This is a genomic window from Streptomyces sp. NPDC058773, from assembly GCF_042746015.1.
Taxonomy (GTDB): Bacteria; Actinomycetota; Actinomycetes; order Streptomycetales; family Streptomycetaceae; genus Streptomyces.
On the sequence record NZ_JBHYPE010000003.1, the window covers coordinates 1 to 56,707 of the forward strand.

The following is a 56,707-nucleotide window of genomic DNA, read 5'->3' on the forward strand; positions in this document are numbered from 1 at the left end:
GTGTGGGACTGCTTCGCTTTACGTCCCACACCCCTGCCCCTCCGGCCCGTCCCCTCCCGTGGGTGGGTGTTCTGAAGTTGATGGGGGCGGGCGTGGGAGGGCGTTGTGGACTTTGAGTTCGGGGATGAGGACGAGGCATTTCGGGCGGAGGCTCGGGAGTGGTTTTCGGGGCATCTCACCGGTGCTTACGCCGAGTTGGCGGGGCGGGGTGGTCCCGGGAGTGAGCACGAAGGGGCCGGGGTGCGACGGGCCTGGGAGCGGGAGTTGGGGGGTGGGGGGTGGATCGGGCTCGGGTGGGAGTGTGCGGAGGGGGCGTACGGGAACCGGGTGGGCAGTCTGACGCAGCAGGTCGTGTGGGCCGAGGAGTATGCGCGGGCGGGGGCGCCGGGGCGGGTGGGGCATATCGGGGAGAACCTGCTGGGGCCGACGTTGATTGCGGCGGGGGACGAGGAGCAGCGGCGGCGGTTTCTGCCGGCCATCGCGCGGGGGGAGGAGCTGTGGTGTCAGGGCTACAGCGAGCCGGACGCGGGGTCGGATCTGGCGGGGCTGCGTACGGTGGCGGTCCGGGACGGGGCGGGCCATCGGGTCACTGGGCAGAAGATCTGGACGTCGCTGGCCGGGGAGGCCGACTGGTGCTTCGTGCTGGCGCGGACGGATGCGCGGGAGCGGCGGCACCGGGGGCTCTCGTTCCTGTTGGTGCCGATGGATCAGCCGGGGCGGATCGAGGTGCGGCCGATCCGGCAGATGTCGGGGACGGCGGAGTTCAACGAGGTGTTCTTCGACGGGGCCCTCGCTCCGTATGTGGTCGGCGGTGAGGGCGCCGGCTGGCGGGTGGCGATGGGGCTGCTGGCGCGGGAGCGCGGGGTGTCCACGCTGGTGCAGCAGATCGGGTTCGCCGCCGAGCTGGCCGACGTGCTCGCCGCCGCGGTGCGCTGCGGTTCGTTGCGGGACCCGGTGCTGCGTGAGCAACTCGTACGGCAGTGGGCCGAGTTGAAGGTCATGCGGTGGAACGCGCTGCGCACCCTGGGCGCCGCCGGGGACGCGGGGGCGCCGAGTGTGGCGAAGCTGCTGTGGGGCGGCTGGCATCAGCGGCTCGGGGAGCTGGCGATGCGGGTACGGGGCGCCACGGCGGCGCTCGGGCCCGTCGACTGGAGCGAGCGGGCGCCGTACGAACTGGACGCGCTGCAGCGGCTGTTCCTGTTCACCCGGGCCGACACCCTCTACGGCGGCTCGGACGAGATCCAGCGCAACATCATCGCCGAGCGTGTGCTCGGCCTGCCCAGACTGGAGCGGTGATGAGAGGCGTCATTTACGACGGCGAGCAGCCCCGGGTCGTGGACGATCTGGCGGTGCGGGACCCGGGGCCGGGTGAGGTGCTGGTCGGCATCCGGGCCGCGGGGCTGTGTCACAGCGATCTGTCGGTGATCGACGGGACCATTCCGTTCCCGGTGCCGGTGGTGCTGGGACACGAGGGCGCCGGGGTGGTCGAGGCCGTGGGCGCGGGCGTCGGGCATGTGGCGCCCGGCGATCATGTGGCGCTGTCGACGCTGGCCAACTGCGGGGCGTGCGCGGAGTGCGACCGGGGGCGGCCGACGATGTGCCGGAAGGCGATCGGGATGCCCCAGAAGCCGTTCCGGCGGGGCGAGCGCGAGCTGTTCAGCTTCGCGTCGAACTCGGCGTTCGCGGAGCGTACGGTCGTCAAGGCGGTGCAGGCCGTGAAGATCGCCGAGGACATTCCGCTGAACTCGGCCGCGCTGATCGGGTGCGGGGTGCTGACCGGCGTCGGCGCGGTGCTCAACCGGGCGAAGGTGGACCGCGGGGACTCGGTGGTGGTGATCGGCGCCGGCGGGATCGGCCTCAATGTGCTCCAGGGGGCGCGGATCGCCGGGGCGTCGGTGATCGTCGCGGTGGATGCCAACCCGGCGAAGGAGGCGGTGGCGCGGCAGTTCGGGGCGACGCACTTCATCGACGCGTCTGCGGTGGGCGACAGCGTCAAGGCGGTGAAGCAGATCCTGCCGACCGGCGCCGACCACGCCTTCGAGTGCGTGGGCAGCACCCGGCTGATCCGGCAGGCCGTCGATCTGCTGGACCGCCACGGCCAGGCGGTGCTGCTCGGGGTGCCGCCGGCCACCGCGGAGGCGTCGTTCCTGGTGTCGTCGATGTACCTGGACAAGTCGATCCTGGGCTGCCGTTACGGGTCGGCGCGGCCCCAGCGGGACATCGCGCTCTACGCCCGGCTGTACCGCGAAGGGCGGCTGCTGCTGGACGAGTTGGTGACCCGGACGTATCCGGTCGAGGACTTCGCGGTGGCGGCGGACGATGCGCACCACGGGCGGGTGGCCCGGGGTGTGCTGACCTTCGGGTAGCGCCCGGCGCTGGCCCGATCCTGAGGAACCCTGGCCCTCCGGCCACTCGTTCCGGGTGGGGGAGGCGGACGAAGCTGCTCCCGTGACCCGGACTCCCGAACTCCCCCTGCGCACGGCCGCTCCCGCCGCTGCTCTCCCGCCCCCTCGGCGGCGCCCGCACCGCGCCTGGTCCGTCGCCGCCGTCACCTTCCTCACCCTCATCGGCGCGGCCGGCTTCGCCTCCCTGCCCGGCCTGCTCATCGACCCGCTGCACACCGAGTTCCACTGGTCGCGCGGCACCGTCGGCCTCGCGGTGTCGGTGAACCTCGCGCTCTACGGGCTGACGGCGCCGTTCGCCGCCGCGCTGATGGACCGGTTCGGCATCCGGCGGGTGGTGGCGCTCGCCCTGACGGTGATCGCGGCCGGTGCCGGGCTGACCGTCGTCATGACGGAGAGCTGGCAACTCGTCCTGTACTGGGGCGTGCTGGTCGGGCTGGGCAGCGGCTCGATGGCGCTGGCCTTCGCGGCGACGGTCACCGGCCGCTGGTTCACCGCGCGGCGCGGGCTGGTCACCGGCCTCCTCACCGCGGCCGGCGCCTCCGGGCAGCTGGTGTTCCTCCCGGCCCTCTCCTGGATCGTCGAGCGGCACGGCTGGCGGCCCGCCGCGGTGACCGTCGCCCTCGCCGCGCTCGCCGTCGTCCCGCTGGTGTGGCTGCTGCTGCGCGACCACCCGGCGGATGTGGGCGTCGCGCCGTACGGGGCGACGGAGTTCGTCCCCAAGCCGCCGCCGCAGCGGGGCGCGGCCCGGCGTGCCGTACGGGCACTGGTCTCGGCGGCCGGGACCGGTCCGTTCTGGCTGCTGGCGGGTACTTTCGCGATCTGCGGTGCCACGACGAACGGCCTGGTCAAGACGCACTTCGTGCCCGCGGCGCACGATCACGGCATGCCGATGACGGCGGCCGCCTCGCTGCTCGCGGTGATCGGCGTCTTCGATATCGCCGGAACCATCGCGTCCGGCTGGTTCACCGACCGCTTCGACACCCGCCGGCTGCTCGCCGCCTACTACGGACTGCGCGGTCTGTCGCTGATGTTCCTGCCGATGCTGCTGTCCGCCACCGTCCGCCCGCCGATGGTCTTCTTCGTCGTCTTCTACGGTCTCGACTGGGTGGCCACCGTCCCGCCGACCCTCGCCCTGTGCCGTGAGCACTACGGGGACGACGCCGCGATCGTCTTCGGCTGGGTGCTGGCCGCCCACCAGGCGGGCGCCGCGCTGATCGCCTTTCTGGGCGGCCTGGCGCGCGATGCGTCCGGTACGTACAACCCGGTCTGGTACGCGTCGGGTGCGCTGTGCGCCGTCGCGGCCCTGATGGCCCTGGTGATCCGGCAGCGGCGGGAGGCGCCCGGGAAGGGGCGGGTGGCGGTCACCGGGTAGGGCGGCCCTGTGGCGGGCTGCGGATGGCGGGTGCATCATCCCGGTGGGAGGGGTGATGGAGATGGGGGCAAAGGGGACAGCGGGTAACACGGGGGACGGGCGGCCCCATGGTGGCGCGGCGGACGGCGTGCCCAAGTCGGGCGCGGCGGGCGGGAGTTATGGCCGCGACGGGGTTCAGGTCCTCTACGGGGTGACCGGCCGCGGCGGTGGCCATCGCCCCCTCGGCCCCGTGTGGAGCGGACGGACGCTGCTGGTCTCGATGGCGGCGCTGCTGGGCGAGGCGGCGCTCGCGGTGGTGGGGTTCGTCCTGTACGCCGCCACCCAGGAGGGCCCGGCCGGCAATACCTTCCTGTCGGCCTTCGCCCTGCCGGTCGCGCTGGTCGTCGGCACGCTGCCCGGGTTGGTGCTGACCGTCACCCTGGTGCTGCCCACCCTGTCGCTGGCGCGGTGGGCGGCCCGCCGGGGCGGGGTGCGGGGGCGGCCGAAGTGGTGGTGGACGGCGGCCGCGGCCCCGTTCACGGCGGCCGTGGCGGCCGTGGCGTACGGGGTGTTCTTCGCGCTCCTCACCGACTCGGCGGGGCCGCCCCGGGCCTCCCTCGTGTGCTGGCCGGTGCTCGCGGTGGCGGCCGTCCCCGCCGCGCTGCTGGCCGCCGTCGCCGCCCGGGGCACCGGGGCCCGGCGCACCGTCCGGCTGACCCTCACCGTCGCGGGCGGCGGCTTCCTGGCGGCCCTCGCCCTCGGGGCCCTGGGCGCCGGCCTCTTCGCCACCGGCCTGGTGGCGGAGTACGAACCCCCCGAACCGGCCCGCGCCGCGCTCGTCGGCTCCTGGGGGGACGGCAGTGGCGGCACGCTGGAGCTGTCCGCCAACGGGGCGGCGACGGCCCGCGGCAGGGCCACTTCGGCGGACGACTGCGCCGCCACCGGCAGCTGGGAGCTGCACCGCGCCCACGGGGGCGGGCAACTACAGGTGGAGGCGGGCGGCTGCGAGTGGTACGTCGGCGGCACGGAGGAGGAGCTCACCCTCTACTCCTTCGTGGGCGACCCGGACAAGTGGGACCGGCATGTGCTGACCCGGCAGGGGGGCTGACGGACGGCCGATGCCCGACGCGGCCCGTTCGCCGGGGTGCCCCGGGTGCCCGCCCCCGCCGCGGCCGTACGCCGTCCCTCACGGCCCGAAGCGCCCGAAGGCCCCCCGGTGGAAGAGCAGCGGACCGTGCTCCGCGGCGGCCGGGTCGGTGCCGAGTGCCTCGACGCGGCCGACCACGATGAGGTGGTCGCCACCGGTGTGGACGGCCTGGATCGTGCAGTCGATCCAGGCGGGCACGTCCGCCAGCCGCGGGGCTCCGGTCACCGGCGCGGGCTCGTGGCGCACACCCGCGAACTTGTCGCCGCCACTGACCGCGAACCCGCGGCAGAGCGCGCCCTGTCCGGCGCCGAGGACATTGACGCAGAACACCCCGGCGCGGGCGATCCGCGGCCAGGTCGTCGACGTGCGCGCCACCATGAACGTCACCAGCGGCGGGTCGAGGGAGAGCGCGGCGAAGGACTGGCAGGCGAAACCGGCCGGGCCCGGCTCCCCTGGGGCCGTGATGACGGTGACGCCGCTGGCGAAGTGCCCCAGGACGGCGCGGAATTCCGCCGGGTCCAGAGGAGCGCGCTCGTCCTCGCGTACGGCGCGCAGCGCGGGGCGGGGCGGCGCGGCGGGGGACGGCCCGCCCGCTGTGGTGGGCGCACCGACGGCGCGCAGGTACCGCACGACGGTGGCTGCCATTCCCGCATGTCCCATCATGGATTCATTGAAACTGATGGTGCGTCAGATGTGAAGGTGTGCGGAGCCGGCGCCACCCGCAGGTGTGGTTTCCCGGCGGTTCCGGGATGATCTGCGGCGGATTCGGGGGAGATCGGTGAGTGGATTCCTGATTGCGTGTCGTCCTCGCGGGTAGCGTCCTTTGCGGCCGCGTCCGTAGCCGAGCACGGGGGAGAGTTCCGGTACATGGCCGATGCGACACCGTCGTCAGCTTCGTCTGCCGCGTCACCCACCTTCGACGAGGTCTTCTGCGGGCTGCTGCCCCGGCTGTACCGGAGGGCGGTGATGCTGGCCGGATCGAGACAGTCCGCGGAGGACGTGGTGCACGAGGCCTATCTCAAACTCGCGGCCCGCCCCCAGCGCTTCCTGGCCCATCCGGAGCCGTACGCCTATGCCTTCACCACCGTGCTCAACGTCGCCCGTGACGCCTACCGCAAGGACCGGCGCCAGGTGCTGGTCGACGGGATGGACGGGGTCGAGGAGGCCGGGGCGGGCGGCGGCGCCGGGGCGGGGGCCGGCGGGGCGTCCGGCTGGGACGGCGGGGTGGAGCGGCGGCAGGCCGAGATCGAAGCGGTGCGCCTGCTGGGAAAGCTGTCGCACCGGCAGGCCGGCATCGTCATCCTCGTCGACCTCGACGGCTACACCATCGATCAGGCCGCCAAGATCATGAAGGTGCATCGTGGCACCGCCGCCCGCCATCGCGCCCGTGCGCTGGACAGGCTGCGCGCCTTCCTCGTTGAATCGGAGCACGGGCAGGCCGGGAGGTGAACGGCACGGTGGGCGTGGGGCCACGCTATGACGGCGGTGCGGGTGCAGCGGGCGGTGACGGCCGGGGATTCGGCGGTGGCCGGGGCGACGGCTCCGGGGACGACGCCGAGGCGCTGCTGCGCGCCCGGCTGCGGCTCGCGGACGAGCAGATCGAGACGCCGCCCGGCCTGTGGGACCGCATCAGGCAGCCGGATGCCGAACAGCCGCCCGCGGTGGTGCCGTTGCCCCGGAGGCGGCCGCGCACGGTCGTGCTCGTGGTGGCGGCCGCGGTGGCCGCGGTGGCACTGGGGGTGTGGTGGCTGGTGCGTCCGGGACCCGTGTCCCTGCGGCCGGCCGGGCCGGCCCCGGAGGTGAAGATCACCGTCTACAACAGCGAACGGGCCTGCCGTACGGGCCGCTCCCTGGAGTGCGCGCTGCGACTGGCCAACGACCCGCGCGCCGAGTACGCCGCGCGCGGCAACTCCGCCGGCCGGGTCTGGCACGGCGATGTGCTCGACGCGCGCTGCGTGGTGACGGACGGCCGGATGGTCCGCGACGAAGCGGGCGTCACCTCCACCCGCTGGTACCTGGTCACCAGCGGGCAGGGGGTACGGGGCTGGCTGCCGGGGGTGCGGACGCGGAACACCCATGAGGTGCCGGAGTGTTCGGCGGGGTGAAGCGGGGCCACGGCGGGCCAGGGAGCCTGCCCGTGGGAGGCGCCCTCGGACAGGGAGCCTCCGTGGGTCACCGCCCCCGGAACACCGGGTGGCGGCGCGCCACGAAGGAGTCGACCCCCTCCTGGGCGTCCGCCGTCGTCATATTGATCTCCTGGGCGGCGGCCTCGGCGGCGAGGGCGGTGCCCCGGTCGGCGTCGAGCGAGGCGTTGACCAGCTGCTTGGTCAGGGCCAGCGCGCGGGTCGGGCCGGCCGCCAGCCGCTCGGCCCACTCCCGGGCCGTCTTCGCCAGCTCACCGTCCGGCACGACCCGGTTGACCAGACCCAGCCGCTCCGCTTCGGCGGCCGGTACGGCGTCACCGAAGAACAGCAGCTCCTTGGCGCGCTGCGGGCCGATGAGCCGCGGCAGGAGATAGGCGCCGCCGCCGTCCGGGACCAGCCCGCGGCGGACGAACACCTCGATGAAGCGGGCCGATTCGGCGGCCAGCACCAGATCGCAGGCGAGCGCCAGATGGGCGCCGAGCCCGGCCGCGGTGCCGTTGACGGCGGCGATCACCGGCTTCTCGCAGTCCAGCACCGCCGTGATGAGCCGCTGGGCGCCGTGCCGGATCAGCCGGGCGACGTCACCGGCGGCCCGCTCACCGGCCGCCGGCGCTCCGCGCAGATCGGCGCCGGCACAGAAGCCCCTGCCGGTCGCGGTGAGCACGACGGCCCGGACATCCGGGTCCGCGGAGGCGTCGGCGAGCCGGGCGATGAGGCGTTCGCGCTGGTCAGGGGTGATGGCGTTCATCGCGTCCGGCCGGTTGAGGGTGAGCCGGCAGACGCCGTTGTCAGTGGTGTGCTGTACCAAGGAATCGACGGGGTCCGCGTCGGCGGCGGCGCCGGTCGGACCGGTGCGGCCGGTGCGGTCGGCGGGATCGCCGGACGCGCCGGATGCGGCGGGGGGAACGGAACCGGGGGACGGTGTGGGTGTCATGGGGGAGTGGCTCCAGAGGGTGCGGCGCGGGTGGTGGGTGCGCTGGGGGTGGCCCGGGCGGCCTGCGGTGCGGCCGCCGGCGGGGCGACTACCGGCGGTGCGGTGGCCGGTGGCCCGGTCACGGGCGTGGGTGTCGGTGTGGGCCTCCGCATGGGCGTGGGTACGGGCGCGGCCACGGTCAATGGCAGACCGCGAGCGCGTCGAGGGCCACGGCGCCCTGGCCGCGCGGGAGCACCACCAGCGGGTTGATGTCCAGCTCGGCCAGTTCGTCCCCGAGTTCCAGCGCCATCCGCTGCACTCTCAGCACGACCTCGACCAGCGCGTCGAGGTCCGCGGGCGGCGCTCCGCGGACGCCGTCCAGCAGGGCCCGGCCGCGGAGTTCGCCGAGCATCGCCCGCGCCTGGTCCTCACCGAACGGCGGTACGCCCACCACGACGTCCCGCAGCACCTCCACGAGCACCCCGCCGAGGCCGACGGTCACCGTCGGCCCGAAGAGGCTGTCCCGGTTGACGCCGACGACCATCTCGACGCCCCGCTCGATCATCTGGCAGACCAGCACCCCGTCCAGCGGGACGTCCTCGTAGCGGGCGATGTCGGTGAGTTCCCGATAGGCGTCCCTGACCTGGCTGGCCGAGGTCAGCTGGACCTTGACCAGGCCGAGTTCGGTCTTGTGCGCCAGCTGCGGCCCGGAGGCCTTCATGACCACGGGATAGCCGACCAGGCTCGCGGCCCGTACGGCCGCCGCCGCGCTGGTCACCAGCTGCTCGCGCGGGACCCGGATGCCGTAGGCGCGCAGCAGCTGCTTCGCCGCGTGCTCGCTGAGCTGCTGGCCCGGACGCATCAGGGCCTGTGCCTTGCGCGCCGATGGAGACAGGACGCGCGGGGCCTCGTCGAAGGGGGAGCGGTAGCCGTCGACGAAGCGGTGGTGGTCGAGGTAGGCACGGACGGCGGTGATGCAGTTGGCGAAGGTGCGGAAGGTCGCCACCCGCGAGGAGCCGAGGAGGGTGTGGCGATAGGCGTCCTCCGTACCGACCGGCGAGCCCCACACCACACACACCAGCTTGTCCGTCTGCTCCGCCGCGTCCACCAGGTCCTGCGCGAGCTTGTCACTCATCGGCGGGAAGGGGCCGGTGACCGGGCAGATCAGGATGCCGATGGCGGGGTCGGCCAGGATCGCGTCGAGGATCTTGCGGCCGCGCCAGTCGCCGACCGGGTGCCCGCCGTTGTCGACCGGATTGGCGACGTGGAGGTACTCCGGTATCCACTGGTGCAGTTCGGCCTGCTTGGCGGCGCCGAGCGTGGGCAGTCGCAGGCCGGCCGCGGTCGCCAGGTCGGAGAAGTGGGCGCCGGTGCCACCGGAGATCGAATAGACGGCGACGCCGTCTGCGGTGGGCTTCCTGGCGCGGGCCAGCAGCGCCGCGGTGTCCTGCAGCTCGTCGAGCCCGTCCACCCGGATCACGCCGAACTGCCGCATCGCGGCGTCCACGACCTCGTCCGCCCCGGTGAGCTTGCCGGTGTGCGAGGCGGCCGTCCGGGCGCCGGTCTCGGTGCGGCCGACCTTGACGGCGACGACGGGCACCTTGTTGCGGGCGGCGCGGTCGGCGGCCAGCAGAAAGCTGCGGCCGTCCTTGAGGCCTTCCACATACGCGGCGATGGCGCCGACCTCGGGCCGGGTGGCGAAGTAGGAGAGAAAGTCGGCGGTTTCCAGATCGGCCTCGTTGCCGGTCGGGGCCCAGTGCGACAGGCGGATGCCCAGTTCCTGGAGGCTGAAGACGGGACGGCCCTGGTGGCCTGACTGCGTGATCAGGGCGATGGCCGGTCCGTCCAGGTCCGTACGGAACTTCTCGAAGGCGTTGAGGTTGGTGTTCGGGCCGAGCAGCCGCAGACCGGAGCGGGCGACGGCCTCGGCCAGCTGCTCCTGGGCCGCCGCGCCGCGCTCGCCGGTCTCGGCGAACCCGGAGGCGAAGGCCACCGCGAACTTCACCTTGGCCTCGGCGAGTTGCCCGATGACCGGCAGCGGATCGGCGACCAGGAGGACCGCGAGATCGACGGTCTCCGGCAGTTCGGCGATACCGGCGTGGCAGGGCCGCCCGAAGACCTCGGTGCGTCCCGGGTTGACGGGGTGGAGCCGGGCGCCGACCCGGTCCGCCCAGGCGATCAGCTGACGGGTGATACCGGTGTTGGGGCGCCCCTCGCTGTCCGAGGCCCCGATCACCGCCACGGACTCGGGCCGGAAAAAGCGGTCCAGGTCCGGCACCGGGGCGTGCAGTGGACGGCCGCTGACGTCCCGGTCGACGGGGCGGGAGCGCCGGCCCCCGCCGTCGGGGTGCGGTTCGCTCATACCGTGGACGGTGTGTGGTGGTTGCTCCCCACAGGCCACGACGCGGGCCGGCCGGGAGTGAGTGGTGAGGGTGCCGTGAGTCGATCCAAGCATCGCAGACGCCCGCTCCTGTGTGACGGCTCCATAACTGACGCATAGTCAGATTACTTGAATTGACACCGTGTCAGGAATGGGCCTGCAAGGGAAAGGTTGCGGGAGGGGGTTCGCCGAGGGGGTGTGCACGGATCGCCTCGGGCCTCTTGCGTGCCCGTCCCGTGTCGGCTGAACTGACGTACTGTCAGGATCTCTGCCGGTCGGCTCAGGCGCGATGAGCCGACGGGCAGGGGCGTTCGGCGAGGCTGGGGGTGTTCCGGTGACGGCTGGGGCTACGGGTGCGGGTGCGGGTGCGGGCACAGGCGCGGGCGCGGGCGCGGGTGCGGTGACGGGCGGGGGTGCGGGCAGGGCCGAGGGGACGGGCGCGAAGGCGGCTGCCGCGCGGTTCGATCTGCCGGAGGTGGACGCCTTCACGCGGCCGTACTGGGATGCGGCCGCCGAGGGGCGGCTGTTGCTGCGCCGCTGCCGGGCCGAGGGCTGCGGTGCGGCCCACCACTATCCGCGCGAGTTCTGCCCGCGCTGCTGGAGCGAGGACGTCGACTGGGAACCGGCCACCGGCCGCGCCACCCTCTACACCTGGTCCGTGGTGCACCGTAACGACCTGCCGCCGTTCGGTGACCGGGTCCCGTACATCGCGGCCGTGGTCGATCTCGCCGAAGGCCCCCGGATGATGACCGAGATCACCGACTGCCCGGAGCGCGAGCTGCGGATCGGCATGCCGCTCATGGTGCACTTCCGGGGAGCGGGAGCGGGAGCGGGAGCGGGCCGGGTCGTCGTCGGCGGCGGCGCCGGTGAGGGCGACGGCCCGGACGCGGGCGGCGCGTTCGCCGTCCCCGTCTTCCGGCCGGTGTGAGCCCGCGCCCCGGGGGCCGGCGATTTCCGGTGGCGGGCCGGACGGGCCCGAGGCATGCTGTGGCCGTGCTGATTCGTGAGGCGACCGCGGCCGACTGGCCCGCCATCTGGCCCTTCTTCCACACCATCGTGGCGGCCGGGGAGACCTATACCTATCCGCGGGACATGGACGAGGCGGCGGGCCGCGAGACCTGGCTTCTGGCGCCGCCCGGCCGCACGGTCGTCGCGGTCGACGACGACGGCACGGTCCTCGGTACGGCCAAGATGAACCCCAACCACATGGGCGGGGCTTCGCACATCGCCAGTGCCAGCTTCATGACCGACCCGCAGTACGGCGGACGCGGCATCGGCCGCGCCCTGGGCGAACACGTACTGGCCTGGGCCCGCGCCGAGGGCTATCGCGCGATGCAGTTCAACGCCGTGGTGGAGACCAACACCGGCGCCGTGGCGCTCTGGAAGTCCCTGGGCTTCCAGATCATGACGACCCTGCCCGAGGGCTTCCTGCACCCCACCAAGGGCTATGTGGGGCTGCACATCATGTATCAGCAGCTGTGAGGGCGCACGAGGCCTCCCGGTCCGCTCGGCTGATGACACCGCACCTCACGGCCAGAGGAGTTCCCGCTCCCAACGCCCGTCCGCATAGCGGTAGTTGAGCCGTACGTGCCGTCGCTGCGCATCGCCCTGGAAGAACTCGACCTCCTCGGCGCGCAGCACGTACAGCGTCCAGCTCGGTACCGGCGCCTCGGGCTCGCGCCGGGCGTGCTCCCAGGCCGCCTCCGAGGCGCGCGCCAGTTCGTCCACCGAGCCGAGGACCTCGCTCTGCCGGCCGACCAGCGCGGCGGCCAGCGCGCCCGTGGAACGGCGGTGCAGATCGGCCGCGCTCTCCTCGGGGTCCGCCACCGTCACCGGCCCGCTGACCCGCACCTGGCGGCCGACCGCCGGCCAGTAGAAGCCGAGCGCCGCCCGCGGCCGTACGGCCAGTTCGCGGCCCTTGCGGCTGCCGCGGTGCGAGGCGAAGTGCCAGCCGCGCTCATCGGCGTCGTGCAGCATCAGGGTCCGTACGGAGGGGTCACCGGCCGCGTCCGCCGTGGCGAGCGTCATGGTGTGCGGCTCGGGGACGCCCGCCTCGGCGGCCTCCCGCAGCCACTGCCGGAACAGCGGGAGCGGTGTGGCCGGCGCCGTCGCCGGATCGAACGACGGCAGCGCGACGTCCCAGACCCGCAGCCCGCGCAGCAGCTCGCGGAACGCCTGGGCCTCCGCGTCGTCGGAGGGGTGCGCCGCGGTGCCGGTGGAGGCGGCGTCCGGTGAGTCCTGGTGCCCGGGGTGATCGGTCATGTCAGGCAGCGTACGTGGGGCGCCCGGGCGCCGGGTCCTGACCAGGGGCGGGAGTGTGACCGGAGGCCGAAGGCCGGCCGGCCGCCCGAGCGCCGGCCGCCGCCGTCGCCGGATGATCCCTGAGGGTGATCGCGTTGGCGCCCCGCTGCACGTCCTCGGCGATCTTCTTCGCCACCAGGTTCTTCCACGGCATGTGCGGCAGCATGCGCATCATCAGATGCCGGAACCGGATCTGCCGCCGGGTGTCCGCCGTCATCTCCTGGGCGAACTTCTCCGCCAGCGCGTGATTGACCGCGACATAGCCGCGCATCTCCCGCTCGTAGCGGTCGAACGCCTCCTCCGGCCCGCGGCCCGACGCCAGCTCCCCGGCCAGCACATACGCGCCGACCAGCGCCATCCCCGTGCCCTGCCCGGACGCCGGGGAGGCGCAGTGCGCGGCGTCGCCGAGCAGCCCCACCCGGCCGCGGGACCAGCGGTCCATCTCGACCAACTGCATTCCGTCGAAGTAGAAGTCGTCCGCCGCGCCGGCCGCTTCGAGCAGCCGCGGGACCCTCGACCAGCCTCCGGACGGTGCGACGCCGACGCCCCGGAACGCGCCCTTGAGCAGCGCCAGTTGGGCGTCCCGGTCCCGGTGGTCGTAGGCCGTCCGCGGTGAGCGGAAGCAGAGCAGGCCCTTGGCGGCCGGGTCCCCGGCGGAGCTGTAGACACAGATCAGCCTGCCGGGGACGGCGTGGTACAACTCCTCGCGGTCCAGGCCGAGTTCGTTCGGCAGGGAGAATGCGCAGAGGTACGCCCCGAGGTGCCGTACGAACCGTTCTTCCGGGCCGAAGGCCAGCCGCCGGACGTTCGAGTGCAGCCCGTCCGCGCCGACGACGAGATCGAAGCGGCGGGGCGCACCGTGCTCGAAGGTGACCTCGACGCCGCCGGAGCCCGCCGGGCCACAGCCCTCCTCGCCGGGGGCGCCCGGCCGTTCGGTGAGGGACGTGATCGAGTCGCCGAAGACGTACTCGACGTCCGCGCGGGTGCGTTCGTGGAGGAGGCGCGCCAGTTCGCCGCGCATGATCTCGTCGTCCCGGCCGACCCGGGCGCCGAAGATATCGGCGGGGAGGGTGGCGATCCGCTTGCCGTCGTCGTTCACGTAGGCGCCGGTCCGCATGTCCGTACTGGCGCGCTGGATGTCGGCCAGGATTCCCATCCGCTCGGCGACCTCGACCGCCGCACCCCGGATGTCGACCTTGTAGCCGCCGGTCCGCAGCGCGGGGGCGCGTTCGACGACGGTCACCGCGAAGCCGTAGCGGTGCAGCCAGTAGGCGAGCGCCGGACCGGCGATGCTCGCGCCGGAGATCAGCACGGTCCGGGGCCTGGTGCGGAAGGACGACAGATCGGTGCCGGGCATGGCGGGTTCCCTTCGGGGTCGTGACGCGCGCTCCTGCAAGCACTGCGCCACACCGTCCGTGGCGCTCGGCCGTGGTGCGCTCGCCGGCCGATGACCCTGACTATACGAGTGTCTTAAACGCTTGTCTATGACGCTTGTATAGCTGCCCGGAAGCGGCCGATCCGGCTCTCTAGGACTAAAGCTGTCCTACTCCTTCACTAGCCTCGTTCCTGTCGAAGTCACCACGAAGGAGCAGACATTGAGCGAGATCAGCAGCAATCAGCCGCTCGGTACGCCGACGTGGATCGATCTCGGGGTCCCCGACCTCGACCGGGCGAAGGCGTTCTATGGCGCGCTGTTCGGCTGGGAGTACGAGGAGCGTTCGGCGGAAACCGGCCCCGTCACCCTGTGTCTGCTGCGCGGGCGGCGGGTGGCGGCGCTGCGGCCCGTCTCTGCCGCGGATGTCGAGGGCGAGTCCTGGTGGCAGCCGTATCTCGCCACGGACGACTGCGACGCCGCGGCCAAGCGGATCGTGGAGTGCGGCGGGGCGGTGGTGGTGCCGCCCTCGGAGCGGGCGGGTCTGGCCCGTACGGCCGTCGTGGCCGACCCCGTCGGTGCCCGCTTCGGCCTCTGGCAGGGGCGTACGCTGCCGGGCTGTGAACTGGTCAACGAGCCCGGCGCGCTGGTCCGCAACGACCTCGCGTCCCCGGAACCCGGGCCCGCCCGCCGCTTCTACGCCACCGTCTTCGGCTTCACGCTCGACGGCAACGACGACCTCCCGGACTTCGACTTCACCTTCCTGCGCCGGCCCGACGGCCATGAGGTCGGCGGCGTCTTCGGCGATCCCGCGGCGCGGGCCTCGCGCTGGCAGACGGTGTTCGAGGTGGCGGACACCGACGAGCTGGCGGCCCGCGCCGTAGTCGCCGGCGGAACGGCAGCCACCCCCGAGGACGCCCCGTACGGCCGCATGGCCGCACTCACCGACCCCTTCGGGACGTCGTTCAGCGTCATCACCCGGCCGCCCGCCGACTGATCACGACCGGTCCGCCTCCTGATCACCCCCTGAGCGCCCCGATCACCCCCGCCCCAACACCACCGTCCCCGAGGAGCAGAACCAGCCGCCCGTGCCGGAGGCGACCGCGAGGTGGGGCAGCCGGCCGTCGGGTTTGTGGACCTGGCGGTCCGGGCCGGCCTCGCCGCGGAGCTGGCGTGCCGCCTCGACCAGCAGGAACAGCCCTCGCATCCCCGGGTGGCAGGCGGCCAGCCCGCCGCCGTCGGTATTGACCGGCAGTTCGCCGTCCCGCAGCAGCCGTCCCTTGCCGACGAATGCGCCGCCCTCACCCTTGGCACAGAAGCCCAGGTCCTCCAGCGTCACCAAGGTCATATAGGTGAAGGCGTCGTAGATCTCGGCGAGGTCGACATCGGCGGGGCGGACTCCGGCACGCCCGAAGGCCAGCCGGCCGGAGACCTCGGCGGGGGAGACGGTGAAGTCGTCCCACTCGGACATGGTCGTGTGGGACACCGCGGTGCCCGAACCGAGCACCCATACCGGGGGTTTGGCCAGGTCCTGGACGTAGTCCTCGGCGACGAGCAGGACCGCGCAGCCGCCGTCGGAGCGGATGCAGCAGTGCAGTTTGGTGAACGGGTCGGCGATCACCGGCCCGTCCAGGACGTCGTCGACGGTGATCGGATCGCGGTACATGGCGTCGGGGTTGGCCGCCGCGTTGGCGCGTGCCTGGACCGCCACCTGGGCCAACTGCTCCAGGGTGGTGCCGTATTGGTGCATATGGCGGCGGGCGGCCATGGCGTATTTGGCGATCAGAGTGTGCCCGTAGGGGGCCTCGAACTGGAGCGGGCCGCGGGCGCCGAAGGACAGGTTCGAGGTGCGGCGCCCGGCCTTGATGTCGGCGCGGGCGGTGGAGCCGTAGACGAGGAGCACGGCGTTGGCGTGGCCCGCGGCGATCGCGTCGGCGGCGTGTGCGGCGAGCACCTCCCAGGTGGCGCCGCCGACCGAGGTCGAGTCGACCCAGGTGGGGCGCAACCCCAGGTACTCGGCGACCTCGACGGGCGCGAGGGTGCCCAGCCCGGCCGAGGCGAAGCCGTCGATCACCGCACGGTCCAGCCCGCTGTCGGCGAGCGCCCGGCGGGCGGCCTGGGCGTGCAGGGCGTACGGGGTGGCCCGGTCCACGCGTCCGCAGTCGGACAGGGCGACTCCGGCGACGGCGACCTTGCGATTCCCGTAAGTGGTCCCTGAGGTCATGAATCTGACGGTACATCAGATACGAGGGGGCGGGCAGGGTGCGGGAGGCGGCTCCGGAGGGCGGGCCCTGCCGGCATTGTCGGGGGCGTGTCGGCGGGGAGCGCCGCGCCCCTGTGGCCGGAACGCACCCCCGTCGCCGTGGCACACCACCCCGAGGGGCAACTTAAAGCGATTATCCGAGAATCGGAGCTTTCCCGTGGCCTTCAAATGACTCCCGGGGGACGGTATTCTCACATCGCTTTGTGCATTTCACCGGCCGGTTCCAGGCCGGCTGACTGCTCGCTGTTTGCCCATGCGGCGGAGCAGACATTTCCGTGTGCGGGACGAAAGTGTTCCCGCCTGCCGCAGGGAGTGTCATGTTCGCCTTTACTCCGCCTATTCCGATGTCCGCGCCGGCGCGAAGTCCCGGATTGCGTGCCGCATTTGTGGCGGGCGCGGTCATTCCGGTGGGTGTGCTGCCCCAGGGAATTACCCTTTCAGCTGACGGGGCCCGTGCCTATGTCGCCAACCGGGGCTCGGACACGATCAGCGTGATCGACACCGCCACCGGTACCGTGACGGACACCGTCCCCACGGGAGCCGGTCCCGGCATCGTGGCGCTCACGCCGGACGGGACCCGCGGCTATGTGGTTCTCGCCGACGCCGGAACCGTCAGCGTGCTCGACACCGTCACGAACACCTTCCTCACGGACATCCCGGTGGGGTCCGGACCGGCGGCGGCAGCGGTCACGCCGGACGGCAGCCGCGTCTATGTGAGCCAGCAGGCCGGCGACACCGTGAGCGTGATCGATACGGCCACCAACACGGTCAGCGACGTCATCACCGTGGGGACGGCGGCGACCGGCGTGGTGATCACCCCTGACGGGGCGAGCGTCTATGTGGCATGTTTCGGCTCGGGGTCGGTGAGCGTGATCGACACCGCCACGAACACCGTCTCGGCCACCATTCCCGCCGGTCCGGTCCCCATCCTGCTGGCGGTCAACCCCGACGGGTCCCGCGTCTACGTCACGAACGTCGGCAACTCCACGGTCGGCGTGATCGATACGGCCCTGGGCGCCGTCATCGACACCATCGGGGTCAGCGCCCAGCCGCGCTTCCTGGCAGTGACACCGGACAACGCCCATGTGCTGGTGGCGAATTCCCTCCCGGACACGGTGAGCGTGCTCGACACCGCCACCCAGACCGCCGTCGAGAACATCGGGGTGGGCGCCGGCCCGACCGGCCTCGCCGTCCACCCCGACGGGACGCACGCCTACGTGGTCAACTCCGAGGCCGGCACCGTCAGCGTGATCGCGACGACCGTGCTGCCCGACCAGGGGTCCACGGCGGGCGGCGCCACCGTGACCGTGACCGGCCACCACCTGGCCAACGCCACCGCCGTGCGCTTCGGTACCGGGCAGGCCGCCATCACCGCCAATACGGACACCTCGCTGACCGTCACCGAACCCGCCGGATCGGGCGCCGTCCCCGTGACGGTCACCACCGGGGGCGGCACCGGCATCCTCGGCACCTTCTACTACACGCCGTTGCCCGCCCTCACCGGCATCAGCCCCGATACGGGGCCGGTCGCGGGCAGCGATGACGAGATCACCCTGACCGGCCGCAACCTCGCCGGGGCGATCGATGTGTACTTCGGCACCAGCCGCGCCGTGATCCAGAGCGCCTCCGACACCGAGCTCACCGTCCGGGCCACCACGGCCCCGGGGCCCGGCGGCGTGCCGGTCACCGTGCGCACCGCCGGCGGGAGCGTCCAGGGGCTGAGCTACACCTACGTCAGTTCCTCCACCGTCACTGACATCAGCCCCAATTCGGGGCCGACTTCGGGCGGCACCGTCGTCACGATCACCGGCACCGGTCTGTCCCACACCGAGCAGGTCACCTTCAACGGCACCCCGGCGCCCTTCGAGATCGTCTCCGACACCACCCTGAGCGCCACTTCCCCGCCCAGCGGCGCCGCCGGCACCGTCACCGTCACGGTCACCGGCCCCGTCGACAGCCCCTCCGGCTCGTTCACCTACGTCAGCGGTCCCGGCATCTGAGCCGCCGGACGGGCCGCACGGCCCGGCCGGGCGGCCCCCTACGGGCCGCGCGGCACGGCACACCAAGTTTCCGGCCGACCGGAACCCCGGCCGACGGCCGGGCGGGAGTCGCGGGGCCCTGCCGTCCACGCGACAGCGGACCGGGATTCAGAGCACCTCACGGCACAGCGTCAGAGCAATTCCCTTCCAGTCCCAGAGGAGAAAACTGTGCGTCCCTTCAAGCAGATCCTGCTGAGCACGGCCACCGGAATCTCGGCCCTTCTTTTCTGCGCCCCCGCGGCCTCCGCGGCCGGCGGCGCAGGCGCCGATTCCTTTCCCCCGTACGAGGAAACCTTCCAGCTGGTCGCCAAGCAGACACAGGGCACGTTCGTCGATGTGGACGGATCGGGCGGGCCCAGTCAGGGCGATGAATTCGTCATCAGCGGGGACCTGTTGCGCGCCGGTGTCACCATCGGCACCTACAGCGAGATCTGCACGCTGACCCGGACCGCCCCGAACGATGAGTTCGACCTCCAGTGCTCTCCCGTTCTCGCGCTCCCCCTGGGGCAGATCACCGTGCAGGGCCGGTTCACCGTCACCGCCGCCGGACCCGGCGACATCAACCTCGCGATCACCGGCGGCACCGGGCGCTACCGCACGGCCCACGGCTCCGTCCACGCCGTCAACGTCAGTGACACGGAGACCAACCTCACCGTCCACCTCATCCGCTGACCACCGGCGGGTGCGCGGGAGCCGGGTCGCGGCGACACGACCCGGCTCCTCGCCATGCCCCGGGCGGCCGGAACTCTCTCCCGGCCGCCCGACGACTTGCCGACCCGGCCTAGGAAAGTGCATCCCCCGTCCCTACTATGACGGCCCGTCAGATCGGAAGCGGGGGCCCGTCGGACGGACGGGCGTTGTCGCACGGCCGGGAGGAGCCCGCCGATGGATGCCGCGTTCACCGAGGAGCAGCACGAAATCCGCCGTACGCTGCGCGAACTGCTGCTTAAACGCTGCGGTCCGGACGAGGTCAAGGCGGCGGTACGCACCCCGCCGGGGTACGACACCCAGCTGTGGCAGCAGCTCGCCGGCCGGCTCGGTCTGCCCGGTCTGGCGCTGCCCACGGCATACGGCGGGGTCGGCTGCGGCCCCACCGAACTCGCCCTGGCCGCCGAGGAAACCGGCCGCGCGGTCCTGCCCTCACCGCTGGTCGCGACCGCCGCGCTGGCCGCCCCGCTCATCCTCGCGCTGGGCAGCGAGCGCCAGCGCACCGCGCTGCTCCCCGCCCTCGCCGCCGGGGAGCTGACCGCGACCCTCGCCGTCCCGGGCGGCCGGCTCGCCACCGCACTGGCGCTGACCGGGCCGAACGACGACGGTGGCTGGGCGGGCGGCGGCCGGGCCGGCGGCATCCAGGCGAGGAGGGCGCCGCAGGAGTCCGGGGCGGCCGCTCCGGAGGACGGCGGCTGGCGGCTGTACGGGGAGGCCGGGCAGGTGCTCAACGGGCACACCGCGGACGTACTGGTGGTGGCCGCGCACACCGGCGGGTTCGCGCGCAGCCGCACCCTGCTGTTCCTCGTACGGGCCGGGGCGGACGGGGCTGCCGCGCGGTCCGGCGCGGCGTCCGGGGCGCCCGGTCTGCGGCGGACCCGGCAGACCGCGCTGGACGAGACCCGGCCGCAGGCGCGGATCGAACTGCGCGAGGTGCCCGCCGAATTGCTGGGGGAGGGGGACGGCGACGCGGCGGCGGTGACCGGGGCGCTCGCCGCGACGGGGGCGACGGCGGCCGCGGTGCTGGCCGCCGAGGCGGTCGGCGCGGCCGATACGGCGCTGGCCCGCACCGTCGCCCATGTACAGCAGCGCGAGCAGTTCGGCCGGCCGATCGGCTCCTTCCAGGCGGTCCAGCACCGGCTCGCCGATCTGTATGTGCGGCTCCAGGCGGCCCGCTCGGCGGCGTACTACGCGGCCTGGTCGGCGGGCGGCGGACCGCAGGCCCCCGGGTACGGTGCCGGTCCGCACGAGCCCGGGGTGGCGGCGCTGGCCCTCGCCCAGGCGCTGGAGACCCTGCGGGCGGTGGCCGCCGAGGCGGTGCAGCTGCACGGCGGGATCGGCTTCACCTGGGAGCACGAGGCGCATCTGTACTTCAAGCGCGCGGCCTGCGACGAGCTGCTGGTGGGGCCCGTGCACCGGCTGCGGGCGCGGGCCGCCGAGGAGGCGGGGCTGTTCCCGGACGGGGCGGCGGAGCCGGGCGGAGGCGGGGTACCGGCCGGGGTGCCGGTACCGGGCCGGGTGCCGGCAGTGGTGGAGGGCTGATGCGCCCGGGTGAGCGGCTGCTCATGAAGGTCTCCGCGACCCGTGGGTTCGCCCGGACCGCGCCGTACGTCATCCCCGCGCTGGACCGTGCGGTGCACCGGCTGACCCGGGGAAAGGTGCTGCTCAGCGCCCGGATGCTGCCCGGGGTGGTGCTGACCGCGACCGGTGCCAGGAGCGGGCTGCCGCGGCGTACTCCGCTGGCGTGCATACCGGAGGAGGGCGGCAGCTGGCTGCTGGTCGGCAGCAATTTCGGGCGGCCGGGACATCCGGCCTGGACCGGGAACCTGCTCAGGAATCCGGAGGCCGAGGTGAGTTGGCGGGGCCGGGACATACCGGTGCGGGCCCGGCTGCTGTCCGGCGAGGAGCGGGCGCGGGCCTGGCGGGCGGCGCTGGCGATGTGGCCGCCGTACGCCGCGTATCAGGCGCGGGTGACGCGGGAGATCCGGCTGTTCCGGCTGGAGCGGCGCTGAGCGACTGCCGCATACGGGCTCTTGAAGCCGCCCGGCCGGGGCGCCGCATACGCGCAGCGGGCGCCGTTCCGGACCCCGGAGGGTCGCGCGGCGCCCGCTGCGTGTGGTGTACAGCTATGGCAGGACGGATACAGGACCGATGGCGAACCGTCCCGGCGGCGCCGGGACTTCGAGGCGCGGCGGTTTCTCCGGCCGCTTCCCCGACTGCTGTCGCGGATGTTTTGCTATTTGGTCGGCTTCTTGCCGGTGACACCGAGGTGCACCAGCAGCGCCAGATTGGGCTTGAGCTCGGCCTGTTTGACGCCCCAGCTCTGGAAGCCCTTCTGGTGCGCGGCGACCGCGGCCAGCATCGCGACCATCGAGCCGGCGATGGCGGCCGGGCTCACGTCCTTGTCGACCTTGTTCTTGCTCTGCAGGTCCTTGATGGAGTCCGTAAGGGAGTTGGTGACGGCATTGAGGATCTTCATGCGGATCTTGTAGAAACGCTTGTCACCTTCTGCGGCGCCCAGATCGACGACGCGGAGAATCGCGTCGTGCTTGCGCCAGAAGGAGAGAAAGCCTTCCACCAGATCCTCCGCCGCCTGCCAGGCGGATTTGCCCACCCAAGAGCGTCCGGCGACAAGATCGGTCAGAGTGGCGCCTTCTTTGGCCATCTCCTCGGCGATTTCGAGGACGGCGCCCTCGACGTCCGGGAAGTACTGATAGAACGTTGCGGGTGAAGTCCCCGCTTTTCGGGCTACATCGATGACCTTGACGTCCCGATAGGGGGACGAACTGAGCATTTCACTGAGGCAGTCGAGAAGCTTTTGCCGCGTCGCCTGTCCGCGGCGGCCGGCAACTCTGCCGTCGACGGTTCGAACTTGTCCTGTCATGCCGTCAGCTTACCGAGGGGTGATCGGAGCGCGATTTGGCTGCCTGCAAATGGGGATGGGGGAGTTAGGGGTGTGTGCCCCCGGGGAGTGCCCCGGCGGCGGGCCCGCCCGCGCTCGCGGTTCGTATGGCACCGCTTGGTCCGAACCGGTGAACGGTGTTATCAACAGCCTGTGGACAACCTCGGTGGATAAGTGGTCACCCTCCGTGCAACAAGTGCACGACGACGGCCGTCAGTTGAACACCCTCCCCGTCCTGCCGCCGGTTCCGCCGCCCGCCGCGGGCCTTCTGGGAATCGAATTCACGTTTGAATCTCCGCCGGGCGAAGCGCGTGAACCGGTACTAGCGTGGACATATGGCCACCGTGGTGGCCGTGGTTTTCAGCTGCCCGTGCGTCATTCAAGGCGCCACGCCAGGCGTGCCGCCGCCGAAATGACCTTCGAACGCGCAGAATTGGGGTGTGGGGGCGAAGCGACGGCGGGGAGGGCGGGACCGGTGGGGGCTGGGTGCAGGTGGTCGGTGGTGCGGCACGGTTTCGGCCACCGCGGCCATTGGGTGTTCGTAAGGGTCAACCGTTTCCCTCATGTTCGCGTCAAACGGAATGGTGAACGTCCACTTGGTGACCGGTGCCCCGCGCAGGGGACTCGCAACCGATCGGTAACCAAGTGGGCAATCGCCCGTCGCCGGACGTATCGGAGCACGTCAGGCGGGGTTGGGTGACGTCGGGTAACGGGCCCGGCGCGGGCTACGGGGGGTATGCCGTGACACGGCGGACAGGCCCCGGGTTCGCAACCGTCGGCTCGGCCAGGAAGAATCAGCACGCGTACGGCCGTATCGACACTCCTCGCCGCAGGCGGGGAGACGCTGCACGGGGCAGTGGCTCTCGACGGCGCGTGGCTGATGAGAGTCCTTTTACGCCCCACGGGGAGGTGGCAGGTAAGTGGTGGAGCAGCTGAAGCAGCTGACGCAGCACGATCCCCGGCGGATCGGGCCGTTCGAGGTGCTCGGCCGTCTCGGGGCCGGCGGTATGGGGCTGGTCTATCTCGCGCGTTCGGCGTCCGGCCGGCGCGTGGCGATCAAGACGGTGCGTACCGAGCTCGCCGAGGACCAGCTGTTCCGGGTCCGCTTCACCCGCGAGGTCGAGGCGGCCCGCGCGGTCAGCGGTTTCTACACGGCCGCGGTGGTGGACGCCGACCCGCGCGCGGCGGTGCCCTGGCTCGCGACGGCCTATGTTCCCGCGCCCTCCCTTGAGGAAATAGTCAATGAGTGCGGGCCGCTCCCGGCCCAGGCGGTGCGCTGGCTGGCGGCCGGGATCGCCGAGGCGCTGCAGTCCATCCACGGCGCGGGCCTGGTGCACCGCGACCTGAAGCCGTCGAACGTCCTGGTCGTCGAGGACGGCCCCCGGGTGATCGACTTCGGTATCGCCTCCGGGGTGTCCAACACCCGCCTCACGATGACCAATGTGGCCGTCGGCACGCCCGCCTACATGTCGCCCGAGCAGGCCCGTGACTCGCGCAGTGTCACGGGCGCGAGCGATGTCTTCTCCCTCGGGTCGACGCTGGTGTTCGCCGCCACCGGGCATGCGCCCTTCCACGGCGCCAACCCCGTCGAGACCGTCTTCATGCTGCTGCGCGAGGGCCCCGACCTGACGGGACTGCCGGACGAACTCCGTCCGCTCATGGAGTCCTGTATGCAGATGGAGGCCGGCCAGCGGCCGTCCCCCGCCGATCTGCAGTCCCAGCTCGCGCCGCATCTCTTCGGCTCCGGCAGCGACGACAGCGGCACCGCCTCGGCCTGGCTGCCGTCCGGCGCGGTGGGCCTCATCGAGAACCGCCGCGGCGGCCGCACCACCGTGCCCGGCAATGGCCGTCCGGCCGGTGCCGCCCGGGGCAACGGCCGCCCGGCACCCGCCGCGCCGCCGTCCCCGCCCGTGTCGCCCCCGATGCCCGCCGCGCAGCCGGCCCCGGCGCCGCCGCGGCCGGAGAACGCCCCCGTCGCCGCGGAGTCCGGCTGGCCCGGCCAGATCGGCGCGGGCCCCGGAGCGCACCGCGGCAGCGATCCGCGCGGCGCCCACCCGGGCCCGATGCCGCAGGCCGCGGTGCTCGGCCCGGAGGCCTCGACGGCCCGGGTGACCCCGGTGTCCGCCCCGCCGCCCGCTTCCGCGCCGTCCCCCGCCGCCGCGGTGTCCGCCGCGCCGCCCGTTCCGTCGGCCGCCCCCGGGGACGGCGCCGCCGGTCCTGTGCAACTCGGCGGCTCGCCCGCCCCGATAGGGCCGGGGCCGCGCGCCGAGGCCCCGGCGCCGCGAGCGCAGGCCGGTGCCGCGACGAACTGGGTACGGCCGCCCGGCGCCGGACCGACGACTGGAGTGCCCCACCAGGGCCCGGCCAACGGCGCGGAGGCCCCGGCCCGCCACGAGGCCGGGCCGCCCCCGCCGCCCGAGGCACCGCCTGCCGAGGCGGGCCGCTGGCGCCCCTGGCGGTTCCGGATGTCGAACGATGTGTGGGGCACCCCCGCCGTCGCCGACGACCTGCTCTACGTCACCTCCTTCGAGGTGCATGCGCTCGATGTGGCCAGCGGACGCCGCAAGTTCAAGACCCGTGACGTCGCCTGGGCGATGGCCGTTTCGGAGGGCCGGATCCATGCCTCGGACGGCCCGAGCCTGTACGCGCTGGACGCCGGCGACGGTACCGAGCGCTGGCGGCTGAACACCGAGGGCTGGGTCTATGCCCTCAAGGTCGACCGCGGGACCGTCGTCACCAGCACCCGAGGGGGCGGCGTCCAGGCATGGGAGGCCGCCACCGGTGAACTGCTGTGGGAGACCGGCGGCGTCCAGACCGACTTCGAGAACGCCGAGACCGGGCCCGTGGTGCACGAGGGCACGGTCTTCGTCTGGGCGGACGCCCGGCTCAAGGCGCTGGAAGCCCGGACCGGCGCCGAGCGCTGGTCGTACCCGGTGGGCGACGCCGCGTCCTGCGGCGGGGTGCCGGTGCGGATGCTGCCGGCGTCGGACGGGGTGGTCTACGTCGTCGCCGGCACCCGCGTGCTGGCGATCGACATCGCGCGCGGCGACGTGCGCTGGCACTTCGAGGCGCCCGCGGTGTTCCTGAGCCCGCCCGCCTTCGCCCCCGGCCCGGCCGTCACCGGCGGCGGGGTCTATCTGGCGGACTACCTCGGCACGGTCTACGCGCTGGACCCGGCGGACGGCCGCGACCGCTGGCGGATCGCCACCGAGGCACGGCAGTCCACCGAACCGGTGCTGGTCGCGCACGGCGCGGTCCATCTGGGCAGCGGCAAGGCGCTCTACACCCTCGACGCGGTCACCGGCACCCCGCGCTGGCGGTTCCAGGCCGGCGCGGAGGTCATCGGCGCCCCGGTCGTCGCGGAGGGCCGGGTGCACTTCGGCTCCGCCGACCACTGCCTCTACACGCTCGACGCGATGGGCGGCCAGCTGCGCTGGAAGCTGGAGACCGGCGGCGAGATCACCGGCTCACCGGTGGCGGTCGGCGGTGTGGTGTACGCCTGCAGCAAGGACCGTTGTGTGTACGCGCTGGACGCGGCCAAGGGGACGGGGCTGGCGCGGCGGTCGTGACGGGGGCGTGAGGCGGGGCCCCGTATCTGCGCGGGCCTCTACTCCCGTTCCTCCGGGGGATGTTCGGGCTGTTCGCGCCGGTCGGGCCGTTCCGGAGGCGGGGCGTACGGCTGTCTCCGCTGGTCCCTGCCCCACTCCACCGGAGGTGTGGGCGGCTGCTTATGGGACGGCAGGGTCGGTGGCGGCGGGGGAGCCGGCCGTTGTTGCTGCGGCTGTTGAGGCGGGGGCGGCGGTGGCGGGGGCTGTTGCTGTGGGGTCCGGCCCGGTGGCCGTTGTTGCGCCTGAGTCCACTGCTGTTGCTGATGCTGTGGGGGCGGTGGTGGGGGCGGGGTGACCGGCAGCGGGGTGGTCGGGGTGTCCTCCTGGTGCCCGTAGGGGGCGCCTCCGGGACCGGCCGGGGGCACGGCGGGGTTGGGGCCCGTCGAGTACGGCTCCGGATTCCACTCCTCGGCTCCCGGGCGGCCCGCGTCCCACGGTTCGGGTGTCCCCGGCGGGTACGGCGTGTACGGGTCGTAGGGCGTGCGCTCGTCGTAGCGCTCGTCGTACCCATGGTGTCCGTAGCGGCCGTCGTCGTACTGCCGGTCGTCGTAGTCGGGGCCGTAGGAGCGGCGGGGGCGGCCCCGCATGATCAGGGCGCCGAGCAGCAGCAGCGCGCCGCCGCCCAGGGCGTTGGCGACGCCGATCCCGAGACCGCGGGCGCCGGCGGTCAGCTCGCTCGCGGCCTGTCCCTGGCGGACCATCCACAGAATCGTGAACCCCAGTACCACCAGGCCCGCGACGGCGACCAGCCCCCGGGAGCGCATGGCGACCCCGATCAGGGTCAGCAGGGCGGCGAACGCCATGGGGAGGAGCACGGAGCCGAAGAGCGCGGCGCTGCTGCGCGTGAGCCCGTTGAAGAGGTCCTCGATGCGCACGTCACTCCCGTGACGGCCGTCGTACCAGGGACGGAAGGGGCTCCAGACGGCGGCCGTCGCTCCGACGAGGGCGACCAGTGACCCGAGAACGTTGCGCACCACGGGCGTCGCCTCGCTTCGGATCGTCCGGTCATCCTCCGGGACCGACGCTACGCCTGCGCCTGTGTGCACGCGAGAGAAGTACGCCCGCCCGCGTTGCCGGGGCCCGTAAGGGGTGTCACCGGCGCTTGCTAGGGTGCCGTGCACGCGTCAATTGAAGAGTGACGGCTCAGCGTTTTCCACGGGGGAGTGGACGGAATGAAGCAGCGCATGCCCAGCGGCACGGGCCTCCGTAGGGGTGCCCGTACGGGTCTCCGGGCGGCGGTCGCCGCCGGTCTGGCACTGGCGACGGTGGCGACGGTCAGCAGCTGTGCCTTGCCCCGGCCCCGGGTGAAGGTCCCGACCTCCTTCCCGAGCCCCACGTTCACCAGCGGCTATGACGCGACCCCGTCGTACGAGCCCACCTACTCGCCCTCGCCGACCGAGGAGACCTACGACCCGGACGGGCGGTCCGACGCCCACGGCAGCAACTGCGACTTCTCGGATTCGCTGCGCCAGTTCACCTACACGGTGTCCATCACCAATCCGTCCATGAACGACTCCTTCTCCTACGACATGGCCGTCAACTGGATGAAGGCCAAGCCGGCCGACGGCAAGGCGTACGGGCTGCACGAGCGCTCGATCACCGTCGGCCCCGGCGACACCGAGACGTACACCGCCAAGTACACCGTCAACCAGTCGTCCATCGGGCAGTTCTGGTTCACCTGCGAGATCACCAGGGCGCAGAAGACCCGTATGTAGGGGCGGGAGTCATCTGACCAGGGGGTGGCCGTCCTGGCCGGCACCCCGCCCGCCGTCCCGCTTCCGGGCGGCGAACAGTGCCGCCTGGCGGTCCGGGGACAGGCTGCCCAGCGCGATGAGCTGGGGGGCGTGCGCCAGGGCCTGCGCTCTGGTCGCCTCGTGGGCCGTCCACAGGGCGCGGACGGTGCCCTGGACCGCCTCGGTCGGCTGGGCGGCGAGCACGGCCGCGCGCCGCAGCGCCACCTCGGCCGCGGCGCCGGGCGCGGTCAGCTCGGAGACCAGGCCGATCCGGTAAGCGCGGGAGGCGCCCAGCCGTTCCGCCGTCCCCATCAGGGCCAGCCGGGCGGCCTCCCCGTAAGGCATCCGCTGCGCCATGTGGACGGACTCGTAGGCGCTCACCATCCCGTAGGTGGTGTGCGGGTCGAAGAAGGTGGCGTTCTCGGAGGCGACGAGGAACTCGGCCTCGCCCAGGAGGTAGAACGCGCCCCCGCAGGCCATGCCCTCGACGGCGGCGATCACCGGCTTCCACAGGTCGTTGGCCTTCGGGCCGATGTGGAGCAGCGGATCGTCGAGGGAGTACGGGGAGGACGGCTGGGGGACCTCGGCGGAGCGGTCGATGCCGGTGCAGAAGGCCCGGCCGCCGGCGCCGGTGAGCACCACGGCCCGTACGGTGTCGTCGAAGCGGAACGCCTGCCAGGTGGCGGCGAGTTCGGCGGCGGTGGCGAGGTCCACGGCGTTGTGCCGCTCGGGCCGGTCCAGGGTGACCAGCGCGACCCCGTCCTTGATTTCCGTGCGCACCGTCATGGCCGCTCCAGGAGCCAGCGGGGTACGGTCACGCCTCCCGGCATGGTGTGGAAGACGGCCTTCACGGGGGCGCCGATGCGCAGCCGGGCCGGGTCGACGGAGTTCAGGGGCGCGTCGGGGGCGGTGACGAGGTTGCCGACGAGGCGGATGTGCGGGGCCTCGGCCAGCTCCACGACGATCGCGTTGTAGCCGGGCTGTTCGGCGTACGCGGGCAGCAGCGGCGGGTGCGGCAGGACGTAGGACCAGATACGGCCGCGGCCGCTCATCCGCTGCCAGTGGGTGTCGAAGGACCGGCAGTGCGGGCAGCAGGGCCGGGGCGGGAAGCGCAGTGCGTCGCAGCCGGCGCAGGCCTGGACGCGCAGTTCGCCGCGGGCGGCGTACTCCCAGAAGGGCGCCCCGTCGTCGTCCGGGACGGGAAGCAGCAGGCCGGCGCCGTCGTCGGGCCGGTTGTCAGTGGCGGGTGTCACGATCGGTGTCATGGCCTCACGAACGGATTCACGGACGGACTCACGCACCGGCTCCCGCGCGGACTCCCGAGTGCTCATGGCGTATCAACTCCTCAGCAGCAGGGCCGAGGTGGGGACTCCCTCGCCCGCGGTGACCAGGCAGGTGGTGGCGTCGGGGACCTGCGCGGTGCTGGTGCCGCGCAGCTGCTTGACGCCTTCGTTGATCAGGTTGAAACCGTGCACATACGCCTCGGACAGACCGCCGCCGCCTGTGTTGAGCGGCAGCCGGCCGCCGGTCTCCAGCGCGCCGCCCTCGGTGAAGGCCGCGCCCTCACCGCGTCCGCAGAAGCCGTAGCCCTCCAGCGAGAGAGGGATCAGGGGGGTGAAGGCGTCATAGATCTGTGCCACGTCGACGTCCTGCGGGCCGAGGTCGGCGCCCTTCCAGAGGTGCCGGGCGGCCGCCCAGGCGGGGCCGGTGAGCGGGTCGTCGTTCCAGTAGTTGACCATGCCGTGGTGCTGGGCGGGCAGGCCCTGGGCGGCGGAGTGGACGTAGACGGGCCGCTGCCGGCAGTCGCGGGCGCGCTCCGCGGAGACCACGACGCAGGCGAGCGCGCCGTCGGTCTCCAGGCAGTTGTCGAAGAGGCAGAGCGGCTCGCTGATCCAGCGGGCGGTCATGTACATCTCGCGGGTCAGCGGGCGGTCGTACATGATCGCGGCCGGGTTCTGGTTGGCCCGGTTGCGGCAGGCGAGCGCGACGTTGAAGAGGTGGTCGCGGGTGGCGCCGTATTCGTGCATGTAGCGGCGGGCCAGCATGCCGATCTCGTCGGCGGGGCGCAGCAGTCCGAAGGGGCGGGTCCACTGTCCCGGGGTGGGCAGCTGGACCCGGGTGTTCTTCCAGGGGCGCGGTCCCGAGCCGCGTTTGCGGGACCGCCAGGCGACGCCGACGCTCGCCTGGCCGGTGGCGATGGCGGCGGCCAGATGGGCCACCGTCGCGCAGGAACCCCCGCCGCCGAAGCCGACCTTGGAGAAGTGGGTGAGGTCCCCGGCGCCGATGGCCTTGGCGATCTCGACCTCGTCGGTCTCCTCCATGGTGTAGGAGGCGAAGGCGTCCACCTCCGAAGGGGAGATTCCGGCGTCGTCCAGTGCCGCGACGATCGCCCGGCAGGCCAAGGTCTTCTCGGATTCGGGGAGTTGCCGGGCGAACGGGGTCTGCCCGATGCCGGCTATCGCCGTAGCGTCCTTGAGGGTCGCCCCCATGGCCACCTCCGTGGTCGGTCGCCAGTACTGACAGCGGAGGAGGCTACCGCTAATCTGACGGCCAGTCAGCTAGTGGCGTACAGCTCTTCGGCGGGAGGCAGTGCGATGCACGACGAGGTGGATGCGCGGGCGGACCTGGAGTACGGCGTCATCCCCCGTCTGGTGCGCGCGGCCGCCCGGCGGTACGGCCCCCGGGAGGCCGTGGTCGAGGGCCGCACCCGGGTCTCGTACGCCGAGCTGGGCGAGCGGGTGGAGCGGGCGGCGGCGGCCTGTATCGCCTCCGGGGTCGCCCCCGGCGACCGGGTGGCCGTATGGGCGCCCAACACCCTCGACTGGATCGTCTCCGCCCTCGGTGCCGTCACCGCGGGCGCCGTCCTCGTCCCCGTCAACACCCGCTTCAAGGGCACCGAGGCCGCCTACGTCCTGCGCCGCACCCGCGCCAAGCTGCTCTTCATCACCGGCACCTTCCTCGGTACGTCCTACATCGCCGCGCTCCGCCGCGCCGCCCGGGAAGGCACCGGCAGCGGCCCGCTGCCCGGACTGCCGCGGCTGGAGAAGGTCGTGGTGCTCGCCGACGACGCCCCCGCCGACTTCGTCACCTGGCGGGATTTCCTCGCCGGCGGCGCCGCGGTGTCCGCGGAGGCCGTCCATGGCCGGACCGGCGCACTGCGCTCCGACGCCCCCTCGGACATCGTCTTCACCTCCGGCACCACCGGCCATCCCAAGGGCGCCGTGATCACCCATGCGCAGACCCTGCGCGCCTATGACGTCTGGAGCGAACTGGCCGGCCTCCAGGAGGGCGACCGCTACCTGATCGTCAACCCGTTCTTCCACACCTTCGGCTACAAGGCCGGGATCATCGCCTGTCTGCTGCGCGGCGCGACGATGATCCCGCAGCCGGTCTTCAGCGTGGAGACCGCGCTCGCCAAGATCGCCGCCGAGCGGATCTCCGTGCTGCCCGGCCCGCCCACCCTCCACCAGCAGCTCCTCGACCACCCCGCCCGGCATCAGCACGACCTCTCCGCGCTGCGCCTGGTGGTCACCGGCGCCGCCGTGGTCCCCCTGGAGCTGGTCGAGCGGCTGCGCGGGGAGCTGAAGATCTCCACCGTGCTGACCGCGTACGGCCTTTCGGAGAGCTCGGGCGTCGTGACGATGTGCCGCCGCGGCGATCCGCCCGCGGTGATCGCCGCGACCTCGGGCCGGGCGCTGCCCGGTACCGAGGTCCGGGTGGTCGACGCCGCGGACCGCCCGGCGGCCCCCGGCGAGCCCGGCGAGGTGCTGGTCCGCGGGTACCACGTGATGTCCGGCTACTTCGAGGACCCGGCCGGCACGGCCCGGGTGCTCACCCCCGACGGCTGGCTGCGCACCGGCGACGTGGGCGTGCTCGACGCGGAGGGAAACCTCCGGATCACCGACCGCATCAAGGACATGTTCATCGTCGGCGGGTTCAACGCTTATCCCGCCGAGATAGAGCAACTCCTCGGCCGCCACCCGGACATCGCCGATGTCGCCGTCATCGGCATACCCGACCCCCGTCTCGGCGAGGTGGGCAAGGCCTTCGCGGTCCGCCGCGCCGGCTCGCTGCTCACCGCCGACGACCTGATCGCCTGGTCCCGCCGCGAGATGGCCAACTACAAGGTGCCACGCGAGGTCGCCTTCGTCGCCGAACTCCCGCGCAACGCCAGCGGCAAGATCCTCAAGACCCGGCTGCGGAACGGGGCGCCGGGGGCTGCTCCGGCGTGAGCGGGTGGTGCACCCTACGACGCAGGCGGAGCGCTCCATGACACCGGCGGTGCGACCTACGACGCCGGCGGTGCCCAGTCCGGCCGCCGGCCGCCGAGTGCCACCACCTGGTCCAGGAGCGGTGCGTCCGCCGTCACCTCCACCGGCCGGCCGAAGGGCCCCTGCTCCGGGCTCTCGGCCAGCGGCGTGAGCAGCGCGTACGAGACCCCGAGGGCGGCCGGGTCGGGCGCGTACTCCTGCCCCGTGGCCCGCGCCAGGTCCCAGCCGTGCAGCACCAGCTCGTTCAGCGCGAACCGCCCTGCGATAGCCGCGGGCAGGGTCACGCCGCCCGCCTGGGTCTCGCCCTCCCAGGCCTCCGGGACGTGCCAGGCCTCCGCCATCCCCCGCAGATTCCGGTCCAGCTCGGCCCGCCAGCCGGACGCCACATCCGGCACCGTCGTCCCGGGGGCGGTGCTGGTCATCGGCCCGAGGTTCTTGCGCGCCGCCTCCTGGAAGGCCGCGGACAGGCCGACGAGGTGGCCCAGCAGATGGCGCACCGCGTAGTCCTCGCACGGGGTGGGGTCATCGAGCTGCTCATCGGCGGTCCGGGCCGCGAGCTGCGACACCAGCCGGGCCTGCGCCGCGAAGTCGATCGTCTCGGTCATCGTCCGGGTCCTTCCGTCCTGCCGGTGCGGTCTGCCGGGCCGCCACCGGGTGCGGTCCGCCCATGCGGTCCCGCTCCCAGTGAAGACTCCACCGCCCCCCGGAACTCATCGCCACACCGCGGCACGGCCCCGTCCGGCACCCGTCCGGCAGTCTTCCGCCGGATCTCCGGGGGTGCACGGGGTCCGAAACGGTCCGGACGAGCCGCGCCAATCCGCTCAGAGCTCCCTACGTTCTTCCACGGGACTGGGCGAGCCGTTCGTATGGTTGGCCCACCCAGGGGGCCCGGGTGTGGCTTTCAGAACTCTGCCGACCGTGGCTGCTGACGATTGGCCGCCCGACTCGCCCCGGACTGGCGGGTCATAGCGCCCGACCAGCGCGGCCACGGCGACTCCGACCGGGCGGCCGACTACAGCCGGGAGGGCTACCTCGCGGACCTGGAAGCCCTCACGCCGTTCGCGAGCGGCCGGACGGGACCGTGGGGCCTGCACTTCCACCCCAAGGACATCTACGAATCCGAGGACCGGGTCCACGGCGACCACTGGGCCGACTGGACCGGCTCCGCCTGCCCGGCCCTGCTGATACGCGGCACCAAAGGCGGTGTGCTGTCGGCCGAGCAGGCGGCGCAGATGGCCGCTCGGCGTCCCGGCACCCGTCTCGTCGAACTGGGGACGGACCACTTCTTGTACGCCAACGACCCGGTCGGCTTCACGGACGCGGTCCGGGACTTCCTTGCCTCGGTGTAACCATGGCCAACCCGAGCCCCCCTGGTCCCCCCCGAGTCAATCCGCAAACCGCTCCCGCAGCACCGTCTTCAGCACCTTGTTCAGCGGTCCGCCGCGCGGCAGTTCACGGACGGTCTCCAGTTGCTCCGGCAGCTTCTGCGTCATCAGCCCGGCCGCCCGCAGATGCGCGGTCAGCCCGGCCAGCGTCGGCGGCGGCGCGGCCGGATCGGTGGGTGTGATCACTGCGCACACCCGCTCGCCGCGCTCCCGGTCCGGCAGCCCGATCACCGCGGCCTCCGCCACGGCCGGATGCGTGCGGAGCAGCTCCTCGATCTCCAGCGCGGAGATGTTCTCGCCCTTGCGGATGATGATGTCCTTCAGGCGCCCGGTCAGCACCAGATGCCCGTCGGGGCGCAGCCGCCCCAGGTCACCGGTGCGGAACCAGCCGTCGGGGGTGAACGCCTCCGCGGTCAGCGCCGGATCGGTGTACCCGCGGAAGAGCATCGTCCCCTTGAGCGTGACCTCACCGCTCTCCCCGGGGCCGGCCGTGGACCCGTCCGGCCGCACGATCCGCACCTGCGCCCCCGCCACCGGCCTGCCGACGGTCCGCGACAGCTGCTCGTCGGTGTCGTACGGCGTCCCCATCGCGATCATCGGGCACTCGGTCATCCCGTACCCGTGCACGACCGCGCACCCCAGTTCCCGCCCCGCGGCCGCATACAGGTCCGGTGGCAGCGGCGCCCCGCCCCCGGACAGCAGCCGCAGCGACGGGATCAGCCGCCCCGCGCCCGGCAACTCCTGCCGGTAGCGCCGCGACTCGTCCAGGAACGCCTGGTAGAACGCGGTGCTGCCACCGGCCATCGTGACCCCGAGCCGCCGGTAGACGGCGGCCGTGCGGCCCGGCTCGAAGGTGTCCAGGATGACCGCGGGAAATCCGCTGACCAGCATGGCGATGACGTAGTCCGGCCCGGCGATGTGCGCGTACGGAAAGGCGATCGAGCCGGTGTCGTCCGCGGACATGCCGAGCGCGGTGGCCAGCCCGACGCCACCGGCGATGAGGCCGGCATCGGTGTGCTCCACGCCCTTGGGGGCGGAGGTGGTGCCGGAGGTGTAGTAGATCCAGGTGGTGTCCCCGTCGCCGGGCGCCGCGGCGGGCAGCCGGGCGGGGTCCGCCGTCGGCAGCCCGTCCCCGACCGGCAGCACCCGCACCCCGTCCCCGGCGAGCTTCCGTACCATCGCGGTGTGGTCGAACCCCCGCCACACACCCGGCACCAGTACGAACTCCGCCGCCGAATCCGCCAGAACGAAGCCGACCTCCCGCTCCCGGTGCAGCGGAATGACCGGCGTCTGCACGGCCCCCAGCCGGGCCAGCGCCAGCGACGCCACCACCGTCTCGACCCGCGTCGGCAGCTGCCACGCCACCCGCGTCCCGGCCCCGACCCCCAACTCCCGGAACCCGGCCGCCACCCGTAGCGCCTCGTCCCGCACCCCGTCAAAGCTGACGGCCCGCCCGTCCCCGTCGAAAAACATCGGCATCCCGGCCGAGACCCGCGCGCGGTACTCGACCAGTTCCCAGAGCGTCTGTATACGGGCGGGATCGAACACGGCGCGCCTCCTGGCTACGAGTGGAGCGGGGCGGGGCCGGCCCGGCGTCCTCGTCGAGCCGTGAGGGGCGCGACTGTAGCAACAAACCTGACGCAGCGTCAGAGGTGTGGGTGCGCCGCCGGATTACGGCCGGTGACGGTCATGGGCGATGAAGGACCCGGCGACAGGGGTGTGACGATCGAGGAGGGCGGCATGGGTGGGGCGTGAAGGACGGGCATCGGCCATCGCCGGTGCGGCGGCGGTGCTGACGATCGCGACCGCGAGGGCAGCGAGGGCTATGGCGGACTTCGTACGGCGCATGATGGCTCCTTGGTGAAACGGCTGCTCGTCACGGCAGATTAGTGAGGGCTGCACGGCCGCTCGGCGCGGTGGCCGGAAAGCGGTGCAGTAAGGCAGGGGGGTGGAGTTCGCTACGGACAGGCCGCAGGGGCCGGTTCGATGGCCCCCCTCCAGCCATCGCCAACCGGCCCCTGCGATCCCCTGAATCCGTTTGTCCGGCTCCGTCTACTGCGGGTCGCCGAGCGGAGTGTGCTTGTCCTTGGCGCTCACGGTTCCGAGCGTCCCCGGCTCTCCGGAGACAGGCTTGGCGGCCGGCTTGTTCGCCACCTGCGGTCCAGCGATGGGCGTGTGCTTGTCCATCGGCTTGATGATGGGCTTTTTGCCGGGCTGGACGTTGTTCTCTTCGGTGCTCACGGTGACCAACTCCTGTGTATGGGCGCTTACAGAAGACCCGGCCGGCGACTCCCCCGTGGGCCGCCGGACGGGCATTCCAGGGCCGCTCACCCTAGCGGTGGGGCCTAGCTGCCGAGCCGCTTGCCCCCCGAGGCGGCGGATCGGCAATAGAGAGACTGGCCGGTCGCGATGAACGATCGATAAACGTCCTGCTTTACCGCCCTGACCAGCGGATTCACGCCCGTGGCGTCATGCCGCCCGCGCCAGTCCGAGCAGGGACCGCACCTGTTTGCCCTCCGGCGAACCCAGCCGTTCGTATATGGGCAGTGCTTCCTGCCAGCACACCCGTGCGCGGCCGGTGTGCCCGATCTCATGGAGAGCGCGTCCCAGCAGTGTCAGGGCATTGGCGCGCCACCACTCACCGCCCACGCCGCGCAGCGCTTTGAGGGCCTGTTCGGCATGGTTCGCGGCCGCCGTCGGGCAGTGGTCACCGAGCTCGATCTCGCCCAGCCGGAAGTACGTCATCCCCTCCCAGAAGCGCTGGCGGTTGTCCTGGAAGATGACCAGCGCCTCGGTGAGTTGCTGGGTGGCGTCGGTCAGCCGCCCGGCGCGTGTGAAGGCCAGGCCGAGGGTGTACATGCCGTTGGCCAGCCGTCGTGTGGCGCCGAGTTGACGGTAGATGCCGATGCCCTCCTCGGCGAGGCGGATGGCACTGTCCAGCCGTCCGGTCTCCAGGTGCACCCGCGCGAGGTTGCACAACGCGCTGGCCTCGGACTGCTGGTTGTGGTCGTCGCGGAAGGCGATGCGCGCCTGGCTCAGATACGGCTCGGCGTCGTCGTACCGCTGCTGGATGCTGGCGATGATGCCGCGGTCGTTGGGCGCGTTCGACGAGGAGAAGGCGTCCTCGGTGGCCAGCCCCAGCAGCATGGCCGACTGGGCGTGTGCGTCCGCCTCGTCGAGCCGCCCGGCCAGGGTGTGCACGTTCGTCAGTGAGGTGTGCAGCCGGGCCTCCGCGCGCTGGTCGCCGATGTCGCGTGCGGCGGCCAGCAGGGCCATGTTGGCCTGCTCGTACTGATGCGAGTCCGCGCTGGACTCGGCGAGGTCCAGGGTGAGCAGAAGCAGGTCGACGGCCCGTCGCAGCGTGCTCGCGGTGGCCGATTGCTGGGCGCACGCGAGGAGGCAGCGCGACTCCCCGAACAGCCACTTCAGCGCTTCGGGGCGGTCAGCGAACTCCAGGCCCGGGTAGCTGGTGGGCTCCATGTGGTCGACGAGACGGTCGCCCGGACGCTCCAGTGCGTACATGTGCGCGGCCGTCGCCAGGTAGAAGTCGAGCAGCCGTGAGAGGGCCGCCTCCCGGTCGGACGGCGGGTGTTCGTCCCGCTCCGCACAGGCCCGAGCGTACAGCCGTACGAGGTCGTGGAACCGGTAGCGTCCGGGCGCGGCGGATTCCAGGAGGCTGGCGTCGACGAGGGATTCGATGAGGTCTTCGGCGGCGTCGATGTCGAGATCGAGCAGCGCCGCGGCCGCGGCCAGCGAAATATCCGGGCCGTCCGCCAGGCCCAGCAGCCGGAAAGCCCGCGCCTGCTGTGGTTCCAACTGGCCGTAGCCCAGTTCGAAGGTGGCCTTGACGGCCAGGTCCCCGGCGCGGAGCTCGTCCAGACGGCGGCGTTCGTCGGCGAGTTTGCGGGCCAGGGTGGAGACCGTCCAGGTGCGGCGGGCGGCCAGACGGGAGGCGGCGATGCGGATGGCCAGGGGCAGAAAGCCGCAGGCGCCGACGACGGCCATGGCGGCCTGGCGTTCAGAGGTGACGCGTTCCTCGCCGACGATGCGGGTGAAGAGGGCCAGCGCCTCCTCGGGGCTCATCACGTCGAGGTCGATCAGGTGCGCGCCGGCCAGGTCGATCATGCGGGCGCGGCTGGTGATGAGGGCGGCGCACCCTTCCGTGCCGGGCAGCAATGGCCGGATCTGTGCGGCGTCGCGGGCATTGTCCAACAGGGCCAGGATGCGACGGCCGGCCAGGGTGGAGCGGTAGAGGGCGGCGCGCTCCTCCAGGCCGTCGGGGATGGAGGACTCCTGGGTGCCCAGCGACCGCAGGAAGGAGCCGAGGACGGCCTCGGGCTCGGAGGGCGTGAGGCCCGCGCCCTGGAGATCGACGTAGAGCTGCCCGTCGGGGAAGTGCTCGCGGGCGGCGTGGGCGACATGGACGGCAAGCGTGGTCTTGCCGACGCCGCCGATGCCCGTGAGGGCGGAGACCGCCATCACGCTGCCTTCGGCGGTGGCGAGTTGCTCGCCGAGTTCGGTGACGAAGGCGGCACGGCCGGTGAAGTCGGCGACGGTGGCGGGGAGCTGCTGGGGCCGTACGCCGAGCCGGTCGGCGGTATCCGGGCCGTCGATGACGGTGGGGGGCGCGTCCAGCTCGGTGTCCGCCCGCAGAATCCGCTGCTGGAGTTCGGACAGCGAGGCGCAGGGGTCGACGCCCAGCTCGTCAGCGAGCAGCTTGCGCGTATCGGCGTAGACCGCGAGCGCCTCGGCCTGCCGTCCGCTGCGGTACAGGGCCAGCATGAGCAGTTCGCGCAGCCGCTCGCGCAACGGGTAGGCGGCGGTGACGGCGGTCAGTTCGGAGACGGCCTCGGCGTGGCACCCCAGTTCCAGCTCCAGTTCGAAGCGGGTTTCCAGAAGGGACAGCCGCCACTCGTCGAGCCGGGTGCGCTGGTTGTCGGCGTACGGGCCCGCGAGACCGGCCAGCGGCTCGCCGTCCCACAGCGTCAGGGCCTTGTCGAGGAGTTCACGGGCGCGGCCGCGGTCGCCGGCCGCCTTGGCCTTCTCCGCTTCGGCCGCGTACTGCTCGGCGTGGTCGTGGTCGAGGTCCAGGGGGCGGCCGTCCACCGGGCGGATCGCATAGCCGCCGGACTCGCTGACCAGGGCCTCGGCGTCGTCGCCCAGTGCCTTGCGGAGCCGGGAGGCGTAGGTGCGCAGCGCGGCGAGCGCGGCATGTGGCGGCTCATCACCCCAGAGGGCGTCGACGAGTTCGGGCGCCGTGGCGGTGCGCCCGCCGCGCAGCAGCAGCGCAGCCAGCAGTGCCCGCTGCTGCGGGGAGCCCGCTGCCAGCGGTGTCGCGCCGCGCCAGGCCCGTACGGGACCGAGCACGGTGAAGCGGAGCCGCTCCCGCCCCGGACCGTCGTCCATGGTGCCCCCCTGCCGTGTGTGCATCTGTTCGCGCTGTGCGCACTACCTCGCTGTGCGCAACGGCCAGTCTGCCTTGTCGCGGCGGCTTACGTCAGTAGGGGTCCGGACCGTGCACAAAGCCTCCTCGGCTGATGGGTGACGGAGACGGGGTGGCGCACGTCGGGGGCGCGGAGGCGAGTCTTCCGCGCGCCCCCTCGGCGGCAGATCTGCCGTCGGCATAGCTGACGCTCCGTCAGATCAGCGCTACCGTATCCGCCATGGAGACCTTCCCGAAGATCATCTCGGTGGACGACCACACGGTGGAGCCCCCCAACGTCTGGCGGGACCGGCTCCCGTCGAAGTACCGCGACACCGGGCCGCGCATCGTCCGGGCGCCCGTCAAGGAAATGACGTTCGTGGGTGGAAAATTCGCCCCGAAGATGGGGGCCGTGGGTGACGGCGGGCCGATAGCCGACTGGTGGGTCTATGAAGATCTGCACCGGCCGCTGACCCGTCTCGACACGGCCGTCGGCTACTCCCGGGACGAGATCCGGCTCGAAGGGATCACCTACGAGCAGATGCGTCCGGGCTCCTTCAGCGTGCCCGAGCGCCTGGCCGACATGGACCGCAACCATGTGCAGTCCGCGCTCTGTTTCCCCACCTTTCCCCGTTTCTGCGGCCAGACGTTCACCGAGGCCAAGGACCGGGAGCTGGGGCTGCTGGGGGTGCGTGCCTACAACGACTGGATGGTGGAGGAGTGGTGCGGCCCGCAGGCGGAGGGGCGGCTGATTCCGCTGGCCCTGATCCCCCTGTGGGACGCCGAGCTGGCCGCCGCGGAAGTACGGCGCAACGCGGCCCGCGGCGTCCGGGCCGTCTGCTTCAGCGAGATCCCGCCCCATCTGGGGCTGCCCAGCATCCACACCGACTACTGGGACCCCTTCCTGCGGGCCTGCGACGAGACCGGCACGGTCGTCGCCATGCACATCGGCTCGTCCAGCAAGATGCCCTCGACCAGCGCGGACGCCCCGCCCGCTGTCGGGTCCACGATCACCTTCGCCAACTGCTGCTTCTCGATGGTCGACTGGCTGATGAGCGGCGCGTTCGACCGCTTCCCCCACCTGAAGATCATGTACGCCGAGGGGCAGATCGGCTGGATTCCGTACGTCCTCGAACGTGCGGACGTGGTCTGGGAGGAGAACCGCGGCTGGGGCGGCGTCGCCGACAAGGTCCGCCGCCCCCCGTCCGAGCTGTTCACCGAGCACATCTACGGCTGCTTCTTCGACGACGCCTTCGGCCTGCGGAATCTGGACGCGATCGGCGTGGGGAACGTGCTGTACGAGACGGACTACCCGCATTCGGACTCGACCTGGCCGAAGTCGCGGGAGGTCGGTGAGGCGCAGATGGGCCATCTGGCGCCGGATGTGGTGGAGCGGATCGTCCGGGGGAACGCGATCTCGCTGCTGGGGCTGACGGCGGAGGGGCTCTGGGCGGGGTGAGCGGGGCGGCCGGCGCGAGAGGGGTGAGCCGGGCGCCCAAGGCGAGTGGGGCGGCCGGGACCGATGGTGGGGCGGACGTGGCGGGAGGGGCCGGTGGACGGCGTGCTGGGTGGGGTGGGTGGCGGAGTGCGTGACGGGGTGTGGCGGCCGGAGGACGGGCGGCTGGTGTACGGCATGCAGTTGCCGGTGCAGTCGCAGAGCACGCTCTTCGCGGAGTGCTGGGAGGCCGCCGCCGGGCCCGGTGACCTGGTCGAGGTCGCGCGGGTGGCGGACCGGTGCGGGTTCGCGTACGTCGCCTGCTGCGAGCATCTGGCGATTCCGCGGCGGCTGGCCGAGGCGATGAGCACCGTCTGGTACGACCCGGTGGCGACGCTGGCGCACCTGGCGGCGGTCACCGAGCGGGTCCGGCTGCTGAGCCATGTCGCGGTGGCCGGGCTGCGGCATCCGCTGATCACGGCCAAGCAGTACGCGACGCTGGACCGGCTCTCCGGCGGGCGGCTGATCCTCGGGGTGGGCGCCGGGCATGTCCCGGAGGAGTTCGAGGTGCTCGGGGTGGACTTCGGGCGGCGCGGGGCGGTGCTCGACGAGACCGTGGACGCGCTGAAGGCGGCGCTGGGGCCCGAGGAGTTCCCGGAATTCGCGGGGGAGCGGTTCGCGTTCGAGGGGCTGGGGCAGGCGCCGCGGCCGGTGCAGACCCCGCGGCCGCCGATCTGGGTGGGCGGTTCCTCGCCGGCCGCCGTGCGCCGGGCCGCCGAGCGGGGCGACGGCTGGCTCCCGCAGGGCGACCGGCGCGACCAGCTGCCCGGACAGATCACCCGGCTACGGCTGCTGAGGGAAGCGGCCGGCGTCGAGGAGCCGTTCGTGATCGGCACCATCGCCGAGCCGCTGTACGTCGGCGAACCGGGGTGGGCGGTCGGCCGGCGGACGCTGTCCGGCACGGCGGAGCGGATCGCGGAATCCCTGCGGGAGTACCGCGCGATGGGTGTGCAGCAGATCCAGGTGCGGTTCCGCAGCCGGAGCCGCGGTGAACTGACGGACCAGATGACGGCATTCGGGGCGGAGGTCGCGCCGTTGCTCAACGGCTGACGGCTGACGGCTGACGGCTGACGGCTGACGGCTGACGGCTGACGGGTGGCCAGTGGCCAGTGGCGGTTCACGGCCGATGGTCGATGGCCGATGGATGGCGGCTGAACCGCCGCACGGCCGGCTGCACGGCCGGCGGGTGCAGGCGACGGCGGACACGTACGCACCAGCGGAGGAGTTCAGACATGGGCAAGCTCGACGGGCGGGTCGTCATCGTCACGGGTGCGGCGCGCGGGCAGGGGGAGCAGGAGGCGCGGCTGTTCGCCGCGGAGGGGGCGCGGGTGGTGCTCGGGGACGTGCTCGACGCGCAGGGCGGCGCGCTCGCCGCGGAGTTGGGGGAAGACGCGGCACGGTACGTCCATCTGGATGTGACGCGGGAGGCCGACTGGCAGGCCGCGGTCGCCGCCGCCACGGACGCCTTCGGCAAGATCGATGGGCTGGTGAACAACGCCGGGATACTGCGCTTCAACGAGCTGGTCTCGACTCCGCTGGACGAGTTCCAGCAGGTCGTGCAGGTCAATCAGGTCGGCTGCTTCCTCGGCATCCGGACCGTCGCGCCCGAGATCGAGGCGGCCGGCGGCGGCACGATCGTCAACACCGCCTCGTACACCGCGCTGACGGGGATGGCCTTCGTCGGCGCGTACGCCGCGACCAAGCACGCGGTCCTCGGGCTGACCCGGGTCGCCGCGGTGGAGCTGGCGGCCAGGAAGATCCGGGTCAACGCGGTGTGCCCGGGGGCGGTGGACACCCCGATGACCAACCCGGCCGCGCTCGACCCGGACGTCGATCCGGCCGAGTCGAAGCGGGCCGTGGACGAGCTCTACCGGAAGCTGGTGCCGCTGGGGCGGATCGGGCGGCCGGAGGAGGTCGCCAGGCTGGCGCTCTTCCTGTCGTGCGAGGACTCGTCGTACATCACCGGGCAGCCGTTCGTCGTCGACGGCGGATGGCTGGCGGGGGTCAGCGTTCTCTGACGGGGCGTCAGTCAGGTGCGGTGGCGGCTATTGACGCTCTCCGTGCGTGGTGGAACAGTTCGGCACATCGAATCTGACGGTGCGTCAGATAGCCGTCGGATATTCCGTCGGATACGGCCACAGGGACGGTGAACCTCCGTGGAATTCGGGCTCTTTGTACAGGGGTATGTGGGCAAGCGGGCCGAGACCGACCCGCTCGCGGAGCACAAGGCGCTGATGGAGGAGACCGAGTACGTCATCCAGGCGGACAAGTCCGGCTTCAAGTACGCCTGGGCGTCGGAGCACCACTTCCTGGAGGAGTACTCGCACCTCTCCGCCAATGACGTCTTCCTCGGCTATCTGGCCCATGCGACCGAGCGGATCCATCTGGGATCCGGGATCTTCAACCCGCTCGCCCAGGTCAACCACCCGGTGAAGGTCGCCGAGAAGGTCGCGATGCTCGACCATCTCAGCGAGGGCCGCTTCGAATTCGGCAGCGGGCGGGGCGCCGGCTCGCACGAGATCCTGGGGTTCCTGCCGGGCATCACCGACATGAACCACACCAAGGAGATCTGGGAAGAGACCATCGCCGAGTTCCCGAAGATGTGGCTCCAGGAGGAGTACCCCGGGTTCCAGGGCAAACACTGGCAGCTGCCGCCGCGCAAGATCTTTCCCAAGCCGTACGGGTCCTCGCACCCGGCGATGTGGTACGCGGCCGGGTCACCTTCCTCGTACGCCATGGCGGCCAAGAAGGGCCTCGGCGTCCTCGGCTTCAGCGTGCAGAAGGTCTCCGACATGGAGTGGGTGCTGGAGCAGTACAAGACGGCGATCCGGGACGCCGAGCCGGTCGGTGACTTCGTCAACGACAACGTGATGGTGACGTCGACGGCGATCTGCGCCGAGACGCACGAGAAGGCGGTGGAGATCGCCGTCAACGGCGGGCTCAACTACCTCCAGTCGCTGGTCTTCCGCTACCACGACACCTTCCCGCGGCCCGACGGCATACCGGAGTGGCCCGAGCTGCTGCCCGACTACACCGCCGAGATCATCGAGCTGTTGATCGCCGAGGAGCTGATGATCTGCGGCGACCCGGACGAGGTGCTCGGGCAGTGCAGGCGCTGGGAGCGGGCCGGCGCCGACCAGCTGACCTTCGGGCTGCCGATCGGGATCTCGTACGAGGACACCATGAACACGGTCAAGCTCATCGGTGAGCAGGTGATCCCGGAGATCGACACCGATCCGGTGCACCGCACGACCCGGTTCCGGAAGGCCACGGGGAGCTGAAGCACGACCCGGTTCCGGCAGGTCCTGCGCGGCCGACCGGTGCACGATCCGGTTCCGGCAGGTCACGAGCGGCCGGCCGGTGCACGGTCCGGCTCCCGCAGTCACGAGCAGCTGAACTCCGCCGAGGGGAAGGGGCGCACCCCATGCTCGACCACCTGATCAAGGGCGCGACCGTTGTGGACGGCACGGGCACGCCCTCGTACACCGCCGATGTCGGCATCCGCGACGGCCGGATCGCCGTCGTCGCACCGCCCGGCACCGTCACCGAGGAGGCGAGGGCCGGCGAGGACGCGACCGGGCTCGTTCTCGCCCCCGGTTTCGTCGATCCGCACACCCACTACGACGCCCAGCTCTTCTGGGACCCGTACGCGACCCCCTCGCTCAACCACGGTGTGACGACCGTGGCGGGCGGCAACTGCGGTTTCACGCTCGCCCCGTTGAACCCGGCGCGGCCCGCCGACGCCGACTACACCCGCCGGATGATGTCCAAGGTTGAGGGCATGTCCCTGGTGGCGCTCGAAGAGGGGGCGCCCTGGTCGTGGAGCTCGTTCGGCGAGTATCTCGACGCCCTGGAGGGGCGGATCGCCGTCAACGCGGGCTTCATGGTGGGGCATTGCGCACTGCGCCGGCACGTCATGGGCGAGGACGCCGTCGGCGGGCAGCCGACGCCCGCGCAGCTGGAGCAGATGCTGGCGCTCTTCCACGAGGCGATGGAGGCCGGGGCGTGGGGCTTCTCCACCACCCAGTCCACCACCCACTCCGACGGGGACGGCCGGCCGGTCGCCTCCCGGCACGCCGCGCCCGCGGAACTGCTCGCGCTGTCACGGGCCGTCGCCGAGCACGAGGGCACCCAGATCGAGGCGATCGTGTCCGGCTGCCTCGACCGCTTCAGCGACGCCGAGATCGAGCTGCTCGCCGGGATGAGCGCGGCGGCCGGGCGCCCGCTGAACTGGAATGTGCTGACCATCGACGCGGCGGTGCCCGAGCGGGTGCCGCGGCAGCTGCTCGCCGCCGCACGGGCCCGGGAGGCGGGCGGCCGGATCGTCGCCCTGACGATGCCGATCCTCACCCCCATGAACATGTCCCTGGGCACCTTCTGCGCCCTGAACCTGATCCCCGGATGGGGCGACATCCTGGGCCTGCCGGTCCCGGAGCGGATCGCGAAGCTCCGCGACCCCGGCGTCCGGGCCGAGATGCTGCGGCGCGCGGGCAGCGAGGAGGCGGGCGTCTTCCGGCGGCTCACCCACTTCGGCCGGTATGTCATCGGGGACACCTACTCCGCGGCGAACGAGGGCCTGACCGGCCGCGTCGTACGGGACATCGCGGCCGAGCGCGGCCAGGAGCCCTTCGAGTGCCTGGTCGAGATCTGCGCCAACGACGCACTGCGCACCGTCCTGTGGCCGATGCCCACCGACAACGACCCGGACTCCTGGGCGCTGCGCGCCGAGACCTGGCAGCACGAGGACGTGCTGCTCGGCGGGTCGGACGCGGGGGCGCACCTGGACCGGATGTGCGGCGCCCCGTACACCACGCGCTTTCTCGGCGACTGTCTGCGGGGCCGGAAGCTGGTGGGTCTGGAGCAGGCCGTGAAGATGCTCACCGACGACCCCGCGCAGCTCTTCGGGCTGCGGGAGCGGGGCCGTATCGAGGAGGGCTGGCACGCCGACCTCGTCCTCTTCGACCCGGAACGCATCGACGCGGGCAAGGCCACCCTCGTCCACGATCTGCCCGGCGACAGCCCGCGGCTGGATTCCCGGGCGATCGGCATCAACGCGGTGTGGGTCAACGGGGTCGAGACGATCCGCGAGGACGTCGTGACCGGCGCCGTACCGGGGACGGTACTGCGGTCCGGGCGGGACACGAGGACGGTGAGTACGAAGTGAGGGGTGTGGGGCTGGGGTTGGGAGCTCTGCGCCGCGTCGGCTGGGGTGCGGGCGATCTGCGGCTCGTGGGGCGGGACGAAGGCGGCTCGTGGCGCGTGATGCCGGCCGGTGCCGTGGCGGTGAGTGCCAAGTGACGGCTCCGGAGCGGCTGTTCATCGGTGGGGAGTGGGTCGAGCCCGACGGGGGCCACTACGAGGTCATCGACCCGGCGACGGAGGAGGTCGTCGGGCTCGCGCCCGAAGCGAGCCGGGAGCAGGTGCACCAGGCGGCGGCCGCGGCCGGCGGGGCCTTCCCCGCCTGGTCCCGTACTTCGCCGCAGCGGCGCGCCGCGGTCCTCGACCGGGCCGCTGAGGTGCTGCAGCGGGACTTCGCGGCGCACGCCGAACTGGCGCAGGCGGAGAGCGGCGCGACGACCGGCACGGCGCGCGGTATGCAGGTCGCGGTGGGGGTGGCGCGCTTCCGGCGGTATGCCAAGGGGGCGCTGGAACCCGTGGAGCAGGCGCTGCCGCCGCAGATCAACGAAGCCGGGCGTGGGGGTACCTCCCATGCCCTTAAGGCAATGGGGGAGGGCCGGGCGGGCGTGCTCGGTGCCCTGGCGGTACGGCAGCCGGTCGGCGTCGTCACCTGCATCACCTCGTACAACAACCCGTGGGCCAACCCGGCGGGCAAGATCGCACCGGCCCTGGCGATGGGCAACACCGTCGTGGTGAAGCCCGCCCCGCAGGACCCGCTGTCGGTGTACCGAATGGCGGCGGCGCTGGCCGAGGCCGGGGCGCCGCCCGGTGTCGTGAACGTCGTCAGCGGGGCCTCCCCGGCGGTCGGCGCGGCGGCCGTGGACGCGCCGGAGGTGGACATGGTGAGCTTCACCGGCTCGACGGCCGTCGGGCAGCGCATCGCCGAGGTGTGCGGCCGCGGCATGAAACGCCAGCTCATGGAGCTGGGCGGGAAGGGTGCCGCGCTCGTCTTCGACGACGCGGACCTGGACTCGGCAGTGGCCGGCATCGGCACCACATACTCCTTCTACAGCGGGCAGATCTGCACGGCGCCGACGCGGGTGATCGCGCAGCGCAGGGTGTACGAGGCGCTCGTGGAGCGGCTGACGCGGTACCTGGAGCGGCTGCCGGTCGGCGATCCCCGCGCGCCGGGGACGGTGGTCGGTCCGGTGATCTCGGCCGCGCACCGCGACCGGATCGAGTCGTATGTGGCGCTGGGCAGAAAGGAGGGCGCCCGGGTCGTGGCGGGAGGCGAACGGCCGTCCGCTCCGGAGCGCGGCTTCTATGTCGCACCGACGCTGCTGGCCGACTGCACCCCGGGCATGCGGGTCGTACGGGAGGAGATCTTCGGTCCGGTCGTGGTGGTCCTGCCCTTCGACGAAGAGGACGAGGGGATCGCCCTCGCCAACGACAGCGACTACGGGCTGATCGACTACGTCTGGTCCGGCGACATCGCCCGCGCCTTCCGGGTGGCCCGGCGGCTGCGGGCCGGCGGGGTCGGGGTGAACACCGTCGGCCGGAACATGGAAGCGCCGTTCGGCGGCTTCAAGCAGAGCGGCGTGGGCCGCGACGTGGGCTCGTACGCACTGCATGCCTACAGCGAGCTGCAGTCGATCGTCTGGCCGGGGTGAGGCAGGGAGCTCGGGGTTGAGGGCGGGACGCGGAGCACCCCGCGCCCGGCTCAGCCCCGGCGGCCCAGGAAGACCGGATTGGTCATCGCGGCCATCGGTCCCGGCAGGCCCGGTGTCGTCGGGGGGTGGCGGACTTCCGCGCGTATGTAGGCGGCGTGATCGGGCGTGGTCTGCCAGCTGACGGTGCCTTCGCCCGAGGGCGGCAGCGGGGTGGAGTACAGCCGCCCCTGGTCGGTGACGAAGGAGACCGTGCAGCCGGGGACGCCGGAGACCGTCAGCCGTGCGCTGACCTTCGCCGTACGGGAGACCGCCAGGCGCTCGCCGATTCCGGTGTGTTCGCCCCGCTCACCGGTGACGGAGAGCGCCAGGTCGACCTTCGACGACTCGGCGATCCAGACCCGGCCGGCCCGGACGCCGTCCAGCAGGGCCCGGCGCGAGAGATCGTCGGCGAGCACCACGGTCTGCGGCAGGCCGACGACATCGGGGTCGCGATGCGCATCGCTGTGGCCCACCGCCGGCAGCCAGTCCGCTCGGCCCTGGGAGTGGGCGACCAGGGTGTTGTCCCACTCGGCGAGGGTGACTTCGTCATCGGGGGTGTACGGGCCGTTCCACACCTCCACCGCATCGGCGTCGTTCAGCCCGAACTTCCAGTTGCAGCCGATGCAGGTGGCGTGCGGATGCGCGGGGATGACCAGGCCGCCGGCCCGCCGGATGGCGCGCGCGTACTTCCCGAAGGCGTTGTCGCGGGCCCGGTAGCGCCAGTCGATGAAGGCCTCGGGGTCGGTGCCCATCGCCAGCACGTGACCGTTACGGGTGGTGACCTCCTCGCCGGTGAGGATCAGCAGGTCATCGCCCCACAGGCCGTCCCAGGCGCGGTGCGCGGAGGTGGTGTTGTGCTCGGAGGTGGTGAGGAAGTCCAGTCCGGCGGCGCGGGCCAGCGCGGCGATCTCGGCGGGGGTGCGTCCGCCGTCGGAGTGGACGGAGTGCAGATGGCTGTCGCCGCGGTACCAGGCACGGCCCCGGCCCCGGGCGCGCTCGGGCGGATGGACGGGCGGCGGGGTGCGCCCCTGGGGGCCGTGCGTCAGGGTGACGGTGACCTCGTAGGACAGCCCTTGCGGGGCGATCGTGTACGGGCCGAGGGCGATGTGCCAGGTGCCGGCGTTGACGGGGCCGGGGAGATAGCCGGGGGTGGCCTCGTCGGCGCGCAGGAAGAACTCCGCACGGGCCCCGCCCGACCAGCCGCGGAATCCGGCGCCGCCGAGGTCCGTGCCCCGTTCGTCGAAGATGCCGATGTCACAGGCGTTCCCGGCGGTGCCCTCGGGGACGGTGGGCTTGTCGTAGCGGTAGGACACGGCGATCTCGCGTACCCCGCGCGGTACTTCGACCGGCAGGTACACGAAGTCGGGCGCGCCCGCGGGCAGATGGCCGGTGACGCGCCGGGTCTGCTCGCCCGGTCCGCCTCCGGTCCGCCCGCCCCCGGGCACCGCCTCGGCGAAGCTCACACGTCCGAGCGTAAGCGTGCCCGTCGCGCCCGCAACCGCCGAAAGTCTCAGAACATCGCGTCGTTCCATCCCCGCCCCCGCGCCGTGTCATGTCCGGTTCGTACTGCCCCGCGGCCGGCTCGTTGCGCCGCGTGAAAACTGTTGTACGCGGGTGCGACACCGAGCGAAAGGGCTGTGGATAACCGTCGGGCGGTGAGGCACCATGCGGTCACGCACACGCCCGACGCGGAGGTGTCCCAGCATGCGGATCGCGACCACGATCTTCCTGACCGACGAGACGATCCGGCCGGACCGGCTGGGCCACGAGCTGGAACAACGCGGATTCGACGGCCTCTATCTCCCGGAGCACACCCATATCCCGGTCAGCCGCGACACCCCCGCCCCGATGGGCGATCCGCTGCCCCGCGAATACGGCCGGACCCTCGACCCCTTCATCGCGCTCGGCCAGGCCGCCGCGGTCACCGAGCGGCTCGTCCTCGGCACCGGCATCACCCTGGTCGCCCAGCACGATCCGGTCGGCCTCGCCAAGCAGATCGCGACTCTCGATTTTCTCTCCGGGGGCCGCTTCACCCTCGGCGTCGGCTACGGCTGGAACGTCGAGGAGGCCGCCGACCACGGGGTGGAGTGGTCGACCCGGCGGGAGCTGACCCGGGACCGGGTGGCGCTGATGCGCGCCCTGTGGGCCGACGAACCGACCGCGTACAAGGGCGCATTCGGGTCGGTGCGGGCGTCCTTCGCGCACCCCAAGCCGGTCAACGGCGCGCCGCGCATCCTCCTGGGCGGCGCGGCCGGGCCCACGTTCTTCGGGCAGATCGCGGCGTACGCGGACGGGTGGCTGCCGATCGGCGGGCGGGGTCTGTCGGAGGCCGTGCCGGCGCTGCGGCAGGCGTGGACGGACGCCGGGCGCACCGGCGAGCCCGTGGTGGTGCCGTACGCGGTCCGCCCGTCACCCGGGAAGCTGGCGCACTACCGCGAGCTGGGCCTGCGCGAGGTGGTGCTGCAACTGCCGCCCGCGGGCGAGGCGGAGGTACTGCGGACGCTGGACGACTACGCGCAGTATCTGTGACACGCAGTGCCGGTGACGCACGGCAGCGCGCCGTACCGGCTGGGTGACCGCGCCCGGCCGGTGGCCCGTCGGCCCGGGGAGGGCGGCCGCACCGGACCTGCCCTAGGTCCACCGGCGTAAGGCCGCCCGCGTCCGGTCCGGTACCGGAGACCGATTCGCGCGCACCCCCTCCGGCCGTAGCGTCGAAGGTGAGGACCCGTTGAGCCACCCGCACTCAGGGGTTCAAGGAATTCGGTCCACGGCCCAAAGAGCAACGGTCCGGACGATCCCGCGGATCGGGGGACCACGCCGGTCACGGGACCCACGAGATCAAGGAGACCCCATGCCTCGCCTCGACCACACGATCGTGCACAGCACCGACCGTTTCGCCTCCGCCCGGTTCCTGGCCGATCTGCTCGGCGTGCCCGAGCCCAAGGCGTTCGGCCCGTTCGCCGCCCTCAAGCTGGAGAACGGGGTGACCCTCGACTACGCCGAGCATGTCGCGCGCGGTGAATTCGTCCCGACGCACTATGCGTTCCTGGTGACCGAGGACGAGTTCGACGAGATCTTCGGCCGTATCCAGGAGCGCGGGCTCTCCTATTGGGCCGACCCGATGCAGGCCAAGCCCCAGGAGATCAACACCCGGGACGGCGGCCGCGGTGTCTACATCCTCGACCCCGACGGCCACTACATGGAGTTCCTGACAAAGACGTACTCCGAGGATCTGCCGGCCGGTCTGTAAGCGTGCCGTGCGCCGCCGCCGGGAAGTGCCCTCTCCGTGCCCTGACGGAACCTCCGTCCGCAGTGATCAGAGGCACATCAACGGCCTCTTCTCGGGCGGCGGGGCTGTCGGTGGGCGCTCGTATCCTCGGAGGATGACTTCCAGCGCGCAGGGACCTGACCAGGCATCCGACCGAGGGACCGACCGCGGGACGCACACCGGGCCGGCCGCCCCGGCCCGGCCCACCGCGAACGCGATGCGGCGCGCGCTCAAGCGGGCCCGCGACGGTGTCGCGCTGGACGCCGGCGAGGCCGCGGTGCTGCTCCAGGCGCGCGGCGCGGACCTCCGCGATCTGTGCGCCTCCGCGGCCCGGGTGCGGGACGCCGGACTGGAGTCCGCGGGCCGCCCGGGGGTCATCACGTACTCGCGCGGGGTCTTCATCCCCCTGACGCGCCTGTGCCGGGACAAGTGCCACTACTGCACCTTCGTCACCGTCCCCGGCAAGCTGCGCCGGGACGGCCACGGAATGTTCCTGTCGCCCGACGAGGTGCTGGACATCGCCCGCCGCGGCGCCGAAATGGGCTGCAAGGAAGCCCTGTTCACCCTGGGGGACAAGCCGGAGGACCGCTGGCCCGAGGCCCGCGAGTGGCTGGAGGCGCACGGCTACGACGACACGCTCTCGTACGTCCGCGCCATGGCCATCCGCGTCCTGGAGGAGACCGGTCTGCTGCCGCACCTCAACCCCGGGGTGCTGTCCTGGACGGACTTCCAGCGGCTCAAGCCCGTCGCCCCGTCCCTGGGGATGATGCTGGAGACGACCGCCGAGCGGCTGTGGAGCGAGCCCGGCGGCCCGCACCACGGCTCACCCGACAAGGAACCGGCCGTCCGGCTGCGGGTCCTGGAGGACGCCGGCCGCTCCAACGTCCCCTTCACCACCGGGCTGCTCATCGGCATCGGCGAGACGTACGAGGAGCGCGCCGAGTCCTTGTTCGCGCTGCGCCGTATCCAGCGCGCCTACCACGGCATCCAGGAACTGATCATGCAGAACTTCCGCGCCAAGCCGGACACGGCGATGCGCGGCATGCCGGACGCCGAACTGGAGGAGCTGGCCGCGACGATCGCGGTGGCCCGGCACATCATGGGCCCCTCGACGCGCATCCAGGCGCCGCCCAATCTGGTCGACGGCGAATTCCGGCTCCTCATCGACGCCGGGATCGACGACTGGGGCGGCGTCTCCCCGCTGACCCGCGACCATGTGAACCCCGAGCGCCCCTGGCCGCAGATCGACGAGCTGGCCGAGCGCTGTGCCGCGGCCGGCTTCGAGCTGCGTGAACGGCTCCCCATTTACCCGGAGTTCCTCCTGCGCGGCGAGCCCTGGCTGGACCCCCGCCTGCTGCCGCACGTCCGCGCCCTCGCCGACCCGGAGACGGGCCTGGCCGTCGAGGACGCCCCCGTGGTGGGCCGCCCCTGGCAGGAGCCCGACGAGGGCTTCACGATGAGCTCCTCGGGCCGTACGGACCTGCACCACACCATCGACACCGAGGGCCGCACCTCCGACCGCCGCGACGACTTCGACGAGGTCTACGGCGACTGGGAGGCGCTGCGCGAAGCCGCGGCCTCCGGGATGGCGCCGGAGCGCATCGACTCCGACGTACGCCAGGCCCTGGCGCAGGCCGCCGACGACCCCACCCGGCTCACCGACGCGCAGGCCCTGGCGCTGCTGCACGCCGACGGGCCCGCGCTGGACACGCTCTGCACCCTCGCCGACGAGCTGCGCCGCGACACCGTGGGCGACGACGTCACCTACATCGTCACCAGGAACATCAACTTCACCAACGTCTGCTACACCGGCTGCCGCTTCTGCGCGTTCGCCCAGCGCCGCACGGACGCCGACGCCTACACCCTCTCGCTCTCCCAGGTCGCCGACCGTGCCCAACAGGCATGGGACGTGGGCGCGGTGGAGGTCTGCATGCAGGGCGGCATCCACCCCGACCTGCCCGGCACCGCCTACTTCGACATCGCGCGCGCCGTCAAGGAACGCGTCCCCGGCATGCATGTGCACGCCTTCTCACCCATGGAGGTCGTCAACGGCGCGACGCGCACCGGGCTGTCCCTCCGCGAGTGGCTCAGCGAGGCCAAGGCCGCCGGTCTGGACAGCATCCCCGGCACCGCCGCCGAGATCCTCGACGACGAGGTCCGCTGGGTCCTCACCAAGGGCAAGCTGCCCACCGCCACCTGGGTCGAGGTCGTCAAGACCGCCCACGAGCTGGGCATCCGCTCGTCCTCGACGATGATGTACGGCCATGTCGACCAGCCCCGCCACTGGCTCGGCCACCTCCGCCTGCTCGCCGAGATCCAGCAGGAGACCGGCGGCTTCACGGAGTTCGTCACCCTCCCCTTCATCCACACCAACGCCCCCGTCTACCTCGCCGGTATCGCCCGCCCCGGCCCCACCACCCGTGACAACCGCGCGGTGACGGCCATGGCCAGGGTGCTGCTGCACCCGCACATCACCAACATCCAGACCAGCTGGGTCAAGCTCGGCGCGGACGGCGCCGCCGAGATGCTCCGCTCCGGCGCCAACGACCTGGGCGGCACCCTGATGGAGGAGACCATCTCCCGTATGGCGGGGTCGAGTTACGGCTCCTATCGCTCCATCCAGGACCTCGTCGCCATCGCCGACCGGGCCGGCCGTCCCGCCCGCCCCCGCACCACGACCTACGCCGCGGTCACCGAGGAACGCCGGTCCGCCGCCCTCGCCTCGGACGGCCATCTCCCCGAGCTCCTCCCGGTCGTCGAGTAACCGCCCGACACCGACGCCCGCGGTTATCCACAGCCCCGCACCCGCCATTCCGCCGGCGGCTAGCCTGCAAAGGCAGGCCGGAAGAGCCGGCACCGCGGCAACGGCGGGGCGGAGGGGGCGGTCATGACGGCGGAATGCGGCGGTGTGGTCGGTGACCCAGTCGCGGTAGGTGCGGGCCGTGGTGCCCGTGACGGTCTCGATGGTGCGGGTCGTGGCGGGGAGTGGGGCCGCGAGCATCTCGGCGTAGCCGTCGAGCAGAGCGTCCACGAACGCGTCGGGGAAGCCGTCGTCGGCCAGGAGTTGTTGCCGGGCCGCTTCCCGGGGCAGTTCCTCCCAGCGGACGGGGCGGCCCAGCACCTCGCCGATGGTGCGTACCTGCTCTGCCTGCGTGAGGACTTCCGGGCCGGTCAGCGGGTAGGCCTCGCCGCCGTGACCGTCCTCGGTCAGCGCCCGTACGGCCACGGCCGCGAGGTCCGCCTCGTGCACCGGCGCCATGGGCACCGCCCCGTTCCGAGGACCTTTGCCGCTATCTCACCGAACAGGTCGCGGCGCTCGACGGGGTGCGTTCCATGGAGACGGCACCGGTGATCCGCACCCTCAAGCGGAGCGGAGCCCCCCTCCCCGCCGGCCGCTGAGCCGGCGCCCGGGCCGGAGCCGGGACCGCGCCCGCGGCCGCTCAGTCCCCCGCTCCCCCTTCGTACTCCGCCTCGTGCTGCAGGATGCACTGCTGCCACTGCGACAGGGCCTCCTCGCGGTCGCCTCCGCTGTCCTGGGCGGCGACGATCAGCGCGTCGGCGGCCATGGCGGCGAGTCGTACGGCGATATGGCAGACATCGCTCTGGGGGAGCGGACGGAGGAGTTCCACCGCGCCGTCGCTGTCACCGGAGAGCGCGGAGGCGACGACCGCCATGGTGGTGCGATCCCACTCGTACTCGGACATGGGAAGAGCATGCCCAACGGGCGCCGCCGCCATCATCGAACGGACGAGCGCCGAGGTGGGGGCGGAAGGGGCAGGAGGGGAGGCGGAGGCGGGAACGACGGGGGCCGGTCCCACGTCCGGATGACCGGTGCCGGCTCAGTTCAGTTGACGGATCGCGGCGCTCTCGGTGGCGACGTTGCGGGCCAGGCCCAGGAACAGCGCCCAGGCCAGTTCGACGGGCGGCTCGGTGTTGCGTGCCGTGCCGCAGACGGTGACGCCGTGGGGCGCGGCGGCCGCCAGATCGATGGCGGTATCGCGCCTACCGGAGGTGATGAGAAGCCGCAGGTGCGGCAGCCGGGCGAGGAGCGAGGCGGGAACGGGGTGCGCTCACGCATCGCCACGACGATCTCGCAGTCGCCGATCGCCGCGACCGCCTCGTCCTCGGAGTGGACGGGCTGTCGCAGCGTACGGACGTCCACGGTGTCCGCCAGGACGGATCAGTCGGCCAGGGAGAGGGCGACGTCCCGGTCGTCGAGTACGGCGCAGCGCGAACGCGGAGTCATGGGGATTCTCCCGAAGATGTGGAGGAGTTGTGGGGGTGCGCGGGGGAGGGTGGAGGGTGTGCAGGGGTGGGTGGTGCCCGGGACGCCCACCCCGATACCCATCGGGACGGGACCGGCCAAAAGCCTCCTTGTGAATGACTGGTCGCAATACCCTCCTGGCCAAAAATTGATCATTCCTGGTCGATTACAGTGCTGCGCCAGGGGCCCGGCAAGGCCCCGGAACGTAGTGAGCTTCAGGAGGGCGCAGTGAGCGAGCGCAGCGAGCGTGCCGTTCAGAGGTGCGCGCCGCGGGCAAGCCAGGGCCGGGCCGGGCGGAGCGGGGCCTCGGCATGAGCGCGGCGGGCGGCGGCACCCTCTGGGGCCGCGCGGAGCAGCAGGATTTCCGCAGCCGGGTGCGGGGCTGTCTGCTCGGCGGAGCCATCGGCGATGCGCTCGGCGCCGGTATCGAATTCGACTCGCTCGCCGCGATCCGTGAGGCGCACGGCCAGGAGGGCGTCACCGATCTGGTGCCCGCCTTCGGGCGGCGCGGTGCGGTCACCGACGACACCCAGATGACGCTGTTCACCGTGGACGGCCTGATCCGGGCGCAGGTGCGCCGCGACACCGGCGCCTGGCATCCGCCCACCGATGTCCACCGCGCCTATCTGCGCTGGGCCGTCACCCAGCGCGACTGGGGCCCGGACGAGCGCAGGGAGGACGACGGCTGGCTCGCCCGCCAGGAGTGGCTGTACTCCCGGCGGGCACCGGGCCGGGCCTGTCTGAGCGGTCTCGGCGACGAGGTGATGGGCACGCTCGACCACCCCAAGAACCCGGACTCGAAGGGCTGCGGCGCGGTGATGCGCTCCGCGCCGTTCGGGCTGCTGGTGGGCTGGGAGCCGCAGTTGGTCTTCCAGCTCGCCGTCGAGTGCGCGGCGCAGACGCACGGCCACCCCACCGGCTATCTGTCGGCCGGCGCGTTCGCCCTCATCAGCCATTCGCTGGCCCGCGGCGAGGACCTCGACGGCGCCGTCCAGAAGGCGCTGGCCCATCTGGCCACCCGCCCCGGCCACGAGGAGACCACCGACGCCCTCAAGCGCGCGCTCGGCGCCGTACGGCAGGGCATGCCGACGCCCGCCCGGGTGGAGTCGCTGGGCGAGGGCTGGACGGCCGAGGAGGCGCTGTCGATCGGCGTCTACTGCGCACTGGTCGCCGAGGACATCCGCCACGGCCTCCTGCTGGCCGTCAACCACAGCGGGGACAGCGATTCCACCGGCTCCCTCTGCGGCAACCTGCTGGGCGCCCAGCACGGCGAGACGGCGCTGCCGCCGGACTGGCTGGTCGAGCTGGAGGGCCGGGAGACGATCCTGCAGCTGGCCGACGACTTCTCGATGGAGATGACCCAGGGCGCCGCGCTGCACGGCCCGGCCGGCTCGTCGCCGGGCTGGCTCGCCCGTTACCCGCGGACGTAGGGCTGCCGCCAAGGCAGGGACTCAGCAGCCGCCCCGGCGCTCTCCCGCTCCTCGACGATGACGCAGCCGGCCCCCAGCACCCGGCTCGGCCGGACCCCGAAAGTGGCGTGGAAGGTGCTGCTCAGGTGGGACGGGCTGGCGAAGCCCGCCTCTGCGGCCGCCGCGGTCAGGGTGCCGAGGCCCCGCAGCGCCCGGCCGGCCCGCAGCATCCGTGCCCACATCCGGTAGCGGCGGAAGCTCGTCCCGGTCTCCGCGCGGAAGAGGTGCAGGAACCGGGACCGGGAGAGACCGGCCGCGGTCGCGTACTCCGTGGCGCCGTCCTGGAGGTGCGGCTCCCGCAGCAGCCGGCGTACGGCGGCGCGGATACGCGGGTCGATGTCGGGGCGCTCCGCCCGCTCCGGCGCCGCGCAGAGCCGGTGTACGAGGTCGAGCTCCGCCGCGCCGGAGACCGTCACCGGCTCCTCGCCCGCCCCCAGCGCCTCCCGGCAGGCGCGTTCGGCCGCCGAGCCCGGCTCGAAGTAGCAGAAGGTCATCCGGCCGACGTGCGCCTCGATCCGGTGCACCACCCGCGGACGTATCAGCGCACTCCGGGCGGTACGCCGCATACCGTCCGCCGCCGTCTCGACGGTGAACCCGTCCTCCTCGCCGACCGCGAGACACGTCACCGATCCGGAGTGCATGTCCAGCTCCAGGGACGGCCCGCTGTACAGCGCACGTCCGGCCCACAGACTCAGCCGGGCGCACGGCACCGGGCAGCACGTTCGTGAAAGCGCGTCATCGGCCATGCACGGCATCCTCGCCGGTATGCCCCTTCCTCAACCTCCGGCCACTACTTTCACCGTCGCCGCCGTGCGCGCCGCCTGCGCGCTCTTCTTCCTCGGCATGGGGCTGTACGGGCTGACCGCTCCCGCCCGTTTGGTCCGCCCCTTCGGCCTCGCGCTGAACGGGGCCACGGCACGTACCGAAGTGCGGGCCGTCTACGGCGGGTTCGGGGTGGCGACGGCCGCGGTGCTCGGCTGGACGGCCACCGGATCCGCTGACCCACTACGGCACGGCGCCGCGCTCGCGGTCGCCGTCGC

The 56,707-nt window shown here is 72.5% G+C and carries 48 protein-coding genes and 1 pseudogene (1 of these 49 cut by a window edge); 28 read left to right on the plus strand and 21 right to left on the minus strand.

Features of this window, described 5'->3' with window-relative positions:
• Positions 1 to 105: 105 nt before the first annotated feature.
• The 4 genes from ACFW5B_RS03375 (at position 106) to ACFW5B_RS03390 (ending at position 4,864) form a co-directional block, all read left to right on the plus strand.
• The gene (locus ACFW5B_RS03375) at positions 106 to 1,296 is read left to right on the plus strand and encodes an acyl-CoA dehydrogenase family protein (RefSeq protein ID WP_386432510.1); all 1,191 of its coding nucleotides are present in this window, start codon (positions 106 to 108) and stop codon (positions 1,294 to 1,296) included.
• The gene (locus ACFW5B_RS03380) at positions 1,296 to 2,366 is read left to right on the plus strand and encodes a Zn-dependent alcohol dehydrogenase (protein ID WP_386432513.1); all 1,071 of its coding nucleotides are present in this window, start codon (positions 1,296 to 1,298) and stop codon (positions 2,364 to 2,366) included. Before ACFW5B_RS03375 ends, ACFW5B_RS03380 begins: the two co-directional genes overlap by 1 nt.
• 82 nt (positions 2,367 to 2,448) lie before the next feature.
• Complete coding sequence (locus ACFW5B_RS03385) at positions 2,449 to 3,777, plus strand: MFS transporter (RefSeq protein ID WP_386432516.1); 1,329 nt, start codon at positions 2,449 to 2,451, stop codon at positions 3,775 to 3,777.
• A gap of 55 nt (positions 3,778 to 3,832) precedes the next feature.
• Entirely contained in the window at positions 3,833 to 4,864 is a 1,032-nt protein-coding gene (locus ACFW5B_RS03390; protein WP_386432519.1) for a hypothetical protein, read from the plus strand.
• Positions 4,865 to 4,942: 78 nt separating this feature from the next.
• Here ACFW5B_RS03390 and ACFW5B_RS03395 read toward each other — a convergent pair whose 3' ends face one another.
• Positions 4,943 to 5,548, minus strand: a complete 606-nt coding sequence (locus tag ACFW5B_RS03395; RefSeq protein ID WP_386432522.1) for a flavin reductase family protein — start codon at positions 5,546 to 5,548, stop codon at positions 4,943 to 4,945.
• Positions 5,549 to 5,770: 222 nt separating this feature from the next.
• On the opposite strand from ACFW5B_RS03395, the gene ACFW5B_RS03400 reads away from it, so the two are divergent.
• Together ACFW5B_RS03400 and ACFW5B_RS03405 are read left to right on the plus strand one after the other, a co-directional pair.
• On the plus strand, positions 5,771 to 6,352 hold the full coding sequence (locus ACFW5B_RS03400; protein WP_386432525.1) for an RNA polymerase sigma factor: 582 nt from the start codon (positions 5,771 to 5,773) through the stop codon (positions 6,350 to 6,352).
• A gap of 8 nt (positions 6,353 to 6,360) precedes the next feature.
• Entirely contained in the window at positions 6,361 to 7,008 is a 648-nt protein-coding gene (locus tag ACFW5B_RS03405) for a hypothetical protein (RefSeq protein ID WP_386432527.1), read from the plus strand.
• 67 nt (positions 7,009 to 7,075) lie between these two features.
• Here ACFW5B_RS03405 and ACFW5B_RS03410 read toward each other — a convergent pair whose 3' ends face one another.
• Positions 7,076 to 7,981, minus strand: coding sequence for an enoyl-CoA hydratase/isomerase family protein (locus tag ACFW5B_RS03410; RefSeq protein ID WP_386432530.1), 906 nt, complete (start codon positions 7,979 to 7,981; stop codon positions 7,076 to 7,078).
• A gap of 178 nt (positions 7,982 to 8,159) precedes the next feature.
• Entirely contained in the window at positions 8,160 to 10,415 is a 2,256-nt protein-coding gene (locus tag ACFW5B_RS03415) for an acetate--CoA ligase family protein (RefSeq protein WP_386432533.1), read from the minus strand.
• Positions 10,416 to 10,806: 391 nt separating this feature from the next.
• Here ACFW5B_RS03415 and ACFW5B_RS03420 point away from each other — a divergent pair, with 391 nt between their 5' ends.
• Positions 10,807 to 11,268 (plus strand): Zn-ribbon domain-containing OB-fold protein, encoded by a 462-nt coding sequence (locus ACFW5B_RS03420; RefSeq protein ID WP_386433210.1) that lies wholly within the window; start codon positions 10,807 to 10,809, stop codon positions 11,266 to 11,268.
• Between the two features lie 65 nt (positions 11,269 to 11,333).
• Positions 11,334 to 11,822 carry a GNAT family N-acetyltransferase gene (locus ACFW5B_RS03425; RefSeq protein ID WP_386432536.1) on the plus strand — a complete coding sequence of 163 codons (489 nt, stop codon included), beginning with the start codon at positions 11,334 to 11,336 and terminating at the stop codon, positions 11,820 to 11,822.
• 45 nt (positions 11,823 to 11,867) lie between these two features.
• Here the strand turns inward: ACFW5B_RS03425 and ACFW5B_RS03430 are convergent, their stop codons facing one another.
• Complete coding sequence (locus ACFW5B_RS03430; RefSeq protein WP_386432539.1) at positions 11,868 to 12,602, minus strand: pyridoxal 5'-phosphate synthase; 735 nt, start codon at positions 12,600 to 12,602, stop codon at positions 11,868 to 11,870.
• A 1-nt stretch (position 12,603) separates the two neighbouring features.
• Positions 12,604 to 13,998 (minus strand): FAD-dependent monooxygenase, encoded by a 1,395-nt coding sequence (locus ACFW5B_RS03435; RefSeq protein WP_386432542.1) that lies wholly within the window; start codon positions 13,996 to 13,998, stop codon positions 12,604 to 12,606.
• 238 nt (positions 13,999 to 14,236) lie between these two features.
• On the opposite strand from ACFW5B_RS03435, the gene ACFW5B_RS03440 reads away from it, so the two are divergent.
• Positions 14,237 to 15,010: a VOC family protein gene (locus tag ACFW5B_RS03440; RefSeq protein WP_386432544.1), complete on the plus strand. Its 774-nt coding sequence runs from the start codon at positions 14,237 to 14,239 to the stop codon at positions 15,008 to 15,010.
• Between the two features lie 42 nt (positions 15,011 to 15,052).
• Here the strand turns inward: ACFW5B_RS03440 and ACFW5B_RS03445 are convergent, their stop codons facing one another.
• A complete protein-coding gene (locus tag ACFW5B_RS03445) occupies positions 15,053 to 16,237 on the minus strand; it encodes an acetyl-CoA acetyltransferase (protein ID WP_386432547.1) in 1,185 nt (394 codons plus the stop codon).
• A 410-nt stretch (positions 16,238 to 16,647) separates the two neighbouring features.
• On the opposite strand from ACFW5B_RS03445, the gene ACFW5B_RS03450 reads away from it, so the two are divergent.
• The 4 genes from ACFW5B_RS03450 (at position 16,648) to ACFW5B_RS03465 (ending at position 21,035) form a co-directional block, all read left to right on the plus strand.
• Positions 16,648 to 18,276, plus strand: a complete 1,629-nt coding sequence (locus ACFW5B_RS03450; RefSeq protein WP_386432550.1) for an IPT/TIG domain-containing protein — start codon at positions 16,648 to 16,650, stop codon at positions 18,274 to 18,276.
• Between the two features lie 207 nt (positions 18,277 to 18,483).
• Positions 18,484 to 18,987, plus strand: a complete 504-nt coding sequence (locus ACFW5B_RS03455) for a hypothetical protein (RefSeq protein WP_386432553.1) — start codon at positions 18,484 to 18,486, stop codon at positions 18,985 to 18,987.
• Positions 18,988 to 19,200: 213 nt separating this feature from the next.
• Positions 19,201 to 20,565 (plus strand): acyl-CoA dehydrogenase family protein, encoded by a 1,365-nt coding sequence (locus ACFW5B_RS03460; protein ID WP_386432556.1) that lies wholly within the window; start codon positions 19,201 to 19,203, stop codon positions 20,563 to 20,565.
• On the plus strand, positions 20,565 to 21,035 hold the full coding sequence (locus ACFW5B_RS03465; protein WP_386432559.1) for a nitroreductase/quinone reductase family protein: 471 nt from the start codon (positions 20,565 to 20,567) through the stop codon (positions 21,033 to 21,035). The genes ACFW5B_RS03460 and ACFW5B_RS03465 overlap by 1 nt, the downstream gene beginning before the upstream one ends.
• A gap of 224 nt (positions 21,036 to 21,259) precedes the next feature.
• Here ACFW5B_RS03465 and ACFW5B_RS03470 read toward each other — a convergent pair whose 3' ends face one another.
• Positions 21,260 to 21,907 carry a TetR family transcriptional regulator gene (locus tag ACFW5B_RS03470; RefSeq protein ID WP_042156052.1) on the minus strand — a complete coding sequence of 216 codons (648 nt, stop codon included), beginning with the start codon at positions 21,905 to 21,907 and terminating at the stop codon, positions 21,260 to 21,262.
• 938 nt (positions 21,908 to 22,845) lie between these two features.
• Here ACFW5B_RS03470 and ACFW5B_RS03475 point away from each other — a divergent pair.
• Positions 22,846 to 25,494 carry a PQQ-binding-like beta-propeller repeat protein gene (locus ACFW5B_RS03475; protein WP_386432564.1) on the plus strand — a complete coding sequence of 883 codons (2,649 nt, stop codon included), beginning with the start codon at positions 22,846 to 22,848 and terminating at the stop codon, positions 25,492 to 25,494.
• Positions 25,495 to 25,532: 38 nt separating this feature from the next.
• Here ACFW5B_RS03475 and ACFW5B_RS03480 read toward each other — a convergent pair whose 3' ends face one another.
• Positions 25,533 to 26,510 carry a hypothetical protein gene (locus ACFW5B_RS03480; RefSeq protein ID WP_386432566.1) on the minus strand — a complete coding sequence of 326 codons (978 nt, stop codon included), beginning with the start codon at positions 26,508 to 26,510 and terminating at the stop codon, positions 25,533 to 25,535.
• A 195-nt stretch (positions 26,511 to 26,705) separates the two neighbouring features.
• Here ACFW5B_RS03480 and ACFW5B_RS03485 point away from each other — a divergent pair, with 195 nt between their 5' ends.
• Positions 26,706 to 27,248 (plus strand): hypothetical protein, encoded by a 543-nt coding sequence (locus tag ACFW5B_RS03485; protein WP_386432568.1) that lies wholly within the window; start codon positions 26,706 to 26,708, stop codon positions 27,246 to 27,248.
• A gap of 9 nt (positions 27,249 to 27,257) precedes the next feature.
• Here the strand turns inward: ACFW5B_RS03485 and ACFW5B_RS03490 are convergent, their stop codons facing one another.
• The 3 genes from ACFW5B_RS03490 to ACFW5B_RS03500 form a co-directional block, all read right to left on the minus strand.
• A complete protein-coding gene (locus tag ACFW5B_RS03490) occupies positions 27,258 to 28,052 on the minus strand; it encodes an enoyl-CoA hydratase/isomerase family protein (RefSeq protein ID WP_386432570.1) in 795 nt (264 codons plus the stop codon).
• The gene (locus ACFW5B_RS03495) at positions 28,049 to 28,531 is read right to left on the minus strand and encodes a Zn-ribbon domain-containing OB-fold protein (RefSeq protein WP_386433213.1); all 483 of its coding nucleotides are present in this window, start codon (positions 28,529 to 28,531) and stop codon (positions 28,049 to 28,051) included. The genes ACFW5B_RS03490 and ACFW5B_RS03495 overlap by 4 nt, the downstream gene beginning before the upstream one ends.
• A 72-nt stretch (positions 28,532 to 28,603) precedes the next feature.
• Entirely contained in the window at positions 28,604 to 29,755 is a 1,152-nt protein-coding gene (locus tag ACFW5B_RS03500; RefSeq protein ID WP_386432572.1) for a lipid-transfer protein, read from the minus strand.
• A 105-nt stretch (positions 29,756 to 29,860) separates the two neighbouring features.
• Between ACFW5B_RS03500 and ACFW5B_RS03505 the strand changes: the two genes are divergently transcribed.
• On the plus strand, positions 29,861 to 31,498 hold the full coding sequence (locus tag ACFW5B_RS03505) for a FadD3 family acyl-CoA ligase (protein ID WP_386432574.1): 1,638 nt from the start codon (positions 29,861 to 29,863) through the stop codon (positions 31,496 to 31,498).
• A gap of 56 nt (positions 31,499 to 31,554) precedes the next feature.
• Here the strand turns inward: ACFW5B_RS03505 and ACFW5B_RS03510 are convergent, their stop codons facing one another.
• Complete coding sequence (locus tag ACFW5B_RS03510) at positions 31,555 to 32,142, minus strand: TIGR03086 family metal-binding protein (RefSeq protein ID WP_386432576.1); 588 nt, start codon at positions 32,140 to 32,142, stop codon at positions 31,555 to 31,557.
• A gap of 327 nt (positions 32,143 to 32,469) precedes the next feature.
• On the opposite strand from ACFW5B_RS03510, the gene ACFW5B_RS03515 reads away from it, so the two are divergent.
• Positions 32,470 to 32,886 carry an alpha/beta fold hydrolase gene (locus tag ACFW5B_RS03515; protein ID WP_386432578.1) on the plus strand — a complete coding sequence of 139 codons (417 nt, stop codon included), beginning with the start codon at positions 32,470 to 32,472 and terminating at the stop codon, positions 32,884 to 32,886.
• Positions 32,887 to 32,922: 36 nt separating this feature from the next.
• Here ACFW5B_RS03515 and ACFW5B_RS03520 read toward each other — a convergent pair whose 3' ends face one another.
• From ACFW5B_RS03520 to ACFW5B_RS03535, 4 genes are all read right to left on the minus strand, one after another.
• Entirely contained in the window at positions 32,923 to 34,470 is a 1,548-nt protein-coding gene (locus ACFW5B_RS03520; RefSeq protein ID WP_386432580.1) for a class I adenylate-forming enzyme family protein, read from the minus strand.
• Positions 34,471 to 34,593: 123 nt separating this feature from the next.
• Positions 34,594 to 34,770 carry a hypothetical protein gene (locus tag ACFW5B_RS03525; protein ID WP_386432583.1) on the minus strand — a complete coding sequence of 59 codons (177 nt, stop codon included), beginning with the start codon at positions 34,768 to 34,770 and terminating at the stop codon, positions 34,594 to 34,596.
• Between the two features lie 204 nt (positions 34,771 to 34,974).
• A complete protein-coding gene (locus ACFW5B_RS03530; RefSeq protein ID WP_386432586.1) occupies positions 34,975 to 35,163 on the minus strand; it encodes a hypothetical protein in 189 nt (62 codons plus the stop codon).
• A gap of 228 nt (positions 35,164 to 35,391) precedes the next feature.
• Positions 35,392 to 38,328 (minus strand): BTAD domain-containing putative transcriptional regulator, encoded by a 2,937-nt coding sequence (locus tag ACFW5B_RS03535; protein WP_386432589.1) that lies wholly within the window; start codon positions 38,326 to 38,328, stop codon positions 35,392 to 35,394.
• 257 nt (positions 38,329 to 38,585) lie between these two features.
• Between ACFW5B_RS03535 and ACFW5B_RS03540 the strand changes: the two genes are divergently transcribed.
• From ACFW5B_RS03540 to ACFW5B_RS03565, 6 genes are all read left to right on the plus strand, one after another.
• Entirely contained in the window at positions 38,586 to 39,803 is a 1,218-nt protein-coding gene (locus ACFW5B_RS03540) for an amidohydrolase family protein (protein WP_386432592.1), read from the plus strand.
• Between the two features lie 174 nt (positions 39,804 to 39,977).
• Positions 39,978 to 40,889, plus strand: a complete 912-nt coding sequence (locus ACFW5B_RS03545; protein WP_386433216.1) for an LLM class F420-dependent oxidoreductase — start codon at positions 39,978 to 39,980, stop codon at positions 40,887 to 40,889.
• 182 nt (positions 40,890 to 41,071) lie between these two features.
• A complete protein-coding gene (locus ACFW5B_RS03550; RefSeq protein ID WP_386432594.1) occupies positions 41,072 to 41,857 on the plus strand; it encodes an SDR family NAD(P)-dependent oxidoreductase in 786 nt (261 codons plus the stop codon).
• A gap of 138 nt (positions 41,858 to 41,995) precedes the next feature.
• The gene (locus ACFW5B_RS03555) at positions 41,996 to 43,120 is read left to right on the plus strand and encodes an LLM class flavin-dependent oxidoreductase (RefSeq protein ID WP_386432597.1); all 1,125 of its coding nucleotides are present in this window, start codon (positions 41,996 to 41,998) and stop codon (positions 43,118 to 43,120) included.
• 143 nt (positions 43,121 to 43,263) lie between these two features.
• Positions 43,264 to 45,003 carry an amidohydrolase family protein gene (locus ACFW5B_RS03560; protein WP_386432600.1) on the plus strand — a complete coding sequence of 580 codons (1,740 nt, stop codon included), beginning with the start codon at positions 43,264 to 43,266 and terminating at the stop codon, positions 45,001 to 45,003.
• Positions 45,004 to 45,133: 130 nt separating this feature from the next.
• Positions 45,134 to 46,627: an aldehyde dehydrogenase family protein gene (locus ACFW5B_RS03565; RefSeq protein ID WP_386432603.1), complete on the plus strand. Its 1,494-nt coding sequence runs from the start codon at positions 45,134 to 45,136 to the stop codon at positions 46,625 to 46,627.
• Between the two features lie 50 nt (positions 46,628 to 46,677).
• Here the strand turns inward: ACFW5B_RS03565 and ACFW5B_RS03570 are convergent, their stop codons facing one another.
• Complete coding sequence (locus tag ACFW5B_RS03570) at positions 46,678 to 48,198, minus strand: CehA/McbA family metallohydrolase (protein ID WP_386432605.1); 1,521 nt, start codon at positions 48,196 to 48,198, stop codon at positions 46,678 to 46,680.
• Between the two features lie 172 nt (positions 48,199 to 48,370).
• Between ACFW5B_RS03570 and ACFW5B_RS03575 the strand changes: the two genes are divergently transcribed.
• The 3 genes from ACFW5B_RS03575 (at position 48,371) to ACFW5B_RS03585 (ending at position 52,698) form a co-directional block, all read left to right on the plus strand.
• Complete coding sequence (locus tag ACFW5B_RS03575) at positions 48,371 to 49,195, plus strand: TIGR03619 family F420-dependent LLM class oxidoreductase (RefSeq protein WP_386432608.1); 825 nt, start codon at positions 48,371 to 48,373, stop codon at positions 49,193 to 49,195.
• A gap of 322 nt (positions 49,196 to 49,517) precedes the next feature.
• On the plus strand, positions 49,518 to 49,916 hold the full coding sequence (locus tag ACFW5B_RS03580; RefSeq protein ID WP_386432611.1) for a VOC family protein: 399 nt from the start codon (positions 49,518 to 49,520) through the stop codon (positions 49,914 to 49,916).
• Positions 49,917 to 50,151: 235 nt separating this feature from the next.
• Entirely contained in the window at positions 50,152 to 52,698 is a 2,547-nt protein-coding gene (locus ACFW5B_RS03585) for a bifunctional FO biosynthesis protein CofGH (RefSeq protein WP_386433219.1), read from the plus strand.
• Between the two features lie 676 nt (positions 52,699 to 53,374).
• On the opposite strand, the gene ACFW5B_RS03590 is transcribed toward ACFW5B_RS03585, so the two are convergent.
• The 3 genes and pseudogenes from ACFW5B_RS03590 to ACFW5B_RS03600 form a co-directional block, all read right to left on the minus strand.
• The gene (locus ACFW5B_RS03590) at positions 53,375 to 53,638 is read right to left on the minus strand and encodes a hypothetical protein (protein ID WP_386432614.1); all 264 of its coding nucleotides are present in this window, start codon (positions 53,636 to 53,638) and stop codon (positions 53,375 to 53,377) included.
• 147 nt (positions 53,639 to 53,785) lie between these two features.
• Positions 53,786 to 54,108: pseudogene (locus tag ACFW5B_RS03595) on the minus strand (D-2-hydroxyacid dehydrogenase family protein); the annotation flags it as partial.
• 6 nt (positions 54,109 to 54,114) lie between these two features.
• On the minus strand, positions 54,115 to 54,300 hold the full coding sequence (locus ACFW5B_RS03600) for a hypothetical protein (RefSeq protein WP_386432617.1): 186 nt from the start codon (positions 54,298 to 54,300) through the stop codon (positions 54,115 to 54,117).
• Between the two features lie 209 nt (positions 54,301 to 54,509).
• Between ACFW5B_RS03600 and ACFW5B_RS03605 the strand changes: the two genes are divergently transcribed.
• Positions 54,510 to 55,628, plus strand: a complete 1,119-nt coding sequence (locus tag ACFW5B_RS03605; RefSeq protein WP_386432620.1) for an ADP-ribosylglycohydrolase family protein — start codon at positions 54,510 to 54,512, stop codon at positions 55,626 to 55,628.
• On the opposite strand, the gene ACFW5B_RS03610 is transcribed toward ACFW5B_RS03605, so the two are convergent.
• Positions 55,613 to 56,413: a helix-turn-helix domain-containing protein gene (locus ACFW5B_RS03610; protein WP_386432623.1), complete on the minus strand. Its 801-nt coding sequence runs from the start codon at positions 56,411 to 56,413 to the stop codon at positions 55,613 to 55,615. The two genes, ACFW5B_RS03605 and ACFW5B_RS03610, sit on opposite strands and share 16 nt — an antisense overlap.
• A gap of 19 nt (positions 56,414 to 56,432) precedes the next feature.
• On the opposite strand from ACFW5B_RS03610, the gene ACFW5B_RS03615 reads away from it, so the two are divergent.
• On the plus strand, positions 56,433 to 56,707 hold the 5' portion of the coding sequence (locus tag ACFW5B_RS03615) for a DUF4345 family protein (protein ID WP_386432626.1). Its footprint extends 136 nt past the window's final position; 275 of the gene's 411 nt are visible here — the first part of the coding sequence; it begins with the start codon at positions 56,433 to 56,435; its stop codon lies beyond the right edge, outside the window.

Coding starts and splice junctions, on each gene's coding strand:
- ACFW5B_RS03400 (WP_386432525.1), top strand. CDS start 5,771: ATGGCCGATGCGACACCGTCGTCAGCTTCGTCTGCCGCGTCACCCACC.
- ACFW5B_RS03380 (WP_386432513.1), top strand. CDS start 1,296: ATGAGAGGCGTCATTTACGACGGCGAGCAGCCCCGGGTCGTGGACGAT.
- ACFW5B_RS03465 (WP_386432559.1), top strand. CDS start 20,565: ATGCGCCCGGGTGAGCGGCTGCTCATGAAGGTCTCCGCGACCCGTGGG.
- ACFW5B_RS03445 (WP_386432547.1), bottom strand. CDS start 16,237: ATGACCTCAGGGACCACTTACGGGAATCGCAAGGTCGCCGTCGCCGGA.
- ACFW5B_RS03550 (WP_386432594.1), top strand. CDS start 41,072: ATGGGCAAGCTCGACGGGCGGGTCGTCATCGTCACGGGTGCGGCGCGC.
- ACFW5B_RS03570 (WP_386432605.1), bottom strand. CDS start 48,198: ATGGAACGACGCGATGTTCTGAGACTTTCGGCGGTTGCGGGCGCGACG.
- ACFW5B_RS03510 (WP_386432576.1), bottom strand. CDS start 32,142: ATGACCGAGACGATCGACTTCGCGGCGCAGGCCCGGCTGGTGTCGCAG.
- ACFW5B_RS03580 (WP_386432611.1), top strand. CDS start 49,518: ATGCCTCGCCTCGACCACACGATCGTGCACAGCACCGACCGTTTCGCC.
- ACFW5B_RS03525 (WP_386432583.1), bottom strand. CDS start 34,770: ATGCGCCGTACGAAGTCCGCCATAGCCCTCGCTGCCCTCGCGGTCGCG.
- ACFW5B_RS03430 (WP_386432539.1), bottom strand. CDS start 12,602: ATGACCGATCACCCCGGGCACCAGGACTCACCGGACGCCGCCTCCACC.
- ACFW5B_RS03575 (WP_386432608.1), top strand. CDS start 48,371: ATGCGGATCGCGACCACGATCTTCCTGACCGACGAGACGATCCGGCCG.
- ACFW5B_RS03460 (WP_386432556.1), top strand. CDS start 19,201: ATGGATGCCGCGTTCACCGAGGAGCAGCACGAAATCCGCCGTACGCTG.
- ACFW5B_RS03495 (WP_386433213.1), bottom strand. CDS start 28,531: ATGACACCGATCGTGACACCCGCCACTGACAACCGGCCCGACGACGGC.
- ACFW5B_RS03545 (WP_386433216.1), top strand. CDS start 39,978: ATGCAGTTGCCGGTGCAGTCGCAGAGCACGCTCTTCGCGGAGTGCTGG.
- ACFW5B_RS03585 (WP_386433219.1), top strand. CDS start 50,152: ATGCGGCGCGCGCTCAAGCGGGCCCGCGACGGTGTCGCGCTGGACGCC.
- ACFW5B_RS03470 (WP_042156052.1), bottom strand. CDS start 21,907: ATGACAGGACAAGTTCGAACCGTCGACGGCAGAGTTGCCGGCCGCCGC.
- ACFW5B_RS03410 (WP_386432530.1), bottom strand. CDS start 7,981: ATGACACCCACACCGTCCCCCGGTTCCGTTCCCCCCGCCGCATCCGGC.
- ACFW5B_RS03505 (WP_386432574.1), top strand. CDS start 29,861: ATGCACGACGAGGTGGATGCGCGGGCGGACCTGGAGTACGGCGTCATC.
- ACFW5B_RS03435 (WP_386432542.1), bottom strand. CDS start 13,998: ATGCCCGGCACCGATCTGTCGTCCTTCCGCACCAGGCCCCGGACCGTG.
- ACFW5B_RS03415 (WP_386432533.1), bottom strand. CDS start 10,415: ATGCTTGGATCGACTCACGGCACCCTCACCACTCACTCCCGGCCGGCC.
- ACFW5B_RS03500 (WP_386432572.1), bottom strand. CDS start 29,755: ATGGGGGCGACCCTCAAGGACGCTACGGCGATAGCCGGCATCGGGCAG.
- ACFW5B_RS03490 (WP_386432570.1), bottom strand. CDS start 28,052: ATGACGGTGCGCACGGAAATCAAGGACGGGGTCGCGCTGGTCACCCTG.
- ACFW5B_RS03485 (WP_386432568.1), top strand. CDS start 26,706: ATGAAGCAGCGCATGCCCAGCGGCACGGGCCTCCGTAGGGGTGCCCGT.
- ACFW5B_RS03605 (WP_386432620.1), top strand. CDS start 54,510: ATGAGCGCGGCGGGCGGCGGCACCCTCTGGGGCCGCGCGGAGCAGCAG.
- ACFW5B_RS03560 (WP_386432600.1), top strand. CDS start 43,264: ATGCTCGACCACCTGATCAAGGGCGCGACCGTTGTGGACGGCACGGGC.
- ACFW5B_RS03540 (WP_386432592.1), top strand. CDS start 38,586: ATGGAGACCTTCCCGAAGATCATCTCGGTGGACGACCACACGGTGGAG.
- ACFW5B_RS03610 (WP_386432623.1), bottom strand. CDS start 56,413: ATGGCCGATGACGCGCTTTCACGAACGTGCTGCCCGGTGCCGTGCGCC.
- ACFW5B_RS03395 (WP_386432522.1), bottom strand. CDS start 5,548: ATGGCAGCCACCGTCGTGCGGTACCTGCGCGCCGTCGGTGCGCCCACC.
- ACFW5B_RS03590 (WP_386432614.1), bottom strand. CDS start 53,638: ATGTCCGAGTACGAGTGGGATCGCACCACCATGGCGGTCGTCGCCTCC.
- ACFW5B_RS03535 (WP_386432589.1), bottom strand. CDS start 38,328: ATGGACGACGGTCCGGGGCGGGAGCGGCTCCGCTTCACCGTGCTCGGT.
- ACFW5B_RS03390 (WP_386432519.1), top strand. CDS start 3,833: ATGGAGATGGGGGCAAAGGGGACAGCGGGTAACACGGGGGACGGGCGG.